Source organism: Oricola nitratireducens, from assembly GCF_014904745.1.
GTDB classification, from domain to species: domain Bacteria; phylum Pseudomonadota; class Alphaproteobacteria; order Rhizobiales; family Rhizobiaceae; genus Oricola; species Oricola nitratireducens.
The window spans coordinates 1-56336 of the sequence record NZ_JACZCS010000044.1 but is presented as its reverse complement, the minus strand read 5'-3'; the positions used below and the strand labels follow the sequence as shown (position 1 = coordinate 56336).

At 65.0% G+C, this 56336-nt stretch carries 50 protein-coding genes (1 of these 50 running past the window's edge); 26 read left to right on the top strand and 24 right to left on the bottom strand.

The annotated features are described in order from the left end of the window. Window positions 1-2957: the 5' portion of an SIS domain-containing protein gene (locus IG169_RS19405; protein ID WP_193177914.1), read on the bottom strand. Its footprint begins 427 nt before the window's first position; the window shows 2957 of its 3384 coding nt (coding positions 1-2957); it begins with the start codon at window positions 2955-2957; its stop codon lies off the left edge, out of view. 533 nt (window positions 2958-3490) lie between these two features. Between IG169_RS19405 and IG169_RS19400 the strand changes: the two genes are divergently transcribed. After that, window positions 3491-4900, top strand: coding sequence for a M20/M25/M40 family metallo-hydrolase (locus IG169_RS19400; protein ID WP_193177913.1), 1410 nt, complete (start codon window positions 3491-3493; stop codon window positions 4898-4900). Between the two features lie 23 nt (window positions 4901-4923). Here the strand turns inward: IG169_RS19400 and IG169_RS19395 are convergent, their stop codons facing one another. Continuing rightward, window positions 4924-5772, bottom strand: coding sequence for a LysR family transcriptional regulator (locus IG169_RS19395; protein WP_193177912.1), 849 nt, complete (start codon window positions 5770-5772; stop codon window positions 4924-4926). Between the two features lie 101 nt (window positions 5773-5873). Between IG169_RS19395 and IG169_RS19390 the strand changes: the two genes are divergently transcribed. Beyond that, window positions 5874-6809, top strand: a complete 936-nt coding sequence (locus tag IG169_RS19390) for an NAD(P)-dependent oxidoreductase (protein WP_193177911.1) — start codon at window positions 5874-5876, stop codon at window positions 6807-6809. Window positions 6810-6955: 146 nt separating this feature from the next. Here IG169_RS19390 and IG169_RS19385 read toward each other — a convergent pair whose 3' ends face one another. Further along, a complete protein-coding gene (locus IG169_RS19385) occupies window positions 6956-8311 on the bottom strand; it encodes a ferredoxin reductase family protein (RefSeq protein WP_193177910.1) in 1356 nt (451 codons plus the stop codon). Window positions 8312-8577: 266 nt separating this feature from the next. On the opposite strand from IG169_RS19385, the gene IG169_RS19380 reads away from it, so the two are divergent. Then, window positions 8578-10851, top strand: coding sequence for a transglycosylase domain-containing protein (locus tag IG169_RS19380; RefSeq protein ID WP_193177909.1), 2274 nt, complete (start codon window positions 8578-8580; stop codon window positions 10849-10851). 60 nt (window positions 10852-10911) lie between these two features. Further along, entirely contained in the window at window positions 10912-11616 is a 705-nt protein-coding gene (locus IG169_RS19375; RefSeq protein WP_193177908.1) for a hypothetical protein, read from the top strand. Between the two features lie 7 nt (window positions 11617-11623). Here IG169_RS19375 and IG169_RS19370 read toward each other — a convergent pair whose 3' ends face one another. Both IG169_RS19370 and IG169_RS19365 read right to left on the bottom strand, forming a co-directional pair. Beyond that, window positions 11624-11863: a hypothetical protein gene (locus IG169_RS19370; RefSeq protein ID WP_193177907.1), complete on the bottom strand. Its 240-nt coding sequence runs from the start codon at window positions 11861-11863 to the stop codon at window positions 11624-11626. A gap of 2 nt (window positions 11864-11865) precedes the next feature. Beyond that, window positions 11866-13995, bottom strand: a complete 2130-nt coding sequence (locus tag IG169_RS19365) for a tetratricopeptide repeat-containing sulfotransferase family protein (RefSeq protein WP_193177906.1) — start codon at window positions 13993-13995, stop codon at window positions 11866-11868. Between the two features lie 245 nt (window positions 13996-14240). Between IG169_RS19365 and dnaK the strand changes: the two genes are divergently transcribed. The 10 genes from dnaK to IG169_RS19315 all read left to right on the top strand — a co-directional run bounded on the left by dnaK (window position 14241) and on the right by IG169_RS19315 (window position 23122). After that, the gene (gene dnaK, locus IG169_RS19360; RefSeq protein WP_193177905.1) at window positions 14241-16172 is read left to right on the top strand and encodes a molecular chaperone DnaK; all 1932 of its coding nucleotides are present in this window, start codon (window positions 14241-14243) and stop codon (window positions 16170-16172) included. A 72-nt stretch (window positions 16173-16244) separates the two neighbouring features. Next, window positions 16245-17375: a molecular chaperone DnaJ gene (gene dnaJ / locus IG169_RS19355; RefSeq protein WP_193177904.1), complete on the top strand. Its 1131-nt coding sequence runs from the start codon at window positions 16245-16247 to the stop codon at window positions 17373-17375. Beyond that, window positions 17365-18015, top strand: coding sequence for a class I SAM-dependent methyltransferase (locus tag IG169_RS19350; protein ID WP_210326107.1), 651 nt, complete (start codon window positions 17365-17367; stop codon window positions 18013-18015). The genes dnaJ and IG169_RS19350 overlap by 11 nt, the downstream gene beginning before the upstream one ends. 90 nt (window positions 18016-18105) lie before the next feature. After that, window positions 18106-18690, top strand: coding sequence for an NAD(P)H-dependent oxidoreductase (locus IG169_RS19345; RefSeq protein WP_193177903.1), 585 nt, complete (start codon window positions 18106-18108; stop codon window positions 18688-18690). Between the two features lie 4 nt (window positions 18691-18694). Continuing rightward, window positions 18695-19282: a histidine phosphatase family protein gene (locus IG169_RS19340; RefSeq protein ID WP_193177902.1), complete on the top strand. Its 588-nt coding sequence runs from the start codon at window positions 18695-18697 to the stop codon at window positions 19280-19282. Further along, a complete protein-coding gene (pyrF, locus tag IG169_RS19335; protein ID WP_246717461.1) occupies window positions 19279-19980 on the top strand; it encodes an orotidine-5'-phosphate decarboxylase in 702 nt (233 codons plus the stop codon). The genes IG169_RS19340 and pyrF overlap by 4 nt, the downstream gene beginning before the upstream one ends. A gap of 24 nt (window positions 19981-20004) precedes the next feature. After that, window positions 20005-20298, top strand: a complete 294-nt coding sequence (locus IG169_RS19330) for a DUF1330 domain-containing protein (protein ID WP_193177900.1) — start codon at window positions 20005-20007, stop codon at window positions 20296-20298. An 11-nt stretch (window positions 20299-20309) separates the two neighbouring features. Next, on the top strand, window positions 20310-20825 hold the full coding sequence (locus IG169_RS19325) for a GNAT family N-acetyltransferase (protein WP_193177899.1): 516 nt from the start codon (window positions 20310-20312) through the stop codon (window positions 20823-20825). 143 nt (window positions 20826-20968) lie between these two features. Continuing rightward, a complete protein-coding gene (locus IG169_RS19320) occupies window positions 20969-22234 on the top strand; it encodes a polyhydroxyalkanoate depolymerase (RefSeq protein WP_193177898.1) in 1266 nt (421 codons plus the stop codon). Between the two features lie 372 nt (window positions 22235-22606). Further along, window positions 22607-23122 (top strand): transglutaminase-like cysteine peptidase, encoded by a 516-nt coding sequence (locus tag IG169_RS19315; RefSeq protein ID WP_246717460.1) that lies wholly within the window; start codon window positions 22607-22609, stop codon window positions 23120-23122. A gap of 6 nt (window positions 23123-23128) precedes the next feature. On the opposite strand, the gene IG169_RS19310 is transcribed toward IG169_RS19315, so the two are convergent. Further along, window positions 23129-23824 (bottom strand): ArsR/SmtB family transcription factor, encoded by a 696-nt coding sequence (locus IG169_RS19310; RefSeq protein ID WP_193177896.1) that lies wholly within the window; start codon window positions 23822-23824, stop codon window positions 23129-23131. A 112-nt stretch (window positions 23825-23936) separates the two neighbouring features. Between IG169_RS19310 and IG169_RS19305 the strand changes: the two genes are divergently transcribed. Then, complete coding sequence (locus tag IG169_RS19305; protein WP_193177895.1) at window positions 23937-24209, top strand: YjiS-like domain-containing protein; 273 nt, start codon at window positions 23937-23939, stop codon at window positions 24207-24209. Between the two features lie 408 nt (window positions 24210-24617). Here the strand turns inward: IG169_RS19305 and lepB are convergent, their stop codons facing one another. Next, window positions 24618-25340 carry a signal peptidase I gene (gene lepB, locus IG169_RS19300; protein ID WP_193177894.1) on the bottom strand — a complete coding sequence of 241 codons (723 nt, stop codon included), beginning with the start codon at window positions 25338-25340 and terminating at the stop codon, window positions 24618-24620. 65 nt (window positions 25341-25405) lie between these two features. Then, the gene (gene mbfA / locus IG169_RS19295; RefSeq protein WP_193177893.1) at window positions 25406-26389 is read right to left on the bottom strand and encodes an iron exporter MbfA; all 984 of its coding nucleotides are present in this window, start codon (window positions 26387-26389) and stop codon (window positions 25406-25408) included. Between the two features lie 121 nt (window positions 26390-26510). Between mbfA and IG169_RS19290 the strand changes: the two genes are divergently transcribed. The 4 genes from IG169_RS19290 to IG169_RS19275 all read left to right on the top strand — a co-directional run bounded on the left by IG169_RS19290 (window position 26511) and on the right by IG169_RS19275 (window position 29125). Next, complete coding sequence (locus tag IG169_RS19290; protein ID WP_193177892.1) at window positions 26511-26987, top strand: CYTH domain-containing protein; 477 nt, start codon at window positions 26511-26513, stop codon at window positions 26985-26987. Continuing rightward, window positions 26984-27895, top strand: coding sequence for a CHAD domain-containing protein (locus tag IG169_RS19285; RefSeq protein WP_193177891.1), 912 nt, complete (start codon window positions 26984-26986; stop codon window positions 27893-27895). The genes IG169_RS19290 and IG169_RS19285 overlap by 4 nt, the downstream gene beginning before the upstream one ends. A gap of 102 nt (window positions 27896-27997) precedes the next feature. Further along, window positions 27998-28804 carry a C40 family peptidase gene (locus IG169_RS19280; protein WP_193177890.1) on the top strand — a complete coding sequence of 269 codons (807 nt, stop codon included), beginning with the start codon at window positions 27998-28000 and terminating at the stop codon, window positions 28802-28804. 156 nt (window positions 28805-28960) lie between these two features. After that, entirely contained in the window at window positions 28961-29125 is a 165-nt protein-coding gene (locus IG169_RS19275) for a Flp family type IVb pilin (RefSeq protein ID WP_193177889.1), read from the top strand. Between the two features lie 69 nt (window positions 29126-29194). Here IG169_RS19275 and IG169_RS19270 read toward each other — a convergent pair whose 3' ends face one another. The 3 genes from IG169_RS19270 to IG169_RS19260 all read right to left on the bottom strand — a co-directional run bounded on the left by IG169_RS19270 (window position 29195) and on the right by IG169_RS19260 (window position 34187). Beyond that, a complete protein-coding gene (locus IG169_RS19270; protein ID WP_193177888.1) occupies window positions 29195-32221 on the bottom strand; it encodes an alpha-mannosidase in 3027 nt (1008 codons plus the stop codon). A gap of 81 nt (window positions 32222-32302) precedes the next feature. Further along, entirely contained in the window at window positions 32303-33733 is a 1431-nt protein-coding gene (locus IG169_RS19265; RefSeq protein ID WP_193177887.1) for an RtcB family protein, read from the bottom strand. A gap of 16 nt (window positions 33734-33749) precedes the next feature. Beyond that, the gene (locus tag IG169_RS19260) at window positions 33750-34187 is read right to left on the bottom strand and encodes an archease (protein WP_193177886.1); all 438 of its coding nucleotides are present in this window, start codon (window positions 34185-34187) and stop codon (window positions 33750-33752) included. 111 nt (window positions 34188-34298) lie between these two features. On the opposite strand from IG169_RS19260, the gene IG169_RS19255 reads away from it, so the two are divergent. From IG169_RS19255 to IG169_RS19245, 3 genes are all read left to right on the top strand, one after another. Then, window positions 34299-35390, top strand: a complete 1092-nt coding sequence (locus IG169_RS19255) for a CapA family protein (RefSeq protein ID WP_193177885.1) — start codon at window positions 34299-34301, stop codon at window positions 35388-35390. 79 nt (window positions 35391-35469) lie between these two features. Continuing rightward, window positions 35470-35937 carry a YbhB/YbcL family Raf kinase inhibitor-like protein gene (locus IG169_RS19250; RefSeq protein WP_193177884.1) on the top strand — a complete coding sequence of 156 codons (468 nt, stop codon included), beginning with the start codon at window positions 35470-35472 and terminating at the stop codon, window positions 35935-35937. A gap of 52 nt (window positions 35938-35989) precedes the next feature. After that, window positions 35990-37177 carry an MFS transporter gene (locus IG169_RS19245; RefSeq protein ID WP_193177946.1) on the top strand — a complete coding sequence of 396 codons (1188 nt, stop codon included), beginning with the start codon at window positions 35990-35992 and terminating at the stop codon, window positions 37175-37177. An 11-nt stretch (window positions 37178-37188) separates the two neighbouring features. Here the strand turns inward: IG169_RS19245 and IG169_RS19240 are convergent, their stop codons facing one another. The 3 genes from IG169_RS19240 to IG169_RS19230 form a co-directional block, all read right to left on the bottom strand. Beyond that, on the bottom strand, window positions 37189-40005 hold the full coding sequence (locus IG169_RS19240; protein WP_193177883.1) for an EAL domain-containing protein: 2817 nt from the start codon (window positions 40003-40005) through the stop codon (window positions 37189-37191). Window positions 40006-40060: 55 nt separating this feature from the next. Further along, window positions 40061-40885, bottom strand: a complete 825-nt coding sequence (locus IG169_RS19235; RefSeq protein ID WP_193177882.1) for a FecR domain-containing protein — start codon at window positions 40883-40885, stop codon at window positions 40061-40063. 173 nt (window positions 40886-41058) lie between these two features. Then, a complete protein-coding gene (locus IG169_RS19230) occupies window positions 41059-41460 on the bottom strand; it encodes a hypothetical protein (RefSeq protein WP_428982271.1) in 402 nt (133 codons plus the stop codon). Between the two features lie 427 nt (window positions 41461-41887). Between IG169_RS19230 and IG169_RS19225 the strand changes: the two genes are divergently transcribed. Together IG169_RS19225 and IG169_RS19220 are read left to right on the top strand one after the other, a co-directional pair. Further along, window positions 41888-42898, top strand: coding sequence for a hypothetical protein (locus IG169_RS19225; RefSeq protein WP_193177881.1), 1011 nt, complete (start codon window positions 41888-41890; stop codon window positions 42896-42898). Beyond that, entirely contained in the window at window positions 42895-44484 is a 1590-nt protein-coding gene (locus tag IG169_RS19220; protein ID WP_193177880.1) for a peptidoglycan-binding domain-containing protein, read from the top strand. The genes IG169_RS19225 and IG169_RS19220 overlap by 4 nt, the downstream gene beginning before the upstream one ends. Before the next feature lie 6 nt (window positions 44485-44490). On the opposite strand, the gene IG169_RS24390 is transcribed toward IG169_RS19220, so the two are convergent. The 9 genes from IG169_RS24390 to IG169_RS19175 form a co-directional block, all read right to left on the bottom strand. Beyond that, the gene (locus tag IG169_RS24390) at window positions 44491-45726 is read right to left on the bottom strand and encodes a HupE/UreJ family protein (RefSeq protein ID WP_193177879.1); all 1236 of its coding nucleotides are present in this window, start codon (window positions 45724-45726) and stop codon (window positions 44491-44493) included. A gap of 11 nt (window positions 45727-45737) precedes the next feature. Next, window positions 45738-45890 (bottom strand): entericidin domain-containing protein, encoded by a 153-nt coding sequence (locus tag IG169_RS19210; RefSeq protein WP_193177878.1) that lies wholly within the window; start codon window positions 45888-45890, stop codon window positions 45738-45740. Window positions 45891-45959: 69 nt separating this feature from the next. Next, on the bottom strand, window positions 45960-47168 hold the full coding sequence (locus IG169_RS19205) for an ABC transporter permease (protein WP_193177877.1): 1209 nt from the start codon (window positions 47166-47168) through the stop codon (window positions 45960-45962). After that, on the bottom strand, window positions 47158-47919 hold the full coding sequence (locus tag IG169_RS19200) for an ABC transporter ATP-binding protein (RefSeq protein ID WP_193177876.1): 762 nt from the start codon (window positions 47917-47919) through the stop codon (window positions 47158-47160). Before IG169_RS19200 ends, IG169_RS19205 begins: the two co-directional genes overlap by 11 nt. Beyond that, complete coding sequence (locus IG169_RS19195) at window positions 47916-49172, bottom strand: efflux RND transporter periplasmic adaptor subunit (RefSeq protein WP_193177875.1); 1257 nt, start codon at window positions 49170-49172, stop codon at window positions 47916-47918. The genes IG169_RS19200 and IG169_RS19195 overlap by 4 nt, the downstream gene beginning before the upstream one ends. Before the next feature lie 218 nt (window positions 49173-49390). After that, a complete protein-coding gene (locus tag IG169_RS19190; RefSeq protein WP_193177874.1) occupies window positions 49391-49876 on the bottom strand; it encodes a DoxX family membrane protein in 486 nt (161 codons plus the stop codon). An 87-nt stretch (window positions 49877-49963) separates the two neighbouring features. Then, window positions 49964-51499 (bottom strand): DHA2 family efflux MFS transporter permease subunit, encoded by a 1536-nt coding sequence (locus IG169_RS19185; RefSeq protein ID WP_193177873.1) that lies wholly within the window; start codon window positions 51497-51499, stop codon window positions 49964-49966. Window positions 51500-51515: 16 nt separating this feature from the next. Next, window positions 51516-52679, bottom strand: a complete 1164-nt coding sequence (locus IG169_RS19180; protein ID WP_193177872.1) for an HlyD family secretion protein — start codon at window positions 52677-52679, stop codon at window positions 51516-51518. Then, window positions 52676-53161 (bottom strand): MarR family winged helix-turn-helix transcriptional regulator, encoded by a 486-nt coding sequence (locus IG169_RS19175; RefSeq protein ID WP_193177871.1) that lies wholly within the window; start codon window positions 53159-53161, stop codon window positions 52676-52678. Before IG169_RS19175 ends, IG169_RS19180 begins: the two co-directional genes overlap by 4 nt. A 142-nt stretch (window positions 53162-53303) precedes the next feature. Between IG169_RS19175 and IG169_RS19170 the strand changes: the two genes are divergently transcribed. Next, a complete protein-coding gene (locus tag IG169_RS19170) occupies window positions 53304-54350 on the top strand; it encodes a hypothetical protein (RefSeq protein WP_193177870.1) in 1047 nt (348 codons plus the stop codon). 62 nt (window positions 54351-54412) lie between these two features. On the opposite strand, the gene IG169_RS19165 is transcribed toward IG169_RS19170, so the two are convergent. After that, entirely contained in the window at window positions 54413-55150 is a 738-nt protein-coding gene (locus IG169_RS19165) for a sulfotransferase-like domain-containing protein (RefSeq protein WP_210326106.1), read from the bottom strand. Between the two features lie 71 nt (window positions 55151-55221). Between IG169_RS19165 and IG169_RS19160 the strand changes: the two genes are divergently transcribed. After that, window positions 55222-56136 (top strand): aminotransferase class IV, encoded by a 915-nt coding sequence (locus IG169_RS19160; protein ID WP_193177869.1) that lies wholly within the window; start codon window positions 55222-55224, stop codon window positions 56134-56136. The last annotated feature ends 200 nt before the right edge of the window (window positions 56137-56336 follow it).

Genomic DNA, 56336 nt, shown 5'->3' with positions numbered 1-56336 from the left:
CCCTGCGAGACCTGCAGCAGCGCCGTCCACTCGATCTCGTCGATAAGCCGAGAGATCGCGGCCAGTATCTTGCGGTTGTCGAAGGTCAGGCGCGAGTCGGAAATGCCGAGCGCCGCCAGGTTGTCGCGGATCGCCGGCGACAGTGCGTCTTCCGGGCGGCTGGTGCCGACGGTGACGGTCTTGGCCTGGTGGCGGATCGTGTCGATCGGCCGCGACGTTTCCTCGAAGATGTGGCGCACCGCGCCGAGCGCGGATCCGGCGACTTCGCGTGCCGTCGCCGCATCCTTGGCGCGACCGAGATTGCGGCCGAGCTTCGCCAGCGTGGCGAGGTCGCTGGCGCCGAGACCCGAATTGAAGGCGCCGGCCGCGCCCTCGTCGATGAAGGCATCGAGCTTTTCAAGCAGCGCGCCGGTATCCGCGCCCGGGTCCCCCATGGCGACATGACCGAGATCGGCGAGAATCGTCTTCAGCAGTTGCGCCGCCCGGTCGATGGCGCGCGCCGCGTGGAAGCCGAAAATGTGGCCGGCCACCGTCGCCAGAACGAAGGCGAGGTCGCCGCCGATCTTCGGCAGCGCGATCACCCGCTCGGCATATTCCGAAAAGGCATCGGCGTCCGCGCCCTCGGTGGCGAAGACGATCGGCTTGCCGTTATGCGCCTTGAAGATCGCGACTTCCTTGACCACGTCGCCGACGAGATCGCCGGGCAGGTCGTTGGCGACGACCAGCGTCAGCGGCTCGGTCGACAGGTCGATATGTTTCTTGTCCTCGGTGTAGTCGACCGGGATCGACTTGTAGCAGAGCTCCGACAATTTGATGCGGATTTCCAGCGCCGCGATGTGGTTGACGCCTGAGCCGGTCACCGCCCAGTAGCGCGCCTGCGGCGCAAATGTGTTGGCGCATTCCGCGATCTGCTCTTCCTTGCCCAGTACTTGGTCGATCAGCCCCGGTAGCCGTTCCAGTTCCCCCATCTCGTAGGCGATCTCGACATCGGTCATCGTGTTGAGCGCATCGGCGAGGAACAGCGCCGTCAGCTTGCCGGCGGTCAACTGCGAATAGAAGGCTTTGGTCGAGGCGACGGACATTTCCACGTCGCGCCCGTCCGAGGTGAACAGCACCGAATCCGCCTTGCGCACCAGGTCGGAATTGCGCCGGTTGACGATGGCGTGGATGGTCGCGCCGCGTTCGCGCGCCAGGTCGACGGCGCGGTTGGTGTCGGTCGTCGTGCCCGATTGCGACACAGCGATCACCAGCGCGTTGCGGAAGTCGTAGGCGTCGATCTCGGCCGACATTTCCGACGAGCGCAGCGCCAGCACCGGAACGGAAAGCCGCGTGTCGCGGCCGAGCGCCCGCTCGATCAGATGCGCGATGCCCACGGCGGCGACGCCGGCGGTGCCCTGGCCGATCACGTAGACGCGCGACACGCCGCGCGCGACCGCCTTGCGCATCGACGCCCAGATATCGGTCGGCAAATCGTCGAAGGCGATCAGGCCGCCGGAGCGGCGGTAGCGTCCGCGCAACGTCTTGGCGACGCTTTCCGGCCCGTCATGGATTTCCTTTTCGAGATAGAAATCGAATGCGCCGCGATAGATGTCGCGTGCGAAGATCTGGATCGGCTCGGGCTTTACGGCGACGGCCGTGCCGTCGGCGACGCCGCGCATTTCCGGTTCGTCGGCATTGCCGGAAAGCCGGATCACCGATCCTCCGGCGATCGAGCGCGCCAGGTTGAACGACGAGCGCGCCACGTTGCACAGCCCGTAGACCTCGGAGGCAAACATCCAGCCGTCGGCGAGCCGCGCGGCATGCAGGCCCTGTCCGGAACCTTTTTGCGCGAGAAAGGCTTCGCCCGGCTGGCTCGGGTCGATGCTGCCCACCGCGATCGACCCGTCGAGGCGGCGCACCGCCGTGCGGAACCGGTCGAGCAGGTCGCCCGCATCGGCGCCCGCGCTGCGATGCGCGATCGGAATGATCTTGGCGTCGGTGGTGATTGCCGGATCGATGGCCATCTGCCGGTTGGTCACCAGTTCGGCGAGCAGTTCGACATGGTTGTCGACATCGCCGTTCAGCGCATACATGGCCCCCAGCGAGATGCCGGTCTGGCTCGTTTCATCCTGTTTCAGCGACGGATTGTGCGGGTGGCAGTTGGCTACCGAGATGACGCCGTGCGACGCCCAGCGCGTGTGCGACAGCACGCTTGCCCGTTTCGCTTCGCCTGCCAGCGCCCACAACAGCCGGTCGCCGCGGATCGCCTCGCGCAGCGCGGCGCCGTTGTCGCCGAGCCGGCCGACGAGATTGGCCGTCTTGTAGACGAAGGTCAGCGTCCGGTTGCCGCCGCCGTTCTCGTGCAGATAAACCGAAAGATGGCCGGCATGCAGCGTCGCGCGCCGCGCGTCGAAGTCGGACTTCAGGTCGTCCGGCAACGCGTCGAGCGCCCCTTCCGGAATCAGGATATGGATGGCGATGCCCGCCGAATCGCGCCCGCGCACTTCCAGCCGGTCATTCGCCCGGAGCACATGTTCGGCGGCGAGCGCCACCTTCATCGCGTTGCCGTCGAGCGAGTTCATCTCGCCCGGCATCAAAGAGACCGCCTCGTCCGTCTGCGCAACGAGTTCCTCGCGGATCTGCCATTCATAGTCGCGCAGGCTCTCGATCAGCGGGTCGAGGTCGGTGCGGCCCTTCTTCGACAGTTCGGTCAGCGTCGCTGTCTGCGCCCTGAAGGCGTCGGCGAGCGCGATCACCCTGGCGCGGAAATCGCCGTCGAAGGCGACCGCCGTCCCGGTGGCAAACGACATCAGGTCGGCGAACCGCTTCTCCAGCATCTCGACGGCTTTTTGCAGCGTGTCGACCGCATCAAGCCCTTCGGGCATGGCGGTCACCTGCGCCGAGAGCGCGCCAAGCCACCCGGTTTCGGCCTGGCTTCGTCCGAAGTCGCCGGTTACGAATCCCGCGATGCCACACATATCAGTCCCCCGAACTTTCGCCGCTGCGGCACGATGATTGCGCGCCCGATTTCGTATCCGTTACTTGAAACGTCCCCGGTCGAATTTTCACAAGCGAAATCAAGCCGTCCGTGCTCACATGTTTTTGCATGCTGTAATGCCGCAATTGCGGCGACAATAACGCCTCTGCGCTGAAAAATCGTTGCTATTGCGGGGAAAAGCAAGGCGCTCGGGCGGATTCGTCACGCAGAGTTAACGGTTGCAATGTGATGCGCCGCCCTGCCCATTTTATGCCACACTCATATGTGAGAAATGGTTAATCGGCATATTGCGCCGATGTCCGGCTAAGGCCCGTCCCCCGCCGATCCGGACAGGTGGCAGCCTAACCCCCCTCTCCAGGCTGCCACTTTTAGGACCTTTTCGCATCGCCGCCGTGTGGTTATCCGCACGGCGGCGATTATTTTTGGTGCCTAGCCGGAACCCGTTTTCCTCCCTTTACATCACGCATTGGAGCGCGCAGGAATCGACCCCGATTCCCAATGGAGGCTTCATCTATGCTGACCGGAAACGCCGGCGATGCCCTTACGCCCGTCCTCAACCGAATCGACGAGAATCTGGCCGACAGCCTGATGCGCGTCTTCGAATTGGTACGCATCCCCTCGATCTCGACCGACCCCGCTTATGCCGGCAAGTGCCGCGAGGCGGCGGAATGGCTCGTTGCCGAGCTGGAGGATATCGGCTTCCAGGCCTCCGTGCGCGATACGCCCGGCCACCCGATGGTCGTCGCCCATCACGACGGCCCGTCGGCGAACGCCCCGCATGTGCTGTTCTACGGCCATTACGACGTCCAGCCGGTCGACCCGATCGAACTATGGGAAACCGATCCCTTCGAGCCCTCGGTCAAGGACGCGCCGGACGGCTCCAAGATCATCACCGGACGCGGAACCGCCGACGACAAGGGCCAACTGATGACCTTCGTCGAGGCCTGCCGCGCCTTCAAGGAGGTTAATGGCGAACTGCCCTGCCGGATCACCATCCTGTTCGAGGGCGAGGAGGAATCCGGGTCGCCGTCGCTGATCCCGTTCCTCCAGGCCAATGCCGAGGAACTGAAGGCCGATTTCGCCCTGATCTGCGACACGGCGATGTGGGATTCCGAAACGCCGGCCATTTCGACCAGCCTGCGCGGTCTCGTCGGCGAGGAGATCACCGTGCAGGCCGCCAGTCGCGATCTGCATTCGGGTTTCTACGGCGGCGCGGCGGCCAATCCGATCCACATTCTCGCGAAGATTCTCGCCGATCTGCATGACGACAATGGTGCCGTCACGGTTCCGCATTTCTACGACGGCGTCGAGGAAACGCCCGCTGACATCCTGCGCCAGTGGGAGGGCCTCGGCCGCACCGCCGACAGCTTCCTGAAGGATATCGGTCTCTCGATCCCTTCCGGCGAAAAGGACCGGTCGGTGCTCGAACTGACCTGGGCGCGGCCGACCGCCGAGGTCAACGGCATCACCGGCGGCTACACCGGCGACGGCTTCAAGACGGTGATCCCGGCCAGGGCGTCGGCGAAGGTCTCCTTCCGGCTCGTCGGCAAGCAGGATCCCGAGGCGATCCGCGCCAATTTCCGCGACTTCGTCAAGGCCCGCATCCCGGCAGACTGTTCCGTCACCTTCGAGGAGCATGGCGGCTCGCCCGGCATCCAGCTGCCCTTCGATTCGCCGGTTCTACAGAAAACCCGCACGGCCCTGTCCGACGAATGGCCCAATCCGGCGCTGATGATCGGCATGGGCGGCTCGATCCCCGTCGCCGGCGACTTCCAGTCGCTGCTCGGCATGGATTCCGTCTTGGTCGGTTTCGGCCTCGCCGACGACCGGCTGCATTCGCCGAACGAGAAATACGCGCTGAAAAGCTTCCACAAGGGCCAGCGCTCCTGGGCGCGCATCCTGGCGGCGCTGGCGGCGAGATAACCGGGCCAGCGCCTGTCTTGTGCCTATTGGTGGCCGTAGAGGCGGGCGATCTGCATCGAAACGAGCTTCACGGCTTCCGGGATGGCGCCGGCACGCCGCAGAATCTGGATACAGGTCTTCGGAAGCGGCGGCAGCCCGGCTGTCAGGACGCGCAAGCCCGGCGGGATCGTGCCATCGGCCATGATGGTAACACTCAGGCCTGAAACGACGGCGCTCTGGATCACCTGTCCACTGACGCTGCTGAGTGCCTCTCTGTAGCGCACGCCATTCTTGGCCAGCGTGGCAGTCGCCGCCTTCCGGAATGCGCAGCCCTCCGGATAGAAGGCGATCGGCAGGTCCTGCCTCTCGGGCAGGACGAAGTCGGGGGCCGCGACCCATTGCAGCTTCGGCTCGGCGAGGATCGTGGCGCCCGGCACTGGCTCTTCCGTCGTGACGATCGCGATGTCGAGGCTGCGCGCGTCGATGCGCTGGCGAAGCCGGGCGCTCAATTCGCAGACGATGTTCAGCTCGATTGCCTCGTATGTCTTGCGCAGGCGAGTGAGCAGTTGCGGAAGCATCGGCACCGCGTAGTCTTCCGCGATCCCGAGCCGCACGCTTCCCGCCACTTTCTGGTGCCGTAGCTGGTCGATCATGCGGTCGTGCAGGTCGATGATCGCGCGCGCCTGCGGGAGAAGGTCCCGGCCGACTTGTGTCAGCGTCACCCGGTGATAGCCGCGCTCGAACAGCACCGCCCCGACCTGCCTCTCCAGCATTTTGATGCGCAGCGACATTGTGGCCTGGGAACAGCCCAGCCAGTCCGCGGCTTTCGAGAAACTGCCTTCGCCGGATACGGCGAGGAAGGAGCGCAGCAGCTTGGTGTCGACATCGATCATGGCAGCATAGATATCTTTAATAATTCATATTGATCAATCTCGTTTTAGCAATGTCTGGCCTGTCGTTTATCCTGTGCCCCGATTGGCGAAGGGAGCGGCGTATGAAAGTCGGATTTATCGGCCTCGGCACCATGGGCGGCAATGCTGCCCGCAATATTCGCCGCGCGGGATTCGATCTCTGCGTCCATGACCTTCGCCGCGAGGCGGGCGCGCCTCTGGAAGAGATGGGCGCCATTTGGGTCGACAGCCCCCGCGAAATGATCGACCGGGTCGATTGCGTCGTCTCGATGGTCTTCGGCCCGCCGCACCTCGAACAGGTGTTGAAGGGTGAAAACGGTCTGATCCATGGCGATTGCGGCGACAAGCTCTGGATCGACCTGACGACCTCGTCACCGTCCTTCATGCGCGAAATGATAAAGGATTTCGTCGCCCGGGGCGGCAGGCCGGTGGACGCACCGGTGACGGGCTCGGTCGATGCGGCCATCCGTGGCGACATGCCGATGTTCGTCGGCGGCGAGGATGCCCATGTCGAGCAGGCGCGGCCGGTCATCGAGGCGATGGGCGAACTGCGCAAGGTCGGCAAATACGGTAATGGGTATGTCGCCAAGCTGGTCAATAACCAGCTCTGGAAAATCCATGCCGCGGCGATCGGCGAGGCCATGGTCTGTGCGAAGAAGGCCGGCCTGGAGCCGGAGGTCTGGTGGCAGGTCATGAAGGGCGGCGCCGCCGACAGTTTCGTGATGCAGCACGATGTCCCGTCGATCTTTGCCGGACACTACGATCCTTCCTTCCCGCTCAAGCTGTGCCTGAAGGATCTCGGTCTGATCGAGGAGTTGATGAACCAGACCGGCACGCGGTCGGAATTGACTGATGCCTGCCATGCCCGTTTCACGGAATCCGGCGAGCGTTACGGCGTTGACGCGGGTGAGATGTCGGTCTGCCGCCTGATCGAGGACGATGCAGGGGTCGAATTGCGTGTCGCCGGCGATTGGGTGGCGCCATGGGAGGTAACGCACGACTCCGAAAGAAAGGCCTGATGGCCGCTACGTCGCAGCATTCGAGATGCAGGGGCCGCCTGCGAACCGGCAAGCGCTGGCGACGGGAAATTTATCCCGTCGTCGGCAACATGATCCTCGCGGTCGATTGATCCCGGCCGCCCGGGTCTGTGCGGCCGCGGCGCTGTTCAGCGCATGGCGAACAGTTCCTGGTGGAAGTGCTTCGCAACGTCGAACCCCTGTGCCTCGAAATCCTTGCGCAGCGCTTCGCCGAAACCGGACGGGCCGCAGAACCAGATGCTGGCTTCGCGCCAGTTCGGCACTTTGGCGCGGATGCGGTCGCCGGTCAGACGTCCGTCGCGCTCGTCGATGAGAACGTGAAGCCGCACCTTTGCCTCCGATGCGTCGGCCGCCAGTTTGCGGAGCGCTTCCTCGTCGACATCCATCGTGGTGTGAAACAGATCGGCCGTCTTCGCGTTCGAGCCGGGCTTTCCGGCGCCGCTCTGCAGCGCGATGTGTTTCATGTGGGCGACGAACGGCGTGATGCCGATTCCGCCGCCGATCCAGATCTGGTGCGGACGGTCGTCATCGAAGGTGAAGCAGCCGTAAGGTCCTTCGATCTTCATGGCCTGCCCCGCGTGAAGCTTCTCGCGCAGGCGGCTGGTGTGATCGCCCAATTCCTTGGTGATGAAGGTGATGCGCGGATCCTTGTCGTTCCAGCCGGACGCGATCGTGTAGGGATGCGCTCCTTCCGAGAGATCCGACGTCGCGAAGGCGAACTGGCCCGGTTTGTGGCCCGGCCAGCCATGCGGGACCTCGATCTCGGTCTCAAGGACTTTCACGCCCGGATAATACTGGGTCGAGGCGATCGTGCCGCGAACCTGCCGGGTGACGCCCACCCGCCGGATCAGCACCACGACGGCGGCCCATGTTCCGTAAGCGAGCAGCACGGCCATGACCGCGCCGATCGGCGATGTCCAGTAGTCGAAGCTCGTCAGGACCACGCTGTGATATGCAAGCACCAGATACGCGACGGCCAGTAGGCGGTGCGTCTTGTAGAAATAGTGGTAGGGAAAATACTTGATCAGCGCGAGGGCGATCAGGATGACCGCCGCATAGAAGGCCCATTCCCCGAGGCCTTCCGCCGTTCCCCGTTGGGTCGCGAAGAAGGCCTCGACCGGATTTTCGATTGCCGGGCGCGCCCCGCGTGTCGGACGCGCGATCCAGCCGAAGCCCACCCCCCACTTGGCGCCCTGGCTCCACAGCCAGTGGATCACGGCCACGATCAGCCCGGTGATGCCCAGCCATTTGTGCAGGCGGTACATCTTGTCGAGGCCGCCGAACCAGCGTTCCGGCCAGCGCGGGCGCAGCGCCAGGATCATCGCCACGCTCATGGCGCCCATCGCGATGATGCCGCTGTACTGCATCATCATCGCGCGCAGCGCGAAGAAGTTCGCCGGCTGAAAGATGGAAGGTTCTGCAATGAGCCAGAGGATTGTGAGCAGCGCGAGGAGGCCGATCAGGGTTCGGCGGATATTTTGCATGTGAATTCCTTCGGATTTACCCGTTACCCCTCAGTTTCTCAGCTATCCGGCCGGTCTTCCGGACTTCATTGATATCGATCAAGCTTCGCGCCGAAATTCAACTTATCCGGGCATCTTTCATGGCATGCGCTGTCACGGCGGCGGCGGGTCCGCCTTCAGGTCGCAATTTGACCGTTTTCGTTCACCGGTTGTTTACGGCGCCTTAAATCGCCGCATTTACAGTCCAGTTGCCGTCTGACGGCACGAGTAACGGACCGAAATCGCCCATGGCCAGCCGAAAACGCCCAAAAACCCGCGTCGAACCGCGTTTCGACGACGCGCCGCGTTCGCGCCGTTCGGGCGGGCTGTCGGTCACCGACGATGATCGCGCCGCGCCACCGCGCAAGCGCGCAGCCAAGGGCGCGGCCAAAGGAACGGCCAAAGGAACGGCAAGGAAATCGGCCAAGGGCGAGCGCCACAAACCGGCCACGTCCCGCAGGAAGGCGCGGCGCGGTCGCGGTGGCGGCCGCGGTCTGGCGGGCCTTTTCGGCGGCCTCGTCTACTGGACATTCATTTTCGGCATCTGGGGCGGCATCGCCGTCGCCGGCATCGTCGTCTGGTACGGCGCGCAGTTGCCGTCGGCGACGACCTGGGCGATCCCCGACCGGCCGCCCAACGTCAAGATCGTTGCCGTCGACGGCTCGCTGATCGCCAATCGCGGCGCCACCGGCGGTGAGGCGCTCGGCATTCACCAGATGTCGCCTTATATCCCCGAGGCCGTCATCGCCATTGAGGACCGCCGCTTCTATTCGCATTTCGGCGTCGATCCGATTGGTCTTGCCCGCGCCATGGTCACCAACGTCATGGCGGGCCACCTCGTCCAGGGCGGCTCGACGCTAACCCAGCAATTGGCCAAGAACCTGTTCCTGACCGCCGACCGCACCATCGGCCGCAAGGTCCAGGAGGTGCTGCTCGCGCTCTGGCTGGAGCACGAATACACCAAGGATCAGATCCTCGAGATGTATCTCAACCGGGTCTATTTCGGCTCCGGCGCCTATGGTGTCGAAGCGGCTTCCCGGCGCTATTTCAACAAGAGCGCGCGCGACGTGACGCTGCCCGAGGCGGCGCTTCTCGCCGGTCTCCTCAAGGCGCCGTCGCGCCTGTCGCCGGCGCGCAATCCGAAACTGGCCGAGGAGCGCGCCCAGGTCGTCCTCGCCGCGATGCGCGAGCAGGGCCTCGTTTCCGACAGCGAGATGACCGCCGCGATCTCGCATCCGGCCAAGCGCGCAGCTGCCTTCTGGACCGGGTCGCAACATTATGTCGCCGACGCCGTGATGGAGGAACTGCCCTCGCTGATCGGCGAGGTCCGCCAGGACGTCATCGTCGATACCACGGTCGATCTCGTGCTGCAGAAATTCGCCGAAAACGCCATCCACGACCTGATCGCCAAGGAAGGCGAGAAGCGCCATGTCGGCCAGGGCGCGCTCGTCTCCATCGACAACACCGGCGCCGTGCGCGCCATGGTCGGTGGCTACGACTACGCCAACTCGCAATTCGACCGATCCACCGAGGCCAAACGCCAGCCCGGTTCCGCCTTCAAACCCTTCGTCTATGTGACGGCGCTGGAGCAGGGCCGCACGCCGGATTCGGTGCGCAACGACGCGCCGGTCAAGATCGGCAAGTGGACGCCGGACAATTACGGCGGCAAGTATTACGGCCCGGTGACGCTGGAGACGGCGCTGTCGAAATCGCTGAACTCGGTTGCCGCGCAGCTCATCATGGAGACGGGCGCGAAGAACGTCGTCGAGACCGCGCACCGCATGGGCATCGTCTCCGATCTCGAGCCCAACGCCTCGCTGGCACTCGGCACCTCCGAGGTCACGCTGATGGAGTTGACCTCGGCCTATGTGCCCTTCGCCAATGGCGGCTACCGGGCCAGGCCTTACATCATCAAGCGCGTGACGACGCTCAAGGGCAAGGTCCTCTACGAGCAGACCGCCGACAATATGAGCCGCGCGATCTCGCCGCAGATCGCCGGCGAGATGAACCGGATGATGGAAAAGACCCTGACCGACGGGACCGCCCGCGCCGCCATGATCGATCGTCCGGCCGCCGGCAAGACCGGCACCAGCCAGAGATCGCGCGACGCATGGTTCATCGGCTACACCGCCAATCTCACCACCGGCGTCTGGTTCGGCAACGACGACGGTTCGCCGACCAATCATGTCACCGGCGGCTCGTTGCCCGCACGGGCCTGGAAGGCCTTCATGGAAAAGGCGCATGAGGGCGTGCCCGTCGCGCCGTTGCCCGGCACCACCGGCAGGGTCGCGACCCCGGTTGCCCGTCCGAGGAACATCCCCGTAACGCGTCCTGCGGAGGCCGTCGCTGGCGGCAACCAGGGCAGGGCGGCAAACGGCACGGCTGTCTCGCGCAATCTCTTCCCGCCCAAGCCAGACGGCACCACGACATCCTCGACCGGCGTCCCGCGCCCGAAGGTCGGTGTCGGCCAGGATTCGGGCGGCGGCGGCAAGACGGTGCTGGAAATCCTGCTGGGGCGGTAAAGCCATGGACGCGTTGGCGCGCCACCGCACTTCGCTTACCCTTCGCGCATGAGCGCCTCGTTGGAACCCACATCGCGCAATCGTCTGGACCTTGTCGTCATCGCGGTGTTTTCGATCTGCGCCGTCGTCGCGGCAGCGGCGCTGGCCGGCGATCCCGCCGTCCCCTTCGCCAATTTTTTCGGCCCGATCCCGCCGGTGACGGCAACGCTGATCGTCGTGGCCGTCGCGGCGGTCGCGCACATCGCGTTGCGCGCGTTGGATGCGTTCCACCCGCTGCGCGCCGGAACCCTGCACCGGGGTTTCGTCGTCGCCGCCCTTGCCGCGCCGGTCCTCGCGGTCCCGACGGTCATCGCCGACCTGACATGGAAATTCCCGCCCGGCATAAATGTCGCGCCGCCGCAGGCATTCCTGTTCTATCCGTTGATGGGCTACGTGGCCGAGACCGCGTTTCACCTCGTGCCGCTTTCGCTCGTCCTCCTGGCCGCGCGTCTCGTGACCGGCGCCAGGCCGTCAGGCCGGATCGTGTGGGTGGCGATCGGGGTCGCCGCGCTCGTCGAGCCGGTCTTTCAGGCGTCCGGGATATTCGGCACCGGGTCGGTCGTGGCGCTCGAGATCTTCATGCTCGCGCATCTGACGCTGTTCAGCATCGTGCTGCTGGTACTCTATCGCCGTTATGGCTTCGTGACCGCCTTTGCCTTCCGCATAGTCTACTACCTTGTCTGGCACATTCTCTGGGGCACGGCGCGGCTTCAGATCCTGTTCTGAAGGTGGCTCATCCCAGTCCCTCGATCAGCGGGCCGAGATGGTTCTCGTATTTCCGCCAGGCTTTAGATCTGCCGGAATGGAGCTTCTCGCGCACCTGCGCCGAACTCGCGGTGGTCACCATGCGCTTGTTGTCGGGAAACCGGTCCAGCACCGAGCGATAAAGCCTTTCCGCCTCGCCGGCCGCGCCCTTTCGGGCAAACGACTTCGCCTTGCGCAGCGCCTGGTCCACCGAGAGCGTCGCCGCCATGCTCAGTAGCCCCACGTCCTGGCCCAGGAGTCGAGCAGCGGATAGACCGGTTCGAGTTGCGCGCGGTAGTTTTCCCAGCGCCCGGCAGCCTGCCGGTGGAGTTTTTCGGTAACCTGATTGTAGCTCGGTGTGTTGATGTGGCCGCGTGCCAGCGCGGTCTCGCGGTAATTGAGCAGCGCGTCGTTCCATTCGAGGCCGAGGAACGCCAGCACCGGCCTCGCCGTGGCTTCGAGATCGCCGATCAGTTCCTCGTAGCGCACTTCCTGCACGTCCAGCGGCAGCACGTTGCGATAGGCCGACCACAGCCGCATCACGCGGTCGTAAAGCGTCGCGCTCGATTCCAGGTCGAGGAAATTGGCCATCGCGTCGTTCAGCCGGAAGCTCTGCATGTAGCAGCTCAGCACGCAGTCGCAGGGATGGCGCAGCGCCATGATGAATTTCGCGTCCGGGAAGACGCGGTGGATCAGCCCCGCGGAAATGATGTTCAGCGGCAGCTTGTCGATGACGGTTCGCTCCCCGTCGCCCGTATGCTTGTCGAGTTCCGCGAAATAGGCCTCGCGCAGCGTGCGGATTTCATCACGCGTCATCGCTTCCAGCCGGTCGCAGCCGGCGGCGCCGCCGATCAGGCCCTTCATCCGCGCGACCATCGGCATTTCCTCGACGACCGCGATATCCGGGTGGCTGCGCAGGATCGTGTCGAGCAGCGTCGTGCCGGAGCGCGGAAAGCCGACGAGGAATGCCGGTGACGACCGGCCTTTCGACGGTTCGTCCTGCCAGGGCTTTTCGCTGACCGCGGCAAACGACGCCGTCAGCGCTTCGATGTCGTGCCGGTAGCGGACGGGATCGCACTGGCGCGCCGCCGGCTGGGACGCGACGAAATCGTTGGCCGCCGCGAAAGCCCGGAACGCGGCCTCGGCGTCGCCGAGCTTGTCGCAACTCTTGCCGAGCAGCGTCAGCCGCCCTTCCGTCATCGCCGGCGAATGGCCGTCTTCGGGTATCTTTTCGAGATACAGCCGCGCCGTCGCCTGATCCTTGTCGCGCGCGGCAAGCTGCGCGATCCGGTACAAGATCCGCGGATCGGCTTCGCCGACGGCCGCGCGCGCCCGTTGCAGCGCCGCGCGGAACGCATCGACCCGGTTCAGCCGGTCGAGGATATCCAGCAAATTGTTGTGTGCGCCGAGGTGCTTCGGAGCAAGGCCGATGGCGGTTTCCAGGCTCTCGATCGCCGCGTCGTGTTCGCCGCGCGCGTCGAGCGCACGCGCGAGGTTCACATGCGCCTGCGCGTTGTCCGGCGCGAGGCCGACCGCCGTCCGGCAGCTTGTCTCGCCTTCCGTTGCCTGCCCGAGCGTGGTCAGGGCCAGCCCGAGATTGCTGTGCGCCCCGGCGAAATCGGGATTTGCTGCGATGGCGGCGCGGTAGCTCTCCACTGCGCCTTGCGCGTCGCCGAGCCCGTTCAGGGCTGTGCCGAGATTGTTGTGCGCGGCTGCGCAGCCGGGGTCGATCCGGATCGCGCGGCGGTAATGCGTCGCCGCGTCCTCGAACCGCCCGAGCGCCGTTAGCGCGTTGCCGAGCGCGTTGTGCGCTTCGGTGAAGTCCGGCTTCTGCGCCACGGCGTTCTGCAGCACTGGCACCGCTTCTCCCGGCTGGCCGGTCGCGTTCAGCGCGTCGCCGAGATGCATCAGCGCTTCCGGAAATTCCGGCCTGAGCGCGACGGCCCGGCGATAGGCCCCGATCGCCTGCTGCGTCTCGCCGAGCGCGGCCAGGATCGCGCCCTGCAGGTGATGCAGGGACGGCACGTTCGGATGCCGGGCGACCAGCCTGTTGGCCTGAGTGAGCGCGTCGCCGAATTGCCCCTGATTGTACAGCGCCAGAAGGCCGTTCGCCTCTTCCTGCGTCAGCGCTTGCGCCTTCGGGCGGGCCTGCGGCACGTGCAGCGCAGCCAGCCCGTCGATGGCGCGCTTGTTGTTCGGGAAATTTTCGAGCACCCACCGATAGGCTGCCTGCGCCTCGCCGAGGGTGCCCTTCCTGGTCAGGATTTTGGCTTTGCGCAAGGCCTGGTCGACGGAAGAAAACTGGACGGTCATCGTTTTGGTACGGGTCTGCTCCTGCGGATAGGGTGGGAAACCCATCATGGCGGCATGACCTTGCCCGAACCTCACGGTGCGGCGGATGGCGGGCCGTGGCCCCGAACTGTGGAACTTTCCGGTGAAAGCGTCGATTTTCGCGCGGCTTGCAGTCTTGCAGGCGCAAAATCCGCTTCTTATATACGCCGCAACGCCGACGCATGTCCTGCGGCGACGAAAGTAAATCCGGAAACAGGGACCGCTGATGGAATGCCGGAACGGGTCCGGGCGGTCTGCTTAGGAGAGGTAATAAAATGGCAAAAGTTATTGGTATCGACCTTGGAACGACCAACTCCTGCGTCGCCGTCATGGACGGCAAGGACGCCAAGGTCATCGAGAATTCCGAAGGCGCGCGCACCACGCCGTCCATGGTGGCATTTTCCGATGATGGCGAACGCCTCGTCGGCCAGCCGGCCAAGCGCCAGGCGGTCACCAACCCGGAAGGCACCCTGTTTGCCGTCAAGCGCCTGATCGGCCGCCGCTACTCCGATCCCACCGTCGAAAAAGACAAGAAGATGGTGCCCTACAAGATCGTCGAGGGCGGCAATGGCGACGCGTGGGTTGAAGTCTCCGGCGACAAATATTCGCCGTCGCAGATCTCCGCCATGGTCCTTCAGAAGATGAAGGAAACCGCCGAGGCATATCTCGGCGAGAAGGTCGAACAGGCCGTCATCACCGTTCCCGCATATTTCAACGACGCCCAGCGTCAGGCCACCAAGGACGCCGGCAAGATCGCCGGGCTTGAAGTCCTGCGCATCATCAACGAGCCGACCGCTGCCGCGCTCGCCTACGGTCTCGACAAGAACGAAGGCAAGACCATCGCCGTCTACGACCTTGGCGGCGGCACCTTCGACGTTTCCGTCCTCGAGATCGGCGACGGCGTCTTCGAGGTGAAGTCGACCAACGGCGACACCTTCCTCGGCGGCGAAGACTTCGACATGCGCCTGGTCGACTATCTCGCGACCGAGTTCAAGAAGGACCAGGGCATCGACCTGAAGAACGACAAGCTCGCCCTGCAGCGCCTCAAGGAGGCGTCTGAAAAGGCGAAGATCGAGCTGTCGTCCTCGACCCAGACCGAGATCAACCTGCCCTTCATCACCGCCGACGCGTCTGGTCCGAAGCACCTGACGCTGAAGCTGACGCGCGCCAAGTTCGAGAGCCTCGTCGAGGATCTCGTCAACCGCACCATCGAACCGATGAAGGCAGCGCTCAAGGACGCGGGCATGAAGGCCGGCGAAATCGACGAGGTCGTCCTCGTCGGCGGCATGACACGCATGCCCAAGGTTCAGGAAGTCGTCAAGCAGTTCTTCGGCAAGGACCCGCACAAGGGCGTGAACCCGGATGAGGTCGTCGCGCTCGGCGCCGCCATCCAGGCCGGCGTCCTGCAGGGCGACGTCAAGGACGTGCTGCTGCTCGACGTCACGCCGCTGTCGCTCGGCATCGAGACGCTCGGCGGCGTGTTCACCCGCCTGATCGACCGCAACACGACGATCCCGACCAAGAAGGGCCAGACCTTCTCGACGGCCGAGGACAACCAGAACGCGGTGACGATCCGGGTTTTCCAGGGTGAGCGTGAAATGGCGGCCGACAACAAGATTCTCGGCCAGTTCGATCTCGTCGGCATTCCGCCGGCGCCGCGTGGCGTGCCGCAGATCGAGGTCACCTTCGATATCGACGCCAACGGCATCGTCAATGTCTCGGCCAAGGACAAGGGCACCGGCAAGGAGCACCAGATCCGCATCCAGGCATCGGGCGGCCTGTCCGACGACGAGATCGAGAAGATGGTCAAGGACGCCGAGGCCAATGCCGAGACCGACAAGGCGCGCCGCGCCGCCGTCGAGGCCAAGAACCATGCCGAGAGCCTGATCGACACCACCGAGAAGTCTCTCAAGGATTATGGCGACAAGATTTCCGACGAGGACCGCAAGGCCATCGAGGACGGGATCGCCGACCTGAAGGAAGCCGTTGGTGCCGAGACGCCGGACGCCGAGGCCATCACGGCCAGGACGCAGACGCTCTCGGAGGCCGCCATGAAGCTTGGCCAGGCCATGTACGAGGCCCAGCAGGCCGAGGAAGAGGCCGCCGCCGAGGCTGACGCCGCCTCCGACGCGGCCAAGGACGACGACGTTGTCGATGCCGATTTCGAGGAAATCGACGACGATGACGACCAGAAGAAATCTGCCTGATCCGGCGATGAAAGCCAGTTCCTCCCGCGCCCGGCGCGGGAGGACATTCCGTTGAGGGGATAGCGGCAGACCATGGCCAAGGCCGATTTTTACGAAACGCTCGGGGTCTCGCGCGAGGCGGATGAAAAGGCGCTGAAAAGCGCCTACCGCAAGCTTGCCATGCAGTTCCACCCGGATCGCAATCCGGGCGACGAGAACGCGGAAGCGAAATTCAAGGAAGTCAACGAGGCCTACGAGACCCTGAAGGACCCGCAGAAACGCGCGGCCTACGACCGTTTCGGCCACGCCGCCTTCGAGAATGGCGGCATGGGCGGCGCGGGCGCGGGATTTGGCGCGGCCGGCGGTTTTTCCGACATTTTCGAGGATATCTTCGGCGAGATGATGGGCGGCGGACGCTCCCGCAGGGGCGGTGGCCGCGAACGTGGCGCGGATCTGCGCTACAATATGGAAATCACGCTCGAGGAAGCCTATGCCGGCAAGACGGCGCAGGTCCGCGTGCCGTCGTCGATCACCTGCGAGGTCTGCTCCGGCTCCGGCGCCACGCCGGGCTCCGAGCCGGTCACCTGCTCGACCTGCGGCGGAGCGGGGCGCGTCCGCGCCGCTTCCGGTTTCTTCTCCATCGAACGTACCTGTCCGGCCTGTAACGGCCGCGGCCAGACGATCGAGGACCCCTGCACCAACTGCCACGGCGAGGGCCGTGTCATCCAGGAGCGCTCGCTCTCGGTCAACATTCCGGCCGGCATCGAGGACGGCACCCGCATCCGTCTCGCCGGCGAGGGCGAGGCCGGTTTCCGCGGCGGTCCGGCGGGTGATCTCTACATCTTCATTTCCGTCAAGCCGCACGAGTTTTTCCAGCGCGACGGCTCCGATCTTTACTGCAAGGTGCCGATTTCGATGACCAAGGCCGCGCTCGGCGGCCAGTTCGAGGTCGCGACCATGGACGGCGCCTATGCGCGCGTGAAGGTGCCGGAAGGCACCCAGTCCGGCCGCCAGTTCCGCCTCAAGGGCAAGGGCATGCCGGTGTTGCGCCAGGCCCAGATGGGCGACCTCTACATCCAGATTACCGTGGAAACGCCACAAAACCTGTCGAAACGCCAGCGCGAACTGCTTCAGGAGTTTGACTCTATCTCGGCGACGGAAAACAATCCGCAGTCCACGGGGTTCTTCACCCGCATGAAGGAATTTTTCGACCTTGGCGACTGACGGCTATCCACCCGCCCTGCAACCCAAACCGGTGAAACTGTCCCGGAAGACGGTGATCAAGGCGCGATTTGTCGATCAGGTCAAATTTCTCGGAACCGTCATCAGAGCGCCGCGTGCGGTCGGGGCAATTGCGCCGACGCATCAGGAAACGGCCCGGCTGATCGCGTCCAATATCGATACGGCCTCCGGCCTGCCGGTCCTCGAACTTGGCCCCGGCACCGGCGCGATCACCGAGGCGATCTTCAACACCGGCCTGCCGGCGGACCGCCTCTATGCGATCGAATATTCGGCCCCTTTTTGCCGCCATCTCCAGGAAAAATTTCCCGGCGCGCATTTCCTGCAGGGCGATGCCTTCAATTTTCAGGCCGCGCTCGATGCCGCCTTCAAGACGGACGCGCCGAACCGTTTCGACTGCGTGATTTCCGGCCTGCCGCTGCTCAATTTCCCGAAGGAAAAGCGTTTTGAACTGTTCAACGCGGCCATGGACGCCGTGGCGCCGGGGCGGCCATTCGTGCAATTTTCCTACGGCATTCTGCCGCCGGTTCCCGTCGACGAGCGGGAATTTGCCGTCACGCGCTCTTCGTGGATATTCCGCAACCTGCCGCCCGCCCGCGTCTGGGTCTATCGCCGCAAGGTTTGACGCCGTTGCGGTTGCCGGCTGGAATACCGTTCGGCCGCCGGGAAAGCGCCCGGCTTCCGGGTGGCGCGTAGCTTCAACGGAGCGGGACCAGTGCAGACACCGAAAATCCTCGTCTTCGCCGGATCGATCCGCATCGGCTCCTTCAACCGGCAACTGGCCCAGGCGGCCGCCAAGACGCTGGCGCTGATGGAAGCGGACGTCACGCTGATCGATCTCGCCGATTATCCGCTGCCGCTTGTCGACGAAAATCTCAGGAAAGACGAGGGCATTCCCGAAAACGCGCTGAAGCTGGCGCGCCTCCTGGAGGCCCATGACGCGCTGTTCATCGCTAGCCCGGAATACAACGCCTCCATCCCGCCGCTGGTCAAGAACACCATCGACTGGGTCAGCCTGGTCGACCATGACCGCCAGCACCGCATCCGGGCCTTTGCCGGGCTGACGGTGGCGCTCGGCGCCGCGTCCGACGGCCGTCTCGGCGGCATCCGCTGCCTCTATCACCTGCGCGCCGTCATGATGAATGTCGGAACCCAGGTCGTCTCCGAGCAGGTGTCGATCTTCGGCGCGGCCTCGGCCTTTGGCGAAGACGGCATGCCGACGGAAGAGCGCCAGGTGGCGATGCTCGACAGGACCTGCAAGGCGCTGATCGAATATTGCACGCCCGGCCGCGGGCGCTGACGCAGTGTACGCTGTCTACCTCACCCATCCGCAGGTCGGGATAGATCCGGCGAAACCGGTGCCGGACTGGAGTCTCAGCGGCAAGGGCAGGGCCCGGATCGAGGCGGTGTGCGATGCGCCCTGGATCGCCGGGATCGGCCGTATCGTGTCGAGTGCCGAGGCCAAGGCGCGCGAAACCGCCGTGATTCTTGGCGCTGCCGCCGGCGTTCCGGTCGAAATCGTCGATGCCATGGGCGAGAACGATCGCGCGGCGACCGGCTTCCTGCCGCCGACGGAATTCGAGGCGGCGGCCGACCGGTTCTTCGCCGCGCCGGACCTGAGTTTTCGCGGCTGGGAGCGCGCGGTCGACGCGCAGGCGCGAATCGTTGCCGCGGTCGGAAAGGTCCTCGACACCCACGATCCCTCGGTTCCGCTGCTGTTCGTTGGCCACGGCGCCGTCGGAACGCTGCTGAAATGCCGTCTCGGCGGCCGCGTGATCGCACGCGGCGAGGATCAGCCACCCGGCGGCGGCAATCTCTTCGCCTTCGATCTTGTGAGCCGCCGTTTGCTGTGCGATTGGACCACCGTGGAAGAATGGCAGGGACTGTTATGACCAACCGCACCGCCAGTGATCAGCTCATCGTCGCGCTCGATGTCCCGACCGTGCTCGAGGCGGCTGCGATCGTCGAAAATCTCGGCGACGCCGCCGGCTTCTACAAGATCGGCTACCAGCTCGCCTTCGCCGGCGGCCTGCACCTCGCTGACGAGCTGGTGCGCGCGGGAAAACGCGTCTTCCTCGACATGAAACTGCTCGACATCGACAACACCGTCGCCAAGGGCGTCGAGGCGATCGCCCGCTCCGGCGTTTCGATGCTGACCATCCACGCCTATCCCAAGGCGATGGCCGCCGCCGTCGAGGCCGCCGCGGGCTCCGGCCTGTGTCTGCTCGGTGTTACCGTGCTGACCTCGATGGACGACACCGACCTGTCGAACGCCGGTTACCACGACACCGCCACGACGCTGGTTCTCAAGCGCGCCCGCCAGGCGGCGAAAACCGGCATGGGCGGCATCGTCTGCTCGGCGGCCGAGGCCGAGGCGGTGCGCGACATCGTCGGCCCGGATCTCGCCGTCGTCACGCCGGGCATCCGGCCTGCGGGCGCCGCCGCCGGCGACCAGAAGCGTGTCGTCACGCCTGCCGACGCGATTGCCGCCGGCGCCAGCCACCTCGTTGTTGGCCGCCCCATCGTCGCCGCCCCGGACCGCAGGGAAGCAGCGCTCGCAATTCTCGAAGAAATCGAATCCGCCCGCTGAGGGCGAAGCCTGACGGAGGACATCATGGCAAAGGGATACTGGATCGGCCGCGTCACCGTGCACGATCCCGAGCGTTACAAGGATTACGTCGCCACGGCGATGCCGGCCTACAAGGAGTATGGCGCGAAATTCCTCGTACGCGGCGGCAAATGTGACGCTGTCGAGGGCGAGGGTCGGCCGCGCAATGTCGTGGTCGAGTTCGAAAGCTTCGAAAAGGCGCTCGCCTGCTACAATTCGCCGGCCTATGCCGCCGCGCGCAAGATCCGCCAGGAGATCGCCGACGGCGAACTGATCGTCGTCGAGGGCGTCGAAGCCTGATTGCGCCGCGCTTGCCGCGCGGGTTCCTCGTCCGCGAACTGAAGGCGGACGACCTGCCCGGCCTGCATGCGCTGGAGGCGCGGGCCGCGAAGCTGTTCTCAAGGCACGGATTTCCCGAGGTCGCCGAAACGCCGTCGTCCCGTGACGATTTCGCCGATTTCGTGTCGTCCAACACCGCCGTCGTGGCCGCTGACGGCGATGACCGCCTGCTCGGATTCGCCGTCGCCGGCGAGATCGGCGGCATATACTGGCTCAAGGAATTGTCGGTGGAGCCGGATGTCATGCGCCGCGGCATCGGAACGGCGCTCCTGAACGCCATCATCGAGCGCGCCGGACGGGCGTTTCACACCGCTATCGGGCTGTCGACATTCCGCGACGTGCCCTTCAACGCGCCTTTTTACGCCCGCCGGGGCTTTCTCGCCGTCGATCCGGCTGCCGTTCCGGAAGCGATCTGCAGGCAATTCGAACTGGAAGTGCCCGCCGGGGCCGAAATCGGCGACAGGGTGTTGATGATCCGCAAATTGTGAATATGCGGCGAATCTTTTATGCAACTTCCGTAGTGTATACGTACGGAACATGTTGCATTGCACACTATACATGTTAACTTTTCCGTCCGCAGAGAATGCGTGCCGCGTCGGTTTGCCGGCCCGGACAGAAAGGCAGGCAGGCGATGTTCTACCATCTCTATGAAATGAACCACGCGCTGATGCAGCCATGGCGGGCCGCGGTGGACGCCACGCGCCTGTTTTACCGCAATCCGCTGAACCCGATTTCGATGACCAGGGCGGGCCGCACGGCAGCCGCCTGGTGCGAGGTTTTCGAGCGTACCACGCGCCGTTACGGCAAACCGGCCTTCGAACTGCCGCAGACCGAGATCGACGGCAAAACCGTCGACGTCGACGAAACGATCGTCTGGTCCAAGCCGTTTTGCAATCTGATTCATTTCCAGCGCCGGCTTTCCGAACCGCGCCCCCAGGATCCCAAGGTCCTTCTTGTCGCGCCGATGTCCGGCCACTATGCGACGCTGCTGCGCGGCACGGTCGAGCGTCTGCTGCCGGATGCCGATGTGTACATTACCGACTGGATCGATGCGCGCAGCGTGCCGCTCGCGGACGGCAGTTTCGATCTCGACGACTATATCGACTACGTGGTCGAGATGCTGCATCTGCTCGGCCCCGAGACCCATATCGTCGGCGTCTGCCAGCCCTCGGTGCCGGTACTTGCCGCCGTCGCCCTGATGGAGGGCCGCGACGATCCCAACGTGCCTCTGTCGATGACGCTGATGGGTGGCCCGATCGACACCCGCTGCAACCCGACCGCCGTGAACCGCCTCGTCGAGGAAAAGGACATCGAGTGGTTCGAGAAGAACGCCATCATGCAGGTGCCGTTCCCCAATCCGGGCTTCATGCGCAACGTCTATCCGGGCTTCCTGCAACTGACCGGCTTCATGTCGATGAACCTCGACCGCCACCTGATCGCGCAGAAGGATTTCTTCATGCATCTGGTGCGCGACGACGGCGATTCCGCCGAGAAGCACCGCGATTTCTATGACGAGTATCTCGCCGTCATGGACCTGACCGCCGAGTTCTATCTCCAGACGGTCGACGTCGTCTTCATCAAGCACGCCCTTGCGAACGGGACCATGACGCATCGCGGCGAGCCGGTCGATCCGGCGGCGATCCGCCGCGTCGCGATGCTGACCATCGAGGGCGAGAACGATGACATCACCGGGCGGGGCCAGACGAAGTCCGCCCATGCTTTGTGCTCGTCCATTCCCGATGCGATGAAGATGCATTACGAACAGCCGCGCGTCGGCCATTACGGCGTCTTTAACGGCTCGCGCTTCCGCACCGAGATCGCGCCGCGCATGCTCGATTTCATGCGCGCCCGCTCGCGTTTCGCGGCCAGCTCGGGCAAGCGAACCGACGCGGCCTGACGCATTCGACCCGTCATTGACGGATTATTCGGGGACGGGCGCTCTCGGAGCAAATCCGGGAAAAGCGGAAACCGGTTTTCCGTCCGGAATCGCGTGAAATCAAACAGTTGGAGGCGTTCATCGATTCCGTGAAACGATGAACGTCTCGCGCGGCGCCCGTCCTGTTTTCCACATCCTGTCGCGCTCCACGGTAACCATACTGTGAGCTTTGCGTTTCCTCCCGTTGTGCAAATCCGAGTTGCCGGTTAACCTTTCGTTAACCTTGTGGGTATGCGTTGAGGGGAGTTCCGGGTGGTTCGGTTTGTGTCGGCTTTCGCCATGGCAGCAATGATTTCTGCCGTTTCGCCCGGTCCGGCCAGTGCGGCCGGTCGCATGATCACCGGTGGTCTCACCTCCCAGCCGATCGGTCATTACGACTTCTGCCGCGTCTATCGCGACGAGTGCAACCCGATCAAGGGAAGCCACGCGCCGCTGAAGCTCAATCCAGCCAACTGGAATGAAATCCTCAACATCAACGCCACCGTCAACATGGTGATCGAGCCGAAGAGCGATCTTTCCATCTATGGCAAGGAGGAGGTCTGGACGTTCCCGGACCGAGCCGGCGACTGCGAGGACTACGTCCTGTTGAAGCGCGAGCTCCTCATGAATGAGGGCCTGTCGCCATCCGACCTGCTGATCACCGTCGTGCGCAAGCCCGACGGGGAGGGCCACGCCGTCCTGACCGTGCGCACCGACAAGGGCGACTTCATCCTCGACAACCTGACCAGCAAGGTCATGCTGTGGAAAGATACGCCCTATACCTATCTGAAGCGCCAGTCCGAGGTTCACGCAGGCCACTGGGTGTCGATCGAGATGCCCGACCAGACCGTCGTCGGCTCCGTCAAATAGGCGGCATTACCGCCTGACAAGCCCTTCGTATCGCCGCAGGCCTTCCGTCGAGACAATCAGCGTCCGCGAGCCTTTCTCGCGCCGGATCCAGCCTTCGTCGAGAAACCGGTCCAGCAGCGCCGCGCCGATGCTTCCGGCCAGATGCGGCCGGCGCTCCGACCAGTCGAGGCAGGCGCGGCAAAGCGGGCGCTTCTTGCGCTTCAGCGCGCCGAGATCGACGCCGAAGTCCGAAAACACCTGCTCGCCCTTTGCCGTCAGGCGGACATTGCTATCGTCGCCGGCGAGCGCGCCATTCGCGAGCAGCCCGTCGAGAAGCCGCACGCCCATCGATCCGGCGAGATGGTCGTAGCAGATCCGGGCTGTGCGTAGCTTCGCGTCGCGCGGGCCGGTCCGGATCCGCGCCGTCGGCTCTTCCTCCGACAAGACGCTCAGCGTCTCGACCAGGTGGGCGGCGTCCGGGCCGCTGATCCTGTAATAACGGTGCCGCCCCTGGCTGGCGACCGCCAGCAGGCCGCCGTCGATCAGCTTGGAAAGATGCGAGCTTGCGGTCTGCGGGCTGACCCCGCCCGCCTGCGCCAGTTCGCCTGCCGTCAACGCCCGCCCGTCCATCAGCGCCAGCATGACTTGCGCGCGCGCCGGATCGGCCAGAAGCGCGGCCAGACGGGCGATGTTGGGGCCGGAGATGTCGGTTGTCAGCGTCATGGAGAGAAATTAGCGCAATTTTTCCGCTGATGCTTCCATCGCGATCGAAACGTCGCTGCCAACGGACAGCCTAGCGTCCGGCAACCGAAACGCTTGCCGACGGAGCCCTCCCATGTCCGATTCTGCTGTCCGGTCCGCCATGTCCCGCAGGCGCGGTGTTCTGCCCCGCCGCGCGCAGATAACGGCGCGGATTGTCCACTGGCTGCGCCTCTGGCGTCGAAAGCGCAGGTCGCGCCGTCACCTGTCCGATCTCGCCGACTGGCAATTGCGCGACATCGGCGTCTCGCCCCGGCAGGCGAAACGTGAGGTCAGGAAGTCTTTTCCCTGGCACAAATCCTTCCCCTGGCTGGACGAAAGAAAGATGCCGCATGATCCGTGGTGTTAGAGGGGCAGGCAGCCGGTCATCGGCGGTCAGCGCACGCGCAAGTCGGGCAGAGCCCGATCTGCCGCGTTCGCGATCGAACGATCAGCCGTGCGGATGCCGGCGAGCGCAGGCCGGCCCCGGTCCGCGCATGTAATATCGTTCCGGCCGATAGTCCGGCCAGATGAAATTGCGGATCGTCGTCAGCCTGTTTCCGAATGTCCTGATGAGGGCCATTTGTCCTGGTTCCTGAAATGGAGGGCTTCCGCCTCCGGTCCCTTCCTGAACATATATAACATGTACTATATGAATCCCGCATGAACGCGTTGCGCGCAATTCGGGTCTTTTCGTCGCAGCGGGCCATGCCGAACGGCATTTCTGCCGTCATGGTTTATGCGCGATTACCCGCGCCGCGGGACCGGTTGAACCGGATCAGTCGATGGGGCTGAGAAAGCGGCGCGGCGCGCAAGCCAGACCGGGTTCCGGCCGGCAATCATGCAGCGAATAGGTGATCAGGCGCGCCTGGCCCTGGATATTTTCCTCCGGCACGAAACCGAGTTCGGCAAAACGGCTGTCGGCCGAGTTGTCGCGATTGTCGCCCATGAAAAAGATATGCCCCGGCGGCACGGTCACCTCCGCCATGTTGTCGGCATAGCCGTGGTCGGTCTGTTCGATGATCTCGTGAACCTCGCCGCCGGGAAGGTGTTCGTCATAGCGCCGTACGGCGACCGATCCGCCCCTGTACTGGCGGTAGGAATAGTCGCCCTTGAAATCCCGTTCGACGGTTTTCCCATTGATGATCAGCCGTCCGTTCTTCATTGCGATCCGGTCGCCGGGAAGGCCGATGACGCGCTTGATCAGGGTCTCGCCGGTGCGCGGATGGGTGAAGGTCACGACGTCGCCGCGTTTCGGCAGGCGCCCGAACAGGCGGCCTTCCTTGCCGGGAAACGAAACATGCGGATCGACGAGCAGCGAGTGGCGCGACCAGCCATAGGCCGTCTTGTCGGTGATAAGACGATCGCCCACTTCCAGCGTCGGCACCATGCTCTCAGACGGAATGTAGACCTGCGCGAAGGCGAAGGACTTCGTGATGAAAACGATCGCCGCGACCTGCGCGACAAATCCGAGGCCGCCGAGTGCCGTGCGTATGCTCATTGTGACCGTCTCCCGTTGCGAGGCGGAATTGAGCCCGGCTTTACGGCGAAGGTGAGGCGCTCCCCCTAGGCGTTGCCGATCAGGATGCCGGCGGCGAAGACGAGGCTGCCGCCCAGGATGACCTGCATCGCCGCGCGCATCCACGGCGTGTCCATGAACCGGTTCTGGATCCAGGTGATCGCGAACAATTCCACGACGACCACGATGGCCGCGATGGTGGTCGCGGTCCAGAAATGCGGGATCAGATAGGGCAGGGCATGGCCGAGACCGCCGAGCGCCGTCATGATGCCGGATGCGAAGCCGCGCGCGACCGGCGAGCCGCGGCCGGAAATCTTGCCGTCGTCATGCGCCGCTTCCGTGAATCCCATCGAAATACCGGCGCCGACCGACGCCGAGAGCCCGATCAGGAACGTGGTCCAGGTGTCCTGGGTCGCGAATGCCGTCGCGAAGATCGGCGCCAGCGTCGACACCGAACCGTCCATCAGGCCCGCAAGGCCGGGCTGGACGTAGGTCAGGATGAACTGGCGCCGTTCGCGCTGGCCCTCCTCCTCGCGCACATCCGCGGGCACGTGCTTTTGTTCGAGCCGCTCCGCGGTCGCCTGGTGGCCGGCCTCTGCAATCGCCAGTTCGCCGAGCAGCTTGCGCGTGTCGGCGTCTCCACTTTGCTGCGCCGCGCTCAGGTAGAACCGGTGCGCCTGCGCTTCCATCTCGGCCGCCTGCGCGCGCACCTTTTCAAGTCCGAGCGGACGCACCAGCCAGTCCGGCTTGCGCTCGTAATATCCGCGCACATGCTCGCGCCGGATCAGCGGGATGCGGTCGCCGAAGCGCTTCTTGTGCAATTCGATCAGCCGTGCGCGATGGACGCTCTCCTCTTCCGCCATTTCCTCGAACATTTTTGCCGAGTTCGGATAGTCGTCGCGCAGCCCGTCGGCATAGGCGAGATAAATGCGCGCGTCGTCCTCTTCCGACGAAATGGCGAGCGCCAGGATTTCCTGTTCCGAAAGGGACTTGAAGTCGCGCCGCGTGGAAGGGAAAAAGCGATGAAGCATGTGAGGGAATCCATTTTTTAGAATTGTTCTAAACTTAATCGGAGGCCGCCGCCAGTCAAGCGACGGAACGCCACACTTGCCCGAAGTTGCAAAGATTCGCCCTTTCGGAGAAGGATGTCTTATGGCCCTGGAAATCGAACGCAAGTTCCTGGTTGAAGGCGACGGCTGGCGCGAAGCGCCGGAAACAACCCGGCATATTCTCCAGGCCTATGTCGCCCTCGACGGCGACACCTCGGTCAGGGTCCGCATTTATGACAACAGGCATGCCCGGCTGACGGTGAAATTCGGCCTGTCGCGGATGTCGCGCGACGAGTTCGAATATCCGGTTCCCCTCGATGACGCCCGCCGGATGGTCGAGGCAAGCCGCGGCCGGTTGGTCGAAAAGACCCGCTACACGATTTCGCTGGACGGATTCGTCTGGGAGATCGACGCCTATGAGGGCGCCCTTGCGGGGCTGGTGATCGCCGAAGTCGAAATGCAGTCCGAGACCGACACCCCGACCCTGCCCGACTGGCTCGGCCGCGAGGTGACGGGCGACAGCGCCTGGTCGAATGCCACGCTGGCAATCCATGGCCTGCCGGCGGAAGCGCGCCCATGAGCTACAGGATCCGGCCCGGAAAGCCGCTGACCCGCGAAGCGGTTCGCATCGCGCGGGCGCAATACGAAAAGGCGATCGACATCCTCTATCACGAGCGCGGCGGGCGCGACGAGGCGGTTCACGACGCGCGCAAATGCTTCAAGCGCCTGCGCGGCCTGTTGCGGTTGGTGCGCGACGCCGCGCCGGAATTCTGCGCCCGCGAAAACGCCCGCATCCGCGATATCGCGAGGACCTTGTCGGCCGTGCGCGACGCAACCGCGCTGGTCGAGGCCCTGAACCGCCTGGTCGCCGACGAGACCTCGGAAGAGGTGCGCACGGTGCTCGACGCCATCCGCGACCGCCTGGCGGCGCGCCGCGATCATATCGCGACGGCGGAAACCGACCTTTCAGCCAGCATCCTGGCCGCGATCTCCGGCTGCAAGCAGGGGATCGCGGCGCTGGACGAGCTTTCGCTGCCCGACAAGCCGGACAAGGCGGTCGCCGTCGTCGCCGGCGGCGCGGCGAAGAACTACGCCCGCGCGGTCAGGGCGCTGGAAACGGCCCGGAAGACGGGCGAACCCGCCGACTGGCACGATCTCAGGAAACGCATCAAGTATCACTGGATGCATGTCCTGCTGCTGCGTCCGGTCTGGCCCGGCGAAATGGCGGCGCGCGCCGAGATCGCCGACCGGGCGGGCGAGGCGCTTGGCGACGACCACGATCTCGCCGCCCTCGACGCACTGATCGCCGCCGAGCCCGAGACGATCGGCAGCCCAGCCGAGATTGCCATGCTGCGCGTGGCGATGAAGGCGCAGTCGGAGCGGCTGCACGACGAGGTGGGCGTGATCGTGAAGAACCTTCTGCGCGATGATGGCGACATGGTCCGCAGCCGCATCGCCGCGCTCTATCGCGAAGCCGCCGGCATATAGAGCCTTCACACCCTCCGCACGATGCTGTCAATTCGGCTCCCTGCGGCTTGAAAATCCGCGCTCTTCCTGTGACCTTTGCCGGGATTTCGACACGGGCGCGCGATGGAAACGAAAGACACGACACTCGACCGCATCGGACGCTGGATGGCGGGCCGGCTTCAGGCCGAATCCTCCGGTTACCGGCCCTACACGCCTTCCGATCCCGAAACCCTCTACCGCACGCTGCTTCCGGCCGACATCCTGCTCGTCGAGGGCAACCGCAGGATTTCCGCCGCGATCAAGTATCTGACCCAGTCGACCTGGAGCCATGCCGCCCTCTATGTCGGCGACGCGCTCGAGGCGGCGGACGGCGACGGCAGGGCGAAACGGCTGATCGAGGTCAATCTCGGCACCGGCTGCGAGGCCGTGCCGCTGGATAAATACGCCAGCTACAACACCCGCATCTGCCGCGCCTCCGGCCTCACCCCGCAGGACCGCCAGGCGGTGGTCGATTTCATGATCTCCCGCATCGGCCTGAAATACGACAACAAGAACATCCTCGACATGTTGCGCTATTTCTTTCCCGCGCCGCCTGTCCCGGTGCGCTGGCGCCGCCGCATGATCCAGTTCGGATCCGGCGATCCGACGCGCGCCATCTGCTCCACGCTGATCGCCCAGGCGTTTCAGGAGATCCGTTATCCGATCCTGCCGGAAATCACGCTGGCGCCCGGCCGCGCCGGCGCCGCCTCCGATTATTCGCGCGCCGAGATCCTGCATATCCGCCACCACTCGCTGTTCACGCCGCGCGACTTCGACCTCTCGCCCTATTTCGAGATCGTCAAGCCGACGCTGACATACGGTTTCGACTACAAGCAGGTGGTCTGGGGCGACATGAAGAAACAGCCGGGAAAAGCCGTTCGGGAGCCCTGAAATCCGGTTGAATCCGTCTTTTCGCGTTCAGGGTTTGGCAACCGTCTTCCTTAAGCGGGAACTAAGACGTGCAGACTATGCTTCAGAAATTCCGGCATGAAAAACAATAAGCATTTGCCGGCGGCATAGCTGGGAAACAATACTTAGGAGCGCGGCATGTTTGTACGGTTTTTGAAAGACGAGTCGGGTGCGACAGCCATTGAATATGGCCTGATCGCTGCCCTCATTGCCGTTGCAATCATCACGGGCGCAACGACGGTCGGCACGGCCATTAATCAGAAATTCGATTATATCGGCAGCCAGATCGGTACCGGCCTCTAAGGGCCGCAATATGCGCCGTGAAAGTTCGAGGCGGGCGGTCCTTCGGGGCCGCCCGCTTCTTATTGCGTGTCAGCTCCGCGTCAGCCGCCAGCTGCGCAACTCGAACGGCATCAGGTCGAAGGGGCGGTCGCGCTCCATCGGCTCTTCCATCAGATTGAGCGCGCCGCTCGCCGCCCAGCCTTCCGGCAGCAAGACCGAGAAGTCGCCGCGCCCGCCGGCCGGCTCGTAGACACGCAGGATCAGCCCCTTGCCGTCCTCGGCCGGCTTGAGCGCCGACAGCGCCGCGCGAATGCCGTCGGTTCCTATCAGCGACGCGCTGTGCTCGGCAAGCCCTGACGCCTTGTGGATGACCAGCGGTTGGTTCAGCCATTCGGCTTCCTCGCGCACGCCGCCCGTGTGCCAGTCGCCGCCATGCGGATAGAGCGCATAGGTGAACTCCTGCTGTCCCTCGTCGGCGAGAGGGTCCGGCCAGATCGGGCCGCGCACCAGACTGAGTCCCAGAACGTTGCCCTTGGCGCTGTAGCCGTATTTCGCGTCATTGAGCAGCGCCACGCCGAAGCCCGGCTCCGACAGGTCGCAGAACCGGTGCCCCGGAACCTCGAACTGCGCCGCCTCCCACGAAGTATTGGCATGCGTCGCCCGTATCGCCACGCCCAGGGCGCATTCGAATGTTGCCTCGCGCGCGAAGACCGCGACCGGATTGACCGTGCGCAGCAGCACCCGCCGGTCGTGCCAGTCGATTTCGGTCCGGATGTCGAGCCGCCTGCCGTTCGCCGCAAGCGAATAGGTCTGGCTGATCGTCGAGTGCCGCCATCTCTTGATGACGCGGATCGCACCGTGATGCGGCCCTCCCTCGGCGATTTCGATCGAGCGGACCTCCGTCACCTCTTCGCCGCCTTCCGCGTAGTCTTCCTCGATGTCCCAAGCATCCCAGGCGCGCGGTTTGTCCGCCGGATAGGCCCATAGCTGGTTGCCGCGCCCGGCAAGCGCCTCGCGTCCGGTCTCCTTGTGGATCAGGCTCGTCACCGTGCCGTCGGCGCCGATCACCGCCTTCAGCGCGGCGTTTTCCAGCGTGTTGGCGGTGACGTTGAGGCCGGGTGCCGGCATCGGAAAATCCGCGTCGAACACCATGACGCCAAACGCCGGAACCGTGTCGGCGGTCGCGTATCGGTGCCCGTTCGCCAGAGCCACGTCGAGCGGCCGCGGCGCTGCCGACGGATTGGCGACGACATGCGCATTGGCGATGTCGCCCTTAGGCAGATGCGTGGTGATTGCCGACATCGCGGCCTTCTGGGCGGTCTGGCCGAGATGAATCACCTTGTCGAGTTCGGCTTCGGCATCCCTTGCCGTTTCGGCGACGCCGGAGCCGGGCAGGATGTCGTGGAACTCGTTCTTCAGGACGATCCGCCATCCCGGTTCGAGATTCATCGGCTGGTCCGCGCCCATCAGCGCCGCGTAACCGGCGAGGGTTTCCGCCGTGATCAGCGCCCGCTCGGCCCTGCGGTGCTTGCGCTTGACCGCGCTTTGCGTCGTCAGCGTCGCGCGATGCAGTTCCAGATAGATCTCGCCCGACCAGACCGGGTAGCCGCGCACCGGCTCGCCGTCGCGCGCCCGTTCGAAGAAGTCGTCGATGCGGCCCCATCGCGCTTCCGGCAGGGCGGGAAAGCCGCGCAGCTGGACCTCGCGCTCCACCATTTCCGGCGTCACGCCGCCGCCGCCGTCGCCATGGCCGACCGCCAGCAGCGTCTCGTCGTGGCGCGTCTTGCCGCGGAAATTCTTCCATGTCGGCACGATGCAGTCCGGCCGCACGAAACCGTTATAGCCTTCCATCGGATTGTCGAACATGTGCGCGAGGACCCGCGAGCCGTCGATGCCCTCCCACCAGAACAGGTCGTGCGGAAACGTGTTCGTTTCCGACCAGTTGGGCTTGATCGTGAAGAAATGCTCGATGCCGCCCTGCTTCAGCAGTTGCGGCAGCGCGCCGGAGAAGCCGAAACAGTCGGGCAACCAGCAGACCGTGTGCCGCACGCCGAAATGTTTCTCGAAATAGCGTTGCCCGTAGAGTATCTGCCGCGCCAGGCTCTCGCCCGTCGGCATGTTGGTGTCGGGCTCGACCCACATGCCGCCGACGGTTTCCCAGCGGCCCCGCCTGGCTTGCACCCTGACCTTTTCGAACAGCGCCGGATCGTCCTCCTCCAGCTGCGCGTAATAGGCCGCCGTCGACTGGTTGAAGGTGAAATCGGGCGAGGAGTCCAGAAGCGCCAGCGCCGTGTGGAAGGTGCGGCGGATCTTGCGCCGCGTCTCGTCCCACGGCCACAGCCAGGCGAGATCGATATGCGCGTGGCCGGTCAGCGCCACCTTGCCTTGCGGCGGAAAGCGTTCTCTCAATCCGGCAAGCGTCGCGACGAGCGTGTCATGCGCCCGCGCCACGCTTGCCCGTGCATTGTCGTCCAACCCGTCGGGATCGTCTTTCAGCTCCGGCAATTGCCAGATCGTCTGCTGTCTGCGCGACGGCGCCGTGCGCGCGACGTAGTTTTCCGTGTCCGACGGCCAGTGCAGGCTGCGCAGCGCCGTCTCGCCGGCCTCCATCAGGTGCGGCACGGCCTCGTGTTCGCCCAGCGCCTCGATCGCTTCGGCGACCTGCTTCAGCAGTAGGTGCAGGCGATGCACCGGCAGGTCGATCCGGGCGAGCCGCGCGGCGTTGAGGCGGGGCGCGCGCACCGGTTGGCCGAAGGGCAGGCGCGCGACGCTCTCGGCATGGATCGTGACACGGCCGTCGCGGAGCCTGAATTCCTGGTGGTTGGGATCGAGCCCGTAGGAAGCCGGCTCGCCTTCCGGATATATCAGGGTGACGAGGCTCTCGCCGCCGAGATCGAGGATCAGCCGCGTCTCGGCGAGCGGCCAGTCGGCGGGAACCTCTGCCTCCGCGGCAAATTTCACGACCCCGTCATGCCGCGGCCATGGCGCGCCGGTCTCGATCGGCTCGCCGTCGAAGGTCCAGCCGGTGACCGGCGCCTGCTCGCGCTCGCGCCACCAGCCCAGTTCCGACAGGCGTTCCTTGAGGCGGGCGAGGCGCTGCGAGGGGGAAAGCGGCATGGCGGGCGTCCCGGTTTGATGTGGTTCGCGCCGCATGTGTGACGCTGCGCCAGCAAAACCGAAAAGCGTGCTCCGGTAAAGTCAGCCCTTGATGCAGATTAGCGGAACCAGCCGCGCCACCTTGCGGGCCAGCCCTGCTTTCTCCGCAGCGTCGACCACCGCGTCGACATCCTTGTATGCGCCCGGCGCCTCCTCGGCGATACCGCGCGATGTGTGGCTGCGCACGATGATGCCCCGTTCCGCAAGGTCGTCCACAACCTGCCGGCCCTTCCAGTTCTTCAGCGCCTGGTGACGGCTCATCCTGCGTCCCGCACCGTGGCAGGCCGACGAGAACGCTTTCGCCTCGCTCGTCGCCGTGCCGGCGAGAATGTGTGAGCCGGTGCCCATCGAACCGCCGATCAGCACCGGTTGGCCGAACGGTTTTAGCGCGGCGGGCAGGTCGTCATGGCCCGGTCCGAAGGCGCGTGTCGCGCCCTTGCGGTGGATGAACAGGTCCTTTTCCACTCCGTCGACCGCGTGCCACTCGATTTTGCAGGTATTGTGCGAGACATCGTAGAGCAGGTCTAGCTCGGCGTCGGGAAAGACCTGCGCGAAGACCTCGCGCGCGAAATGGCCGATGATCTCCCGGTTGGCGAGCGCGCAGTTGATCCCCGCCCACATCGCGCCGAGATAGCGCTTGCCGAGGTCGGAATCGAGCCGCGCGCAGGCCAGTTCCCGCTCCGGCAGATCGATGCCCTGCTTCGGCGCCTCCGCGGCCATCTCGGCGAGGAACTCCGTCCCGATCTGGTGGCCGAGCCCGCGCGAACCGCAATGGATCGTGACCACGATGTGCTCCGGCGAAAGGCCGAAACCGCGCGCCGCCTCCGCGTCGTGGATTTCGGTGACCTGCTGGACTTCCAGATAGTGGTTGCCGGAACCGAGCGTGCCCATTTCGTGGCGCTGGCGCTTGTGAGCCCGTGGCGAGATGTAGCCGGGATTGCCGCCACGCATCCGTCCGCGCTCCTCGATGCGGTCGAGATCGCGCATCTCGCCCCAGCCTGATCGCACGGCCCATTCCGCGCCGCCGGCGAGCATCTCGTCGAGACCCTCGTCGGTCAGGTGGATGGCGCTGGTCGAGCCGACTCCCGCCGGCACTTTCTCGAACAGCGCATCGGCCAGTTCGCGCTGATGCGCGCGAATGCGGTCCGCGTCGATATTGGTCAGCATGCTGCGCACACCGCAGGATATGTCGAAACCGACGCCGCCCCCCGAGACCACACCGCCCGCCGCGGCATCGAAGGCCGCCACGCCGCCGATTGGGAAGCCGTAGCCCCAATGCGCGTCCGGCATGGCATAGGAGGCGCGCACGATCCCCGGCAGCATCGCCACGTTCGAGGCCTGCTCGAAGACCTTGTCGTCCATGCCGCGGATCAGCTCTTCGTCGGCATAGAGCACCGCGGGCACGTTCATCTTGCCGGTCGGCTCGATATGCCATTCGCACGCGCCGGCCTGGGTTAGCCGTCCCGGATCCATGCCTGTCCTCCTCGTCTCAGACGTCGACGACGCATTGCGCGATCCATTCGCCCGGCCGCTCCTCGGCGACCTTCGCCATCGTCAGCGTTGCTCCCTTGATCTCGACGGCCGGTTCGTGCCGCATCCGGTCGATCGTCTCTCCGCGAGCCTCGCCGGTCAGGCGCAGCCCGTCGATGCGCACGTGAAACCGCGCGAAGATCATCCGTTCCGCCGCCATCTCGTAGACGATGGCGTTGAGAAAATTGACCAGCAGCAGTTCCGGGTCCGCGCCCGTCACGTCGATGGCGACGCTTCTCTCCGCCCGCACTCCTTCCGGCGGCGTCAGCACCGCCGTCGCGGCAAGCGCCGCTGCTTCGAAGGCTTCGGCCATCGTCGCCCCATGGCCGCGCACGCCGATATCGGCGCCATGCGGAAAATGCTCCCAGCACGCCTCGGCGAGTGACGTCTTCGCCATCTCGCTCCTCCCTGTTCGCCGCGCCATCAGATGTTACAGTCAAGACCGGCGGGCCGCGCCGCGCATTGATGCGTATCAAGAGGCGGTCGGCATGCGGGACGGACGGAGACGATGAAGCTGTTTTTGAGCGGTGACGTGATGACCGGGCGCGGGATCGACCAGATCCTGCCGCATCCGGGCGACCCGGCGCTGCACGAGGACTATGTCAGATCCGCCCGCGACTATGTCGCCATCGCCGAAAAGGCCTCCGGCGCGATCCCCGAAAAAGTCTCCTGGCGCTATGTCTGGGGCGATGCGCTGGCCGAGATCGAGCGCCGCGATCCCGATGCCCGGATCATCAATCTCGAAACCGCCATCACTGCCCGCGGGACACCGGAGCCGAAGGGCATCAACTACCGCATGCATCCCGGCAATACCGGCTGCATCACCGCCGCCGGCATCGATTGCTGCGTCCTCGCCAACAATCATCTCGGCGACTGGGGCCTGCAGGGCATGATCGACACTCTCGCAACGCTCAAGGCCGTCGGCGTCGCGGCGGCGGGGGCGGGTCGGGATTCGGCGCTCGCCGCTCAGCCCGCCATTCTCGATACGTCGGGCGGGCGTATCCTTGTCTTCGGCTTCGGCGCGCCGTCGAGCGGTGTGCCGCGGTCTTGGGCGGCCTTGCCGGACCGTCCCGGCGTCAATCTTCTGCCGGACTTCGACGACGCCGCCTTTCGCCGCATTTCCGAGGACATCCACGCCTGGCGGCGGCCCGGCGACGCTGTCGTCGCCTCGATCCACTGGGGCCCGAACTGGGGCTATGACATCCCGGATGAGCACCGCCGCTTCGCCCATGCGCTGATCGATGAGGCTGGTGTCGATATCGTCCACGGCCATTCCTCGCATCACCCGATGGCGATCGAGGTCCATGCGGGCCGGCCGGTGCTTTACGGCTGCGGCGACCTGATCAACGATTACGAGGGCATCGGCGGACACGAAGCCTTCCGCCCGAACCTGACACTTGCCTGGTTCGTCGATTACGATCGCGCGGCGCGCCGCCTGCGCGGCCTGGAGATGGTGCCTTTCCGGCTGCGCAAGTTCCGCCTGGAGCGCCTGCGCGGCGAGGGCGCCCGATGGCTCGCAGATACGCTCGACCGCCAATGCCGCCGTTTCGGCCATCGCGTCGGACTGACCGGCGCGGAAACGCTGGCGCTGATATTGTGATGTTCGCCCATTGTCGCATGTCAACGCGGGGCGCTCCGCTGACACCTATAAATGCGAAAAACCGCGAGGAGGCGCCGATATGGCATTTTCGCTGACGAGTTCCGCCTTTCGGGACGGCGATGCCGTTCCCGTCCGTTATGCCTGCACCGGGGAGAACGTGTCGCCGCCGTTCCGGTGGGCCGACGCGCCGCAGGGCACGAAGAGCCTCGCGCTTGTCTGTCACGATCCGGATGCCCCGTCGGGCACGTTCCATCACTGGGCCGTCTTCGACATTCCGCCTGACATGTCGGGGCTTCCCGAAGCGCTGCCGCCGATGCCGGACCTCCCCGGCGGGTTGCGTCAGGCCGTGAACGATTTCGGCAACCCGGGCTATGGCGGCCCGTGCCCGCCGAAGGGCCATGGCATTCATCACTATCACTTCCGGCTGGTCGCCCTCGATGTCGCCAGTCTCGGTCTTCCCGCCTCCGCGTCGTGCCGCGAGGTCGCGGCGGCGGCCGGAAGGCACATGCTCGCCATTGCAGAACTCGTCGCCTTGTTCGAAAGGTGATCTCGCCGGTCGCGATGGGCTTGCCGGCTATGCGAAGGAGATAAACGTGGCGATGACGATTTCCAGGCTGCCGCGCAGCATTTGGGCGCTCGGCTTCGTCAGCCTGTTCATGGACATCTCGTCGGAGATGATCCACGCGCTGCTGCCGGTCTTCCTGGTCTCCGTGCTTGGCGCAAGCACCGTCACCGTCGGCCTGATCGAGGGGATCGGCGAGGCGACCGCCTCGATCTCCAAGCTGTTTTCCGGCTGGCTCAGCGATCGCATCGGCGCGCGCAAGCTTTTGACTGTCCTCGGCTACGGCCTCGGCGCGGCCTCCAAGCCGCTCTTCGCGCTCGCGCCGTCGCCGGACTGGGTGATGTTCGCCCGCTTTTCCGACCGTGTCGGCAAGGGCGTGCGCGGCGCCCCGCGCGATGCGCTTGTCGGCGACCTGACCACGCCCGACCTGCGCGGCGCCGCCTACGGCCTGCGCCAGTCGCTCGACACCGTCGGCGCCTTTCTGGGACCCTTGCTGGCGATCGGCCTGATGGCGCTGTTCGCCGGCGACTTCCGCTCTGTCTTCTGGGTCGCGCTGATCCCCGGCGCGATCGCCGTGACGATCCTGATCGTCTTCGTGCGCGAGCCGGAACGCAAGCCGAATGGCCGCACGCCGCGCTTTCCCTTGCGCGCGACGGAACTCGAGGCGCTGGGCGGCCTGTTCTGGGGCGTCGTCGCCGTCGGCACCGTGCTGACGCTCGCCCGTTTCTCGGAAGCCTTTCTGGTGCTGCGCGTCGAGGGCAGGGGACTGCCGGTCGCGCTGGTTCCGCTGGTCCTGATCGTCATGAATGTCGTCTATTCGCTGACGGCCTATCCCTTTGGCGCCCTGTCCGACCGGTTCGACAAGCGGGCCATCCTTGCCGCCGGCTTCGCCGTTCTGATCGCCGCCGATCTGGTTCTCGCCTTCGCCCCCGATGTCTGGACCGCGATGGCGGGTGTCGCGCTCTGGGGGCTCCACATGGGCATGACGCAGGGTTTGCTCGCTGCCCTTGTCGCCGAAACCGCGCCGGAAACCTCGCGCGGCACCGCCTTCGGTGTCTTCAATCTCGTCACCGGCATCGCGCTTCTCGCCGCCAGCCTGACGGCCGGCGCGTTGTGGGAATGGGTCGGGCCGTCCGCGACCTTCCTTGGCGGCGCGGCCTTCACCGGCGTCGGCCTCGCCGGCTTCCTGCTGCTCGCAAGGCCGGACGCGCCCGAGGAGCCGTAGGAGGCTGTTCGTCAGGCGGACGCGGCCAGCCCGCGCTGTCCGTCTTGCAGCAACTCGTCGGCAAGCCGGCGGAAGTCTGCGGCATCGAGGGGTTTCGAATAGAGATAGCCCTGACCTTCCTGGCAGCCGATCAGCCGCAGGAACGTCTCTTGTTCGCGCGTTTCGACGCCTTCGCACACGATGGTCATCTTGAAGGTCTCGGCGAGCACGGTCACCGAGCGCAGGATCCCCTGCGTTTCGGGATTGGTCGTCAGGTCGCGGGTGAACTGCTTGTCGAGCTTGATCTCGTCGAACGGCAGTTGCGCGAGATAGGCGATGCCGGAATAGCCGGTGCCGAAATCGTCGAGCGACAGCGACACGCCCAAAGCCTTCAGGGCCCTGATCCGCGCCAGCGTCGACTCGTCTGTTTCCAGCAATTCGCTTTCCACCAGCTCGATCGTCAGGCGCGCCGGGTCGAGGCCGGAGTGCGCCAGCGCGGTTTTCACGTCTGCGATGATTGCGTCATTGGCGAGTTGCTGCGGAGCGACATTCACCGAGACCGACAGGGCTTCCGGCCAGTTCGCCGCTTCCTTGCAGGCCGTGAACATCGCCCAGCGCCCGAGCGCGGTGATCAATCCGTTGGCCTCGGCGATGGCGACGAATTCCACGGGCGAGACCGCGCCGAGCAGCGGATGATGCCACCGGATCAGCGCCTCGGCGCCGCGCGGCGTGCCGTCCTTCAGGCCCATCTGCACCTGGTAGTGCAGTGTCAGTTCGTCCCGGTCCAGCGCGCCCCAGAGGTCGCGCTCGATGATGCGGGCGCGCTTGCGCTGATTGGCCAGCGTCTCGTCGAAGAATACGATTTCCGTCCCCCTGGCGATGCGCGCCTCGTCAAGCGCCATCTCGGCGCGCTCGAGCAGGTGTCCTGTGGTTTCCGCGGCGTCTATCGCCGGGTCGTGCAAGACGACACCGGCCTTCACGCCAACCTGCGCCGTTGCGCGCTTGATCCGGTAGGGCGCCTTGATGACGCCGACGATGCACTCGGCCGCCGCATGTGCCGCAGCCTCGTCCGCTATGCCGTCGAGCAATACCGCGAATGTATCGCCGCCGAGCCGTGCGACGGCGCGGACGCGGGCATCGGCATCCTGCAGTCGCTGCGCGACTTCGCCCAGCACCATGTTCCCGGTTTCGCGTCCGAGCGCGATATTGATGGTCTTGAAGCGGTGCAGATTGATCGCGACGATTGCGAAACCCTGACCCGCGCCCGTCTCCCTGATCGTCGAGCCGGCGATGCGGAGGAAGGCGTGGCGGCGCCAGACATTGGTCATGTCGTCGCAATCCGACAACCATTGCAGTTTCCGCTGGTCGGAAAGCCGCTGCGTGATGTCGCGCGCCGTCAGGCAGGCGACCAGCCGGCGCTCGCCGCTCTTTTTCTTCCGGTCATCGTCCAGCACAGAAATGCCGATTGTGTATTCGATTGAGCGGGTGCCGCCGTCTTCCGCCGGAAGCTGCGTCGTTTTCATTTCCGGCTCATGCCGCATGCCGTCGCGCACAGCGCTAAGGGCGGTCTCGATCTCCGCGCACAGTTCCTCCGGCAGAAAGCTCGACGCGGGCACGTCGGATTGCGCGTCGAAGGGTGCGAGGTCGAATATCGCGCCGGCCGCGTTGCTGGTCTGCAGCGCGCGGCCGTCCTCGTCGATGACGACGATCGCATCGAAATTCTCGCTGACGACCTGTTGCAGGACCTGCCGCATATGCCGGGCCTCCCTGGTCGCTTCCCGCAGCAGCCTTCGGAAAAAATCCGACATGGCGGCGGATCGAAGGCCCAGCGCGGTCAGCGTGGCGACATGGATGAAGGCGGTCGGCACCAGCAGTCCGAACCGGACATAGGCGAATGTCGCAAGTGCTTCCGCGATCGCCGAAATCGCCACCAGCGTGGCGGCGCCCCCGAGCGGGCTTCGCGTCCGCAGGCCGGCCAGCACCAGGATCAGGAACGCGAGTGTGACTGCGGCGACGGGCATGCCGCCGACCGGGAGCAGGTCGCGGCCGGCGATCAGCGTTTCCGCGGCCAGAATCTGGATCATCGCGCCCGCAATGTAGCCCTGCTTGGGTACAGGGTAGAAATCTCGCAACTCCGTCGCATAGGCCCCGACGACCACTTTCTTTCCCTCGAACAGTCCGGGGTCGGCCTTGTCGTTCAGGAGATCGGATACGCTGACGACCGGCACAGTCGCCGGATCGATGCCGAAATCGATCCGGATTGCCTTTTCAGTCCCGGCATTCTGTCCGGCGATGGCCGCCGGGACGGACGGGATGAATTCGGATCCCGCGACCTGCCCCGTCGGGAACGATCGGACCTTGCCGTCGCTGTTGGGATGGATGTTCACCGTGGCGAGCCATGCGTTGCGCGCCAGCATGTCGATCGGGGCGGTGACGGTTGCTTTGCGCTGTGTTGACGCCGCATCCGGATATTGCAGGAAGACCGGCAACGTCACGCTGCCCTGCGCTCTTTCGATGGCAGCGGCGAAGGCTTCGTCGTCGGTTGGATCGGACGGCGTGGAGAAGTCGATATCGAAATAGATTTCGCCCGCGCCGAGTTGGTGCAACCGGTCCGTGATCCGCGCATGCACGCTGCGCGGCCAGGGCCAGACGCCGACGGCATCCAGGCTTTTCTTGTCGATCGCGACGAAAACGACCTCCCCGGACGCGGGGCGGTCGGCGAAAAGGAAGCGCTTGTCGGCGAGGAAACGGTCGAGCGGTCCGAACAGCGATGCGACCTGGGCAAGCAGAATGAGCGCGAGAATTCCCGCGCTCACGATGGTTCGTCGCTGGTCGATGATCCGGATCATGACAACTGGTTCACGCGAGTGGGTCGGCGTTTGTTGAACGGCTCGGGTCGGTCAATTACTTTTTCCCGTTCCCGTTCCCGTTCCCGTTCCCGTTCCCGTTGGAGTGCCCGTCGCCGCCGGAATTGCCGTTGCCATTGCCGCCGGAGTTCCCGTTTCCGTTGCTGCCGGAATTGCCCTTGCCGTTTCCACCGGAATTGCCCTTGCCGTTAGAGGCGCCTTTTCCCTTTGAACTGCCAACGCTGCTGGTCTTGCTCTTGGAAAGGCCGTAAGCGTTGCCCTTGGCTTTCGACTGGGCGGTGGCCGTCGCGGTCATGGACGTGTTGGCGCCGCTCAGGCTGAAGGAGGAATTGGCGGCATCGACCTCGGCCTTGCCGCCGAGACCGACCGCGGCAACCGCGCCGCTAAGACGGTCCGTGACCTCGACAAGTCCGCGATTGACCCCGAGCGTCGAATGCTGGCGCCGGGCGGTAACCGTGAATTGCGTGCCCTTGACGATGGCTGCCATGTATGGGGTCGTGACCTTCATCTGGTCGTAGCCGCGTTTGCGAAGGTCGATCGTCACGGCGCCGAACGGTTGCCGCACGTCTGACACAGGTCTGGCGTCGGTGCCTCTCTCCACTGTCGCGACGAGCGAGTATGGACCGATGAACATGGTGTCCGTGTCACGGCGCAACAGCACGCGCCCGTGATCGCCGGTATTGATCCATGATGCGTTCGGCACGTTCATTCCCTGCCGGACTGGAGCCCAGGTCTTGCCGTCGGTCGTGTACACCGCCGGAAGAGTAACGCGGTCCACGTGCCAGCCATCGGCGAAGGCCGCACTGACAGTGGCTGCCATGGCGAAGGAAATCGCCAGCGCGAGGATATTGAGATAGCGCATGTTGCCGCCCCGGAATTGATCTGCCCGTCCGGGATAGCGCGCTTGGGCAAACAAGAACTGAATCGCCGACACATTCCCTTACGGGACTATGAACGTGGTAAACAATTCGTAGGCGCTGTTTCGAACCGGTACCGTTCGACATCGCGGTGCTCCAAAACGGGCCGCCGGTCCGCTCAGAACATGCGCTGCGGCACGAACAGGCAGATCGTCTTGCCGTCGTCGGAGCCGGCCACCGAACACCAATGGAACTCGCCGTCCGGCGAAGTCCTTATGCGCTTGTCGGAATAGGGCACGGCTTCGCCCGTCGTCGGTATGATGAAGGCGCCGCCGCTTTCCTTGATCCATTTCGACGAAACCGGGCGGCAGTCGTAGCCCGAGCAGCACTCGTAGGGATACATCCAGCCCGACGGCGCTTCATGAGCGCGGGCGGTGGTCGCGCCGGTCAGGGCCAGCGCAACGCCTGCCGAGGCGGCGGCGAAGCGGGCGGCCTTGTGGGCGGATCCGCGTTCTGGCTGTGCGATGGAGACGAATTGTCCGGTGCTGTTGCCGGGCGGGCGGTGATGTCGTGGGCGCATAAGGGCCTCCGGGCTAGGTGCTTTGCTTGCCCGACCTCATGCGTTTCCTGTTTCTCCATGCGGCGCGAGGCAACAATATACGACGCTGTATTTTAGGCTTCGGCCCGTCCTGCCCGAATATTGGGCATCATCCGCTGATTCGGCGGATTTCACAAGGATTCTGCAGCGCACAATCGATGTCGCGCAGCAATGGATCGGTGATGGGATTGGCCGGACGGCCGCATGTATGCGGGACCTGTCCGGCGGCGCGCGGGATAGACCAAGCCCGCGTCATGAAAATATCCCGGAAGGATTCGGCCGGTTCGGTATTTGTAACAGAGTCTGATCGTATCAAGCCTATCACGTAACACAACAGTGTTGAGACTTGCGCTTGCCGATTGCTGAATGTTTAATGAAAAAGGGCTAAATCTGGTGGGATGGGGAAGTTATGCGTATTGTCCCTATACTGGCGCGTTGTGCGCTCGTTGTTGCCGCGTTGCTTGCCGCGTCTGTTCCAGGTCGCGCGCAAAACGATCCCTTGGTCGCGTTCGAGAATTTCGTCAAGGATGGGCAGTTCGATAGCGCCAGCTTCTATATTCAGAACGGGATTCTGAAGAAGGAGCAGATCGATACGTCGCAGATATTCTATGACGCCCTGACCCAGAAATATTCGCGGGACTTCGACGCCAATTTCCCGAAGATCCGGCAGATCTACGATTACCTTTCACAGATCAACCCGATCGACATGAACCGCGTCTTCTTCTGTGGCAACAACCACGAGAGCAAGTGCGTGATGTCCACGACCGTGATGTCCGGCATCCGGCCGAACTACGCGGCGTGGTTCGTGGAGCGCGGATTGGATCTCAATCAGCGTGTGCCCGACATCGTTCCGGCGACCGTTCCGCTCATCGTGCGGCTGGGCAGCTACTATTCGTTGAACGACCTGAACTGGTTCGCCGGCAACGGGCTGATCCTGGGAGACGAGACCTACCCGCTGCAGGAACTGGCCAACTACCGGGACAGCTATATTTCCGGCGGCGGCCTGAACCTGCCCGGAAACTATCTCAGCCTGAACGACCAGAACTTTCTCGACATGCTGGTCATCGTCCTGGGCAGCACGGTTCTGCGCCGCCACGACAGTGCCGAGGTCAGCCGCCGGCGGTCCATCATGTGCGATTTCATTACCTATGCCGCTCCGTCCTACAAGCCGTCCTTCGATTACCTCTCCTATCTCCTCGGGACGGTGCAGGAGTTTCGCGGTGTGAATGTCGGCAAGCAGGCAAAGGACGGTCGTCTGATCTACCAGCCGTTCCCGAATTCCTGCGTGACCCTGATAGAGAATATGGCGGTCAGCCATGCTCAACTCAGCAACGTGATCTCGTCATTTGCTGCTGATAGCGACGTGGCGACCGCCAACTGGCTGATCTCGATAGCGCAAAGGAGGTCGCAGGGCGGATGAAGAAGACAATTTCGAGAACTGTCGCCGGATGCCTGCTGGCGAGCGTCGTCGTCGCGCCGGCGGCGGCTGATGACAGGGTGGTTCGCGGTTTGATGGGCCTTGGCGGCGCGATCATCCTCAACGAGATGCAGAGGAACAATCAACCGCCGCCGCGCCGTCAGCAGTATATCGGCAGCGCGCAGGCCGCCAAGGCGGCCGAGGCGCGCGAACTGCGCCGGGAGGTGCAGCGCCGGCTCAATTTGCTCGGCTTTGATGCCGGCGTCGCCGATGGCGTGTACGGACGCCGGACCCGTACCGCGATTGCGCGATTCCAGGCCAGCATTGGCCGAAATCCCGACGGCAGGATTTCCGCGGAGGAGATATCGATCCTCTATGCCCAGACCGGTGGCGGCGGTACGGGTGACGGCTTTGCCGCGGGCGGCGGCGTCGCGGTCGGCCCCGCGCCGGCTTTCCCGTCACTCTCGGGGCAGGCCGCTCCCGGTGCCTCGGCGTCCGCGGGAGGTTTTCCCGCCATGGGCGCGAACGGCTCGGCCGGACAACAACCGTCGGGCTTCCCTGCGCTGGGCGGGACGGCGCCCGCCGCGCAAGGCGGCGCCCCGTCCGCATTCCCGCAGCTTGGAACGTCGGACACGGCTAAAGCCGCTCCCGGCGGCGGATTTCCGCAATTGGGATCGGCCCAGCCGCAAGGCGGTTCCGGCACGACCTTTCCGACGATCGCCGCGCCTTCGGGCGGCGCCGAAACGCCACCGCCGCAGATGCCCGGCCTTGCCGCTGCTCCGGAACAGGCCGAACGGCAGATGCCGGGTCTCGCGGCAGCGCCGGAGCCGAAGGAAGGGGAACAGCCCATGCCGGGTCTTTCCGCGGCGCCGGTCACCGGCAGCACGCAGTTGCCCGTGCTTGCCGCGCCCGCTCCGGAAACCGTCCGCCCCGCTCGGCCGGCCGATCTCGGCGCCGAGATTGCAAAGGTTGTCTACGAGACGCCGGACAAGCAACCGCTGATCTCCGGAATCACGCTGGCGATGTCCGGCGGCTCCCTGGAACAGACGGTCGCCGACAACGGTTTTTCGGGATGCGAGAACGGCGGCGGCCGGTTCTCCTGCGCGCGCGAGGCAGACACGCTGACCGAGACCATTCGCGCCTGGATCCACGACGGCGATGTATGGGCGGTTCAGCGCGAGATCGTTTTCAAGTCACCGGTTCCCCGCCCGGCCGTCGCCGGGCAGCTGAGCGGCGCCTACCCGCATCTGGCTTCGGGCCAGGGCATCATCTCGTCTGGCGCCTACTGCAATATCCGTGACAGCGGCGACGCGGCGCTCGCCCGGCTGTTTGACGAACGGCCGGTGTCCGGCAAGCTTTCGGCGGATGCGTTCGCGGATGGCCCGTTGGCCCGGATGTCCGATCTGGCGGAGCGCTGCCCCGTCGCCTACACGCTTGACCTCGAAGGCACGGGAAACGAGGTTTCCGCCATTCGCATGACTTTCTTCGACGGCACCGGCATCAACCGCGAATATGCCGCCGCCCTGGCGCGCGAGGATGCGGAGACGAAGGCCCTGGAGGAAAAGGTCGTGAACGATCTCAAGCTGTAGGCCGGATCAGGCCACCAGCGCGGCCGACCGCTCGACGACCCACCATGCCGACATGCCGGCGATGCCGGCCAGCGCCGCGTTGCGCAGCACCGGCGTCGCGCCGGCCGAAAGCCGCATCAGCACGGCCATGACGGCAAGCGTTGCGGCGATGACCGCCAGTTGCCCGAACTCGATGCCGACATTGAAGGAGGCAAGCGCCGGGATCAGGTTCGGCGCGTCGCGGCCGAGGATTTCGCCGAGCACGAAGGAAAAGCCGAGCCCGTGCAACAGGCCGACGCCCGCGATCACCGCGATCGAATCCATCTGCCGCCTGAGCGCCGCGACGGCCGCATAGAGCACGGTCGCCGCGATCGACGTTTCCACGGCCGGAATGAACCACGGCCATGACGGCGTCGCGCCGAGGAAGGTGGCGATCAGCGTCGCCGAATGGCCGAGCGTGAACGCCGTGACGATCCACAACAGCCGCGTCCGCGCGCCGACGCCGAGCGCCAGGCAGACGACGAGAAAGACGTGGTCGATGCCCTGCAGGATGTGCAGCACGCCCTGTCGCACGAATTCGAGCACCGTATGCGCCAGCGAGCCGTCGATCGTCTCCGCCGCCTCCAGCTGGCCGGGTCTGGTGTAGGAAACCGGTGCATCGCCGCGCGCGTCGACGATATGGTTGTCGATGGAGACGCCGTCGGGCAGCGGCAAGGGCGGCAGCGCCGAGGCGATCCGGATTGCGCCGCCGGCGGCGGGCAGTGCGAGCTTCAGCCGCATGTCGACATAGGCCTCGCCGAACAGCGGGTCCTGCGCCGCGTTATCCGCCTGCAGTGCCGCCCGCGCGCTTTTCCCGTTGTTGAAGGCGGTACGCGGCTCGGCGTCGTGGATGCGCCAGGAAACAAGCGCCGCCGTCACCGGATCGCCCTTTTGCGACCACGCAAACGCGCTTTCCAGCCGCCTGGCGAACGCCGCCTCGTTCGCGCGGATCGCGTCGAGCGAGACATGGTAGACCGGGCCCGTTGCCGTCTCCTGCGCATGGATGAATTCGCTGTCGAGCGGCGTCCCCGCCGCCTGCGCCCTTGTGACAAGATCGGAAAACAGCAGCGGCAGCGGCGTACGCACGAAGGCACTCGTTCCGCCGTCGGCGTCGCGCGTCACAACGATCGAGCGCAGCTTCACGCCTTCGGCGAAGTGTGCCTCGGCGATCGTGCTTGTCAGGATGAGCAGCAGTATCGCGCTGATCGACCTGATGATGGCCACCCCGCCGGGTCCTAGTCGGCGGCGTTGGCGATGTCCGAGCCGGCGGTCTTCGTCGCCTGGACGACATTCGCCGTGTCGCGGCCGACACCGCGGATCGTGTTTGCGCAGGCGGTCACCGACAACAGGGCGGTGAGGATGATCGCGGTCTTTGCGATGCGTGTCATGGGAGTACCTTTTCGCTGTCTGGTCCGGCGCTGCAATCTGCGGCCGGGTCCGGTCTGTCGGCGCTGCGGCTATTCGTGCCGCAGCGCCTCGATCGGGTCAAGCCGCGCGGCGCGCCGTGCCGGAAAATAGCCGAACACGATGCCGATGAAGGCCGAGAAGGCGAAGGCCAGGAACGTCGTCGTCCAGTCCGGCGCGAACGGGATCTTCATGTAGATCGAACCGATATAGCCGAAGCCGAGGCCGAGCAGGATGCCGATCAGCCCGCCGAGAAGCGACAGCACGACCGCCTCGACGAGGAACTGCATCAGCACCTGGGTTTCCGTCGCGCCGATGGCGAGCCGGATCCCGATCTCGCGGGTACGCTCGGTCACCGAGACCAGCATGATGTTCATGATGCCAATGCCGCCGACGAGCAGGCTGACCGCCGCCACCGCCGACAACAGCCCGGTCATCACCGCTGTGATGCCGGTCAGCATGGAGGTGATCTCCTTGGTGTCCATGACGGAGAAATTGTCTTCCTCGCCGCTGGAAATCCTGCGGCGCTCGCGCAGCAGCAGTTCGATCGCCGACTGCACCTTTTCCGTCGAGTAGCCGGGTTCCACCGCCACATACATTGACGAAATGTCCTGGTTGCCGGCGATCCGCCGCAGGAAGGTGCGGATGGGGATCAGCACCGTGTCGTCCTGGTCCTGGCCGAAGCTCGACGCGCCTTTCGCTTCCAGAACGCCGATCACGCGGCAGGAAATCTGCTCCATGCGGATCGTTTCGCCGACCGGGTCGCCGGCGCCGAACAGGTCTTTGCGCACGGTTTCGCCCAGGATGCAGGTGGCGGTTCCCGCGCGCAGTTCGCTTTCGTAGAATTCGCGTCCCAGCGCCACGTTCCAGTCGCGCGCGATCAGGAAGTCGTTATCGACGCCGGTGATGGTCGCCTGGTGGTTCTCGTTGCCGTAGATCACCGTCATCGACGACGTGTTGGCGGGAGTCGCCGCGATCACGCCCGGAATTTGTTCCTTGATCGCCTCCACGTCCTTGAGGGTGAAGCGCGGCGCCGACCGGCCCGACGAGCGCGGCCCCATCCCGGCGCCCGGGCGCACGATCAGCAGGTTGGTCCCCAGTTTCGAGACGTCGGACTCGATCTGGTCGGTCGATCCTTGGCCGATCGTCACCATGGTGATCACGGCGGCGACGCCGATGATGACGCCGAGGATGGTCAGGAAGGACCGCATCGCGTTACGGATGATGGCCTGGAAGGCCTGCCGCACGGTTTCAGTGAACATCGGCGGTCTCCGGGGCAGGGGCGCGCGGGTTTCCGTTCATGCCGTCGCGCTCGATCAGGCCGTCCTTGAAGTGGACGATGCGGCCGGCATATTCGGCCATGTCCGGCTCATGCGTCACCATGATGACGGTGAGGCCTTCCTCGCGGTTGAGCCGCGCGATCAGCTCCATGATCTCCTGGCTGCGCGCGGTGTCGAGATTGCCGGTCGGTTCGTCGGCGAGCAGCACGGCCGGTTCGGATGCGATCGCGCGGGCGATCGCCACGCGCTGCTGTTCGCCGCCGGAAAGCTTCGACGGTTCCTTGTCGAGGCGGCGTCCGAGTCCGACCCGCTCCAGCATGGCTTTCGCCAGCGCGCGCCGCTCGGCCCGCGAAACGCCCTTGTAGATCAGCGGCAATTCGACATTGTCGAGCGCCGAGGTGCGCGCCAGAAGGTTGAAGCCCTGGAACACGAAGCCGAGATAGTCGCGCCGCAGGATGGACCGCTGGTGGCGGTCGAAGCCGCCGACATCGGCGCCGGAGAAGTGGTAGGTGCCCGCCGTCGGCGTGTCGAGCGCGCCGATGATGTTCATCGCCGTCGACTTGCCGGAACCGCTCGGACCCATGATGGCGACGAACTCGCCGGGCGCGATGTCGAGGTCGATGCCGCGCAGCGCATGCACCGCGGCCTCGCCCTCGCCATATACGCGGGTCACGCCGCGAAGCGAGATGACCGGTTGCCTGTCCGCCGCGTCGGTAGCGCCGGGCGCGGTCATTGCGCGGTGTCCATGTCGGTGATGACGGCGTCGCCTTCCTTCAGGTCGCCCTCGAGGATCTGCGTGCGCGATCCGTCGGTGCGGCCGGTGCGCACCTTGACCTCTGCCGGGATGCCGTCGCGCAGCACCCAGATCGAGCGCATGCCGGCGCCGTCGGCGGCGGCCGGGATGCGGCTCGTCGAACTCGTCCGGCGCGGCATCAGCATGCCGAGAAGGCCGCTCGCGCCGCTTTCCTCCTGCTGGGTTTCGGCCGGCGGCGCGAAGCGCAGCGCCGCGTTCGGCACGGCGAGGACATCGTCCAGTTTGGCGACCGTGATTTCCGCCGTCGCCGTCATGCCGGGCCTGAGCAGCAATTCCTTGTTCGCCACATCGAGGATCGCCTTGTAGGTGACCACGCCGTCGATGGTCTCCGGCGCGAAGCGCAACTGCACGATCGCGGCCTCGAAAGAGCGGTCCTGATAGGCCTCGACGGTAAATTGCGCCTCATTGCCGACGGCCACCTGGCCGATATCGGCCTCGTCGACATCGACCTTCAGGTTCATGTGCGACAGGTCCTCGGCCAGCGTGAACAGGACCGGTGCGGACAGCGAGGCGGCGACGATCTGCCCGACCTCCACCGACCGGTCGAGAACGATGCCGTTGATCGGCGAATCGATGACGGATTTGTCGAGATCCGTTTCCGCCAGCTTCAGGTCGGCTTCCGCGACCTTGATATTCGCTTTCGCCGTGTCCAGCGACGCGACGGCGCGCTGGTATTCGGCTCGCGTTGTCAGCAGCGATTCCTGCGAGGAGATGCCCTGGTCGGAGAGCCGCTGCGAACGCTCATAGGCGTCCTTCTTCTCGTCCAGCGTCACCTGCGCCTCGATCAGGCTGGCATTGCGCGCGGTCAGCGTCGCGCGCGCGTGCTCGACATTGGCTTCCAGCTTGTCGGTGTCGAGCTTGGCCAGCGCGTCGCCTTTCTTGACTAGGTCGTTGTAGTCGGCGTCGACCTCGCGCACCGTGCCGGACAATTCGCTCGAGATTTCCACCGTGTTGACCGGCTCGATCGTTCCGGTCGCGGTCACGGTCACGGTTATGTTTGCGCGGCCGGCCGGCGAGGTGGTGTAGCGCACCGAGCCGGCATCGCTGCCGCTTGATTGCCAGTACCAGATGGCGGCGGCGGCGATGACCAGCGCGATGGCGACGACCCAGATCGCGGGCGAGCGGCGGCGGCTCTTGCGCGCAATGGCTTCGATCTCGGTCTTGTCCGGCATTGTTTCCCTCGTCCTTGCGTTTGTCGCTGGGGAGCGCCTGTTTGCCCGTGCAAGGCGTCTTCCGCCTTGATTCCAGTCAACGCAAAGTTGGGTACTGATGCGGAGCGGTGCAAGTTAAAGTTTTGTCATGCCCTCCGCGTCCGCGTGCGAACTCAGGCGGGAGCCCCCGCCGGAGTTTGCGGCAAACGGTGACGGCGCTCCCGGAGAGCGTCAGCCGGTCAGGCCGTCGCCCAGTGCAGCAATGGGTGTTCCTTGACGCTGGCCCGCCGTGCGAACCAGCCGTCGAGGCCCACGATATGGCCGGCATGGGCCGCGATCATCAGGCCCAGAACCAGCGCGTAGACGATATGTTCGTCGAGCAGGAAATTGTTGGGATTGCTGACATAGGGGAAGTCCATATGGGCCATCCAGTACAGGATCATCAGCCCGATACCGAACATCGAGCTGACCCGCACCAAAAGCCCCGCGAGCAGGGAAAGGCCGATCAGCAGGTGCCCGTAGGCGACGCAGAAGCTGATCACGGGCGCGATCACCGGACCGGTGAAATGCGCGAATAGCCCATGGAATGTCTTGGTGTGATCCAGGAAACCGGTCACCGAGAAATCGGCGGCGAATACCTGGTGGGATGCGGCGTAGAGAAACACCCACGCCATGGCGAGGCGCAGAAGTAGAAGCAGACTGCGCACAGATGTCTTGTCGGTCATTTCTCTCTCCTTTTGGAGTTTTTAAAGACTGAAGACTGGCGCATGCTTCGGCGGTCGCCATTGACCGCCGTCAAAACTTACAAATAGTTAATCCGCATGCACGACGGCCGGGGCGCCTGCCGCCGCGGCGCGCGGTTTGCGCAGCAGCAGCGCCAGCGGGAGGGCGGCGAGCGTCACGATCATCATCAGGTGGAAGTCGTCGATATAGGCGATCATCAGCGCCTGCTGGTTGACGAGTTGGTCCATCATCGAAAGCGCCGTCGGGTCGCCCGCCTGCGCCGCCGGAGAAATCGCGCCGAGCGCGGGATTGAAAGGCGAGATGAATGTCGACAACTCAACATGGTTGACCTGAAGGTTGTGCGTCAGCATCACGGTGACGATCGAGATGCCGATCGACGAGCCGATATTGCGCACCAGGCTGAACAGGCTTGTCCCGTCGGTGCGGTACTGCGGCGCCAGCGTCGCGAAGGCGACCGTCGACAGCGGCACGAAGACGAGCCCCAGCCCGAGCCCCTGGACGACGCCGGAGACGATGATCAGATTGTCGTCCATCTGCGGCGTGAAGCCGGTCATCATGTGCAGCGACCATGCCGTCAGCAGCAGTCCGACAACGACGAGAATGCGTGCGTCGATGATCCGCACCAGCCGGCCGACGATGATCATCGAGATCAGCGTGCCGACGCCGCGCGGCGCCATCACCAGCCCGGTCAGGACGGTCGAGTGGTTGAAAAGATTCGTCAGCATTGGCGGCAGCAGCGCGAGGCTCGCCAGCAGGACGATGCCGACGACGAAGATGAAGATCAGCCCGGTGACGAAATTGCGGTCGGTGAAGATCGCCGCGTCGATGAAGGTGTCCTCGGCGGTGAGCAAATGGATCGTGAATACCCAGAAGCCGGTCAGACAGAGCCCGAGTTCGATCCAGATTTCCACCGCCGAGAACCAGTCCACCTCGGCGCCCCGGTCGAGCATCAGCTGCAAGGCGCCGACGCCGAGCGACAGCATGGCGAAGCCGAAGAAATCGAAGCCGCGCAGCCTGATGGCGATTTTCGGCAGATACGCCGCCGAGCCGAGGAATGCGACGATGCCGACGGGAAGGTTGATGAAGAACACCCATCGCCAGCTGAAATATTCCGTCAGCCAGCCGCCCAGCGTCGGTCCGATGATCGGCGCGACCATGATGCCGGCGCCCCAGATCGCCATCGCCGAGCCGTGCCGTTCCTTCGGGTTGATGTCGAGCAGGAAGGTTTGCGACAGCGGAATGATCGCCGCGCCGAACAGGCCCTGCAGCAGCCGGAACAGCACCATGACCTCGATGTTCCAGGCGAGCCCGCAGGCCATCGAGGTGATGGTGAAGCCGACGATCGAGGTGAGGAACAGCTCGCGCCTGCCGATCCGGTCGGACAGCCAGCCGGTCACCGGCGTCATGATGGCGGCGGCGACGATATAGGAGGTGAGGACCCAGGTAACGGTATCCCGCGACGCGCTGAGGTCGCCCATCATCGACGGCAGCGCGACATTGGCGATCGTGGTGTCGAGCACCTGCATGATCGTGCCGAGCATGATCGAACCGGTGATCAGGCCGCGATGCGGAACCTCCTTGAAGTGCTCGTCGGACGTGGGCATGGGACGGCTTCGCGGCTTACTCGGCGGCGGTCGCCGTCGAGCCGAACAGATTAGGCAGGCCGCGGCTGACGCCGGTGTCGACCTCGACGGTCGCGCTCATGCCGGTGCGAAGCGCCATGGCGAGGCTCTTGTCCTCGACCTTCAGGCGCACCGGGATGCGCTGCGAGACCTTGACCCAGTTGCCGGTCGCGTTCTGCGCCGGGATCAGCGAGAACTCCGCTCCGGTGCCCGCGCCGATGCTCTCCACCGTCGCCTTCACCGGCCGGCCGGGGAAGGTGTCGAAGCGGATTTCGGCTTCCTGGCCGGGCTTCATGTGGGTCAGCTGCGTTTCCTTGAAATTGGCCTCGACCCAGCTGTCGCCGCTCTCGACCAGCGAAAACAGCGGCGTGCCGGTGGCAATCAGCTGGCCGGCCTGGAAGGAGGAGGCCTGCGAGATCACGCCGTCGGCGGGCGCGACGACGGTCGTCTGCGCCAGCTGGTAGGCCGCGTTGTCGCGCGTCGCGAGCGCCGCCTGCACGGACGGGTGCTCGTCGGTCTTGATGTCGGGATTGCCGCCGAGCGCGGCGAGCGCGCCGGTGACGGCCTGGTCGGCGGAGGCTTCCGTGTCGCGCGCCTTGGTCAGGTTGCGCATCGTTTCGTCGAGCGTGGCGCGCGTCGCGATGCCCTTGCCTTCCAGTTTCTTCTGGCGCTCCAGGTCGCCCTCGTAATAGGCGACGTCATTGGCGGCGAGCTGCTTCTGCGCCAGCGCCTGGCTGTAGGCGGCGCGCAACTGCCCGACATTCAGCCGCGCGGCGGCCAGCGCCGCGTTCGCCTGTTCGAGCGCGATCCGGTAAGGTTCCGGATCGACGACGAACAGCACGTCGCCCTTGTGGACGAAGCCGTTGTCGGTGACGTGGCTTTCGATGATCCGCCCGGAGGCCTGCGAGGCGATCGTCACCTTCGGCTGCTGCAGATAGGCGTTTTCGGTTTCCTGGTAACGGCCGCCGGTCACCCAGACATAGGAGCCGCCCACGACGAGCGCGAGCGGCAGGGCGATCATCAGCATTTTGCGCGACGGCAGGCGCGTCTTCTTTTTCTCGGCTTCCTGCCGGTCCCACGCGTCGCCGGCGGACTTCGCCGCCTCTGCCAGCTTGATGTTGGAATTTTCGGCTGCCGGCTCGGGTTTCCTGATCACGTTCATCCTGCGGTTTCCGTTTCCCTGGTCGTCGATCCGCACGCGCTTTCGCCGTCGGAAAGGTTGTCACATATCGTTTGCAGCCCGGCAACGAGCGTCTTGCGCACCTCCGGCGGCAGGCCGGCCAGTGCTTCTTCGTAGACTTCCGCCGCCATGCTCTTTACCTTGTCGAAGGCGGCGCGCGCCTTGGCTGTCGGGAAGACCATGCGTACCCGCCGGTCGCTGGCGGCCTGGCGTCGTTCCACCCAGCCGCCGTCCTCCATCCTGTCGATCAGGCGCGAGACGCTGATTGGTTCGATTTCGAGGAGTTCGGCGAGACGCGCCTGCGCCACACCCTCCTTCTTCTCTTCCTTGACGAGACGGACCAGCAACCGCCACTGCGCCGACGACAGTCCGTACACGCTGCCGCGCGCCTCGAAGCGCTTGCGCAGCAGCCGTGCCGCATCGTGCAGCAAAAGTCCTAAATTTTCGGTTCCGTCGGTTTTCATGAGCGCGATATATTATAAGCATGCTCATGTTTCAAGCGGTTTCACGCGAAATTCCCTGATGCGGCGTCTACGCCGTCAACTGGCTGTCATGCGCGGTGGATAGGTTTCGTTCGTCGAATCCTCGATATCCATGGAGACAATCATGAAGCTTGCAACGCTGCCGCGCATTTCGGTGCGCGCGTTTTCGATCGCCGCCGCCCTGTGCGCCATGTCGGGCGCCGCATTGGCGCAGGACACCTATTCCGTCGGACTTTGGGGCGACATGCCCTACGCGAAGTCGAACGATCAGCCGCGTATCCCGGCGCTCGTCGCCGATATCAACGCCTCCGACATCGCCTTCTCGCTTTATGACGGCGATATCAAGGACGGCTCGTCGAAATGCACCGACGACATCTATACGGACGCGATGGACATGTTCAACGGCTTGGCAAAGCCGGTTTTCTACATCCTCGGCGACAATGAGTGGACCGATTGCCACCGCACCAACAATGGCGGCTATGACAACCTCGAACGCCTCGACCACCTGCGCAAGGTGATGTTCGCCTCGCCCGAAAGCTTCGGCGCCGAGAAGATCACGCCCGAGCGCCAGGGCGGGCCCGGCGCGAAATTCGTCGAGAACATGCGCTATGCCCGTGGCGGCGCCATGTTCGTCGGTCTCAACGTGCCCGGCTCGAACAACAACAAGGTCAACAGCGACAAGGCTTGCGCCAAGAAGAGCGAGCGCACGCCCGAGCAATGCGCCGCCGACAACGCCGAATATGTCGAGCGCGACGCCGCTAACATCGCATGGCTGAAGGAATCCTTCGAAAAGGCGAAAGCCGAGGGCGACAAGGGCGTCATGATCGTCGTGCAGGGCGACCTCGGCTTCGACATCCCCGAAACCGAGGATGACGACGAGAGCCGTCTCCCCGGCAAGGACGGCTACGCCGCCTTCCTCGACGCGATGATCGCCGAGACCGTGGCCTTCGACGGCCAGGTCGTGCTCGTCCATGGCGATACGCACTATTACAAGATCGACAAGCCGTTGATCGACGCGACCCATCTGCTGCCCAACTTCACCCGCGTCCAGACCTTCGGCAGCCCCAACGTTCATTGGATCAAGGTCGACGTCGATGCCGCGACGCCGGACGTCTTCACCTTCCACCCGATGATCGTCAAGGCCAACGCCGCCGTCGGCCTGACGCACTGACGCCATACGGTGCCCGCCGGATCCTCTCCGGCGGGCATCAACCTTCCCCCGCTGTGCCGCCTTCAGCCCTTGGGCATCAACCGCCGCGCCGCCATCGCCTCGTAGTCGGGCAGCGCCTCCGCCTCTATTCGCGCGAGATCGGCCGGCAGGTCGGGCAGGACCATGCTTTCCGGCTTCTGAAACCCCGTCGATTTCCAGATCGCGTCATACCAGTGCCGGCCCCAGACGCCGTCCTCCGGCCGCGGCCCGGCCTCCCAGGCCAGCATCGCCGGATCGAACTTCATGCCGATCGCGCCGCAAAGTGCTGCCAGCATGGCTTGCGGATCGGCGAGAATGTCCTCCGAGGCGACGACGATCGGCGCCGCGCCCTGCATCTCGGTGATCGCCGCGTCGACCGCGCGCATGCGCCGGTAGCCGATATCGGCCTCGCTGACCTTTTCGTGCTTCCTGGCATAGCTCGCCAGCACGCGGCGCGGATGGCGGATCAGGAAGACATTCGTCACCCCGGCCGCCCAGTCGAGCGGAAAGCCGTCGACCATGTGATGCGGCATGTGTTTCTGGTAGCACCACGGCGTCGCAAACGGGCCGAGGCACTGCCGCGCCACCGCCTCCGGGTCGGTCTCGCCGGCCGCGATCACCGCGTCGCGCATCGGATGGTCGATCCCGGTCGCCGCCAGATAGGCGGCATAGAACGGTTCGTCCATCGCCGTGCAATCGGCCCGGTTGCCGAACGAGCGCATCATCGCGGTCGACAGGTTGCGCGGTCCCGACCACATCGCGATGATTTTCGTATCCGCCATCGGTGACGTCTCCCTGTGCTTTGAACCTTGTCGCAGTTGACCTTGCCGGGCGCGCGGTTTCAATTGCCGGCATGCAGAACGAAAAGACCACGACGCACGACGCCGAGCACGATCCGCGCAACGACGATATCCTGATCTGGGTGAACGGTGAACTGAGGCCGCGCGCCGAGGCCACCGTCTCGGTCTATGATTCCGGCTTCCTGCTCGGCGACGGCATGTGGGAGGGGCTTCGGCTCCACAGAGGCAAATGGGTGTTCCTCGACGACCATCTGGACCGCCTCTTTGCCGCCTGCCGCACGGTCGGCATCGATATCGGCATGGATCGCGCCGGCATTCTCGCCGCGCTGAACGGGACCGCGGCGGCCAACGCCATGACCGACAACGTCCATGCCCGCCTGATGATCACGCGCGGCGTCAAGGTGAAGCCGTTCCAGCATCCGTCGCTGTCGCGCTCCGGCCCGACCGTCGTCATCATCATGGAGCATTCGAAACCCGCGCCCGTCATCCGCGCTGGCGTCCGGCTCGCCACCGTGCCGCAGGTGCGCGGCCTGCCGATGAGCCAGGACCCGAAACTGAACTCGCACTCCAAGCTCAATTGCGTCATCGCCTGTCTGCAGGCCGAGGAGGCCGGCGCCGACGAGGGCCTGATGCTCGACCCGCATGGTTTCGTCAACACCACCAATGCCTGCAACTTCTTCGTGGTGCGCAAGGGCGAGGTCTGGACCTCGACGGGCGACTACTGCATGAACGGCATCACGCGGGCGAAGGTGATCGACCTCTGCCGCGCCAACGCCATTCCGGTTTACGAGCGGAATTTCTCGCTGGTCGACGTCCACGCGGCGCAGGAGGCCTTCCTGACCGGCACCTTCGCGGGCCTCACCCCGGTCGCCGAAATCGACCGCAAGCCAATGCCCGCCGTCGACGGCCCGGTCACGCAGCGTCTGCGCGGCCTCTATGAGGACCTCGTCGAGCGCGCCTGTACCTGACGATATTCGCGTCCGGGCCCTCCGCGAGTGCCGCGCCGCGAACGGTGTCCGGCTACATGACTGCGCCCTGTTTCGCCTGGAACTTCGCCATGACTTCAGCGCCCTTGGCATCGTCGGCGAATGACCACAGGCCCTTTTCGGCGCCCTCGACGATCAGGGAGTAGACGGCGTATTCGATGGCTTCGCGCACCGCGAGCTGC

What these genes read in the sequence shown, in the direction of transcription:
- IG169_RS19400 (WP_193177913.1), top strand. Translation starts at nt 3,491, where the DNA reads ATGCTGACCGGAAACGCCGGCGATGCCCTTACGCCCGTCCTCAACCGA.
- IG169_RS19395 (WP_193177912.1), bottom strand. Translation starts at nt 5,772, where the DNA reads ATGATCGATGTCGACACCAAGCTGCTGCGCTCCTTCCTCGCCGTATCC.
- IG169_RS19390 (WP_193177911.1), top strand. Translation starts at nt 5,874, where the DNA reads ATGAAAGTCGGATTTATCGGCCTCGGCACCATGGGCGGCAATGCTGCC.
- IG169_RS19385 (WP_193177910.1), bottom strand. Translation starts at nt 8,311, where the DNA reads ATGCAAAATATCCGCCGAACCCTGATCGGCCTCCTCGCGCTGCTCACA.
- IG169_RS19380 (WP_193177909.1), top strand. Translation starts at nt 8,578, where the DNA reads ATGGCCAGCCGAAAACGCCCAAAAACCCGCGTCGAACCGCGTTTCGAC.
- IG169_RS19370 (WP_193177907.1), bottom strand. Translation starts at nt 11,863, where the DNA reads ATGGCGGCGACGCTCTCGGTGGACCAGGCGCTGCGCAAGGCGAAGTCG.
- IG169_RS19365 (WP_193177906.1), bottom strand. Translation starts at nt 13,995, where the DNA reads ATGATGGGTTTCCCACCCTATCCGCAGGAGCAGACCCGTACCAAAACG.
- dnaK (WP_193177905.1), top strand. Translation starts at nt 14,241, where the DNA reads ATGGCAAAAGTTATTGGTATCGACCTTGGAACGACCAACTCCTGCGTC.
- dnaJ (WP_193177904.1), top strand. Translation starts at nt 16,245, where the DNA reads ATGGCCAAGGCCGATTTTTACGAAACGCTCGGGGTCTCGCGCGAGGCG.
- pyrF (WP_246717461.1), top strand. Translation starts at nt 19,279, where the DNA reads ATGACCAACCGCACCGCCAGTGATCAGCTCATCGTCGCGCTCGATGTC.
- IG169_RS19330 (WP_193177900.1), top strand. Translation starts at nt 20,005, where the DNA reads ATGGCAAAGGGATACTGGATCGGCCGCGTCACCGTGCACGATCCCGAG.
- IG169_RS19320 (WP_193177898.1), top strand. Translation starts at nt 20,969, where the DNA reads ATGTTCTACCATCTCTATGAAATGAACCACGCGCTGATGCAGCCATGG.
- IG169_RS19315 (WP_246717460.1), top strand. Translation starts at nt 22,607, where the DNA reads ATGATCACCGGTGGTCTCACCTCCCAGCCGATCGGTCATTACGACTTC.
- IG169_RS19310 (WP_193177896.1), bottom strand. Translation starts at nt 23,824, where the DNA reads ATGACGCTGACAACCGACATCTCCGGCCCCAACATCGCCCGTCTGGCC.
- IG169_RS19305 (WP_193177895.1), top strand. Translation starts at nt 23,937, where the DNA reads ATGTCCGATTCTGCTGTCCGGTCCGCCATGTCCCGCAGGCGCGGTGTT.
- lepB (WP_193177894.1), bottom strand. Translation starts at nt 25,340, where the DNA reads ATGAGCATACGCACGGCACTCGGCGGCCTCGGATTTGTCGCGCAGGTC.
- mbfA (WP_193177893.1), bottom strand. Translation starts at nt 26,389, where the DNA reads ATGCTTCATCGCTTTTTCCCTTCCACGCGGCGCGACTTCAAGTCCCTT.
- IG169_RS19290 (WP_193177892.1), top strand. Translation starts at nt 26,511, where the DNA reads ATGGCCCTGGAAATCGAACGCAAGTTCCTGGTTGAAGGCGACGGCTGG.
- IG169_RS19285 (WP_193177891.1), top strand. Translation starts at nt 26,984, where the DNA reads ATGAGCTACAGGATCCGGCCCGGAAAGCCGCTGACCCGCGAAGCGGTT.
- IG169_RS19280 (WP_193177890.1), top strand. Translation starts at nt 27,998, where the DNA reads ATGGAAACGAAAGACACGACACTCGACCGCATCGGACGCTGGATGGCG.
- IG169_RS19275 (WP_193177889.1), top strand. Translation starts at nt 28,961, where the DNA reads ATGTTTGTACGGTTTTTGAAAGACGAGTCGGGTGCGACAGCCATTGAA.
- IG169_RS19270 (WP_193177888.1), bottom strand. Translation starts at nt 32,221, where the DNA reads ATGCCGCTTTCCCCCTCGCAGCGCCTCGCCCGCCTCAAGGAACGCCTG.
- IG169_RS19265 (WP_193177887.1), bottom strand. Translation starts at nt 33,733, where the DNA reads ATGGATCCGGGACGGCTAACCCAGGCCGGCGCGTGCGAATGGCATATC.
- IG169_RS19260 (WP_193177886.1), bottom strand. Translation starts at nt 34,187, where the DNA reads ATGGCGAAGACGTCACTCGCCGAGGCGTGCTGGGAGCATTTTCCGCAT.
- IG169_RS19255 (WP_193177885.1), top strand. Translation starts at nt 34,299, where the DNA reads ATGAAGCTGTTTTTGAGCGGTGACGTGATGACCGGGCGCGGGATCGAC.
- IG169_RS19250 (WP_193177884.1), top strand. Translation starts at nt 35,470, where the DNA reads ATGGCATTTTCGCTGACGAGTTCCGCCTTTCGGGACGGCGATGCCGTT.
- IG169_RS19245 (WP_193177946.1), top strand. Translation starts at nt 35,990, where the DNA reads ATGACGATTTCCAGGCTGCCGCGCAGCATTTGGGCGCTCGGCTTCGTC.
- IG169_RS19240 (WP_193177883.1), bottom strand. Translation starts at nt 40,005, where the DNA reads ATGATCCGGATCATCGACCAGCGACGAACCATCGTGAGCGCGGGAATT.
- IG169_RS19235 (WP_193177882.1), bottom strand. Translation starts at nt 40,885, where the DNA reads ATGCGCTATCTCAATATCCTCGCGCTGGCGATTTCCTTCGCCATGGCA.
- IG169_RS19230 (WP_428982271.1), bottom strand. Translation starts at nt 41,460, where the DNA reads ATGCGCCCACGACATCACCGCCCGCCCGGCAACAGCACCGGACAATTC.
- IG169_RS19225 (WP_193177881.1), top strand. Translation starts at nt 41,888, where the DNA reads ATGCGTATTGTCCCTATACTGGCGCGTTGTGCGCTCGTTGTTGCCGCG.
- IG169_RS19220 (WP_193177880.1), top strand. Translation starts at nt 42,895, where the DNA reads ATGAAGAAGACAATTTCGAGAACTGTCGCCGGATGCCTGCTGGCGAGC.
- IG169_RS19210 (WP_193177878.1), bottom strand. Translation starts at nt 45,890, where the DNA reads ATGACACGCATCGCAAAGACCGCGATCATCCTCACCGCCCTGTTGTCG.
- IG169_RS19205 (WP_193177877.1), bottom strand. Translation starts at nt 47,168, where the DNA reads ATGTTCACTGAAACCGTGCGGCAGGCCTTCCAGGCCATCATCCGTAAC.
- IG169_RS19200 (WP_193177876.1), bottom strand. Translation starts at nt 47,919, where the DNA reads ATGACCGCGCCCGGCGCTACCGACGCGGCGGACAGGCAACCGGTCATC.
- IG169_RS19195 (WP_193177875.1), bottom strand. Translation starts at nt 49,172, where the DNA reads ATGCCGGACAAGACCGAGATCGAAGCCATTGCGCGCAAGAGCCGCCGC.
- IG169_RS19190 (WP_193177874.1), bottom strand. Translation starts at nt 49,876, where the DNA reads ATGACCGACAAGACATCTGTGCGCAGTCTGCTTCTACTTCTGCGCCTC.
- IG169_RS19185 (WP_193177873.1), bottom strand. Translation starts at nt 51,499, where the DNA reads ATGCCCACGTCCGACGAGCACTTCAAGGAGGTTCCGCATCGCGGCCTG.
- IG169_RS19180 (WP_193177872.1), bottom strand. Translation starts at nt 52,679, where the DNA reads ATGAACGTGATCAGGAAACCCGAGCCGGCAGCCGAAAATTCCAACATC.
- IG169_RS19175 (WP_193177871.1), bottom strand. Translation starts at nt 53,161, where the DNA reads ATGAAAACCGACGGAACCGAAAATTTAGGACTTTTGCTGCACGATGCG.
- IG169_RS19170 (WP_193177870.1), top strand. Translation starts at nt 53,304, where the DNA reads ATGAAGCTTGCAACGCTGCCGCGCATTTCGGTGCGCGCGTTTTCGATC.
- IG169_RS19165 (WP_210326106.1), bottom strand. Translation starts at nt 55,150, where the DNA reads ATGGCGGATACGAAAATCATCGCGATGTGGTCGGGACCGCGCAACCTG.
- IG169_RS19160 (WP_193177869.1), top strand. Translation starts at nt 55,222, where the DNA reads ATGCAGAACGAAAAGACCACGACGCACGACGCCGAGCACGATCCGCGC.